General features: G+C 39.1%; 42 protein-coding genes (1 of these 42 running past the window's edge). 11 read left to right on the top strand and 31 right to left on the bottom strand.

Annotated features, from left to right (window positions below):
- A protein-coding gene (locus DO88_RS08590) for a CvfB family protein (protein ID WP_033039576.1) crosses the window boundary here: on the top strand, positions 1-725 show its 3' portion. 106 nt of this gene lie to the left of the window's left edge; only the last 725 of its 831 coding nucleotides appear in the window; its start codon lies off the left edge, out of view; the stop codon is at positions 723-725.
- Positions 726-832: 107 nt separating this feature from the next.
- Here the strand turns inward: DO88_RS08590 and DO88_RS08595 are convergent, their stop codons facing one another.
- The 10 genes from DO88_RS08595 to gyrA form a co-directional block, all read right to left on the bottom strand.
- Positions 833-1,207 carry a hypothetical protein gene (locus DO88_RS08595; RefSeq protein WP_008139224.1) on the bottom strand — a complete coding sequence of 125 codons (375 nt, stop codon included), beginning with the start codon at positions 1,205-1,207 and terminating at the stop codon, positions 833-835.
- 92 nt (positions 1,208-1,299) lie between these two features.
- Positions 1,300-2,004, bottom strand: a complete 705-nt coding sequence (gene pyrF / locus DO88_RS08600) for an orotidine-5'-phosphate decarboxylase (RefSeq protein ID WP_008139217.1) — start codon at positions 2,002-2,004, stop codon at positions 1,300-1,302.
- Positions 2,005-2,191: 187 nt separating this feature from the next.
- Complete coding sequence (gene lapB, locus DO88_RS08605; protein ID WP_007376595.1) at positions 2,192-3,328, bottom strand: lipopolysaccharide assembly protein LapB; 1,137 nt, start codon at positions 3,326-3,328, stop codon at positions 2,192-2,194.
- Positions 3,329-3,330: 2 nt separating this feature from the next.
- Positions 3,331-3,612 carry a lipopolysaccharide assembly protein LapA domain-containing protein gene (locus DO88_RS08610; protein WP_007376596.1) on the bottom strand — a complete coding sequence of 94 codons (282 nt, stop codon included), beginning with the start codon at positions 3,610-3,612 and terminating at the stop codon, positions 3,331-3,333.
- Between the two features lie 21 nt (positions 3,613-3,633).
- Positions 3,634-3,921, bottom strand: a complete 288-nt coding sequence (ihfB, locus tag DO88_RS08615; RefSeq protein WP_007376597.1) for an integration host factor subunit beta — start codon at positions 3,919-3,921, stop codon at positions 3,634-3,636.
- A gap of 66 nt (positions 3,922-3,987) precedes the next feature.
- Positions 3,988-5,655, bottom strand: coding sequence for a 30S ribosomal protein S1 (gene rpsA, locus DO88_RS08620; protein ID WP_002961176.1), 1,668 nt, complete (start codon positions 5,653-5,655; stop codon positions 3,988-3,990).
- 95 nt (positions 5,656-5,750) lie between these two features.
- Positions 5,751-6,461 (bottom strand): (d)CMP kinase, encoded by a 711-nt coding sequence (cmk, locus tag DO88_RS08625; protein ID WP_007376598.1) that lies wholly within the window; start codon positions 6,459-6,461, stop codon positions 5,751-5,753.
- A gap of 106 nt (positions 6,462-6,567) precedes the next feature.
- A complete protein-coding gene (aroA, locus tag DO88_RS08630; protein WP_007376599.1) occupies positions 6,568-7,845 on the bottom strand; it encodes a 3-phosphoshikimate 1-carboxyvinyltransferase in 1,278 nt (425 codons plus the stop codon).
- Positions 7,845-8,927, bottom strand: a complete 1,083-nt coding sequence (serC, locus tag DO88_RS08635) for a 3-phosphoserine/phosphohydroxythreonine transaminase (RefSeq protein ID WP_033016435.1) — start codon at positions 8,925-8,927, stop codon at positions 7,845-7,847. The genes aroA and serC overlap by 1 nt, the downstream gene beginning before the upstream one ends.
- A gap of 158 nt (positions 8,928-9,085) precedes the next feature.
- Positions 9,086-11,785 (bottom strand): DNA gyrase subunit A, encoded by a 2,700-nt coding sequence (gene gyrA, locus DO88_RS08640; RefSeq protein WP_007376601.1) that lies wholly within the window; start codon positions 11,783-11,785, stop codon positions 9,086-9,088.
- A 176-nt stretch (positions 11,786-11,961) separates the two neighbouring features.
- Between gyrA and ubiG the strand changes: the two genes are divergently transcribed.
- The 5 genes from ubiG (at position 11,962) to yfaE (ending at position 17,516) form a co-directional block, all read left to right on the top strand.
- Positions 11,962-12,672 carry a bifunctional 2-polyprenyl-6-hydroxyphenol methylase/3-demethylubiquinol 3-O-methyltransferase UbiG gene (gene ubiG / locus DO88_RS08645; protein ID WP_007376602.1) on the top strand — a complete coding sequence of 237 codons (711 nt, stop codon included), beginning with the start codon at positions 11,962-11,964 and terminating at the stop codon, positions 12,670-12,672.
- Positions 12,672-13,352: an HAD family hydrolase gene (locus DO88_RS08650; RefSeq protein WP_033031672.1), complete on the top strand. Its 681-nt coding sequence runs from the start codon at positions 12,672-12,674 to the stop codon at positions 13,350-13,352. Before ubiG ends, DO88_RS08650 begins: the two co-directional genes overlap by 1 nt.
- Positions 13,353-13,764: 412 nt before the next feature.
- The gene (nrdA, locus tag DO88_RS08655) at positions 13,765-16,047 is read left to right on the top strand and encodes a class 1a ribonucleoside-diphosphate reductase subunit alpha (protein WP_008139207.1); all 2,283 of its coding nucleotides are present in this window, start codon (positions 13,765-13,767) and stop codon (positions 16,045-16,047) included.
- Between the two features lie 66 nt (positions 16,048-16,113).
- Positions 16,114-17,244 carry a class Ia ribonucleoside-diphosphate reductase subunit beta gene (nrdB, locus tag DO88_RS08660; protein ID WP_007376605.1) on the top strand — a complete coding sequence of 377 codons (1,131 nt, stop codon included), beginning with the start codon at positions 16,114-16,116 and terminating at the stop codon, positions 17,242-17,244.
- A complete protein-coding gene (yfaE, locus tag DO88_RS18740) occupies positions 17,244-17,516 on the top strand; it encodes a class I ribonucleotide reductase maintenance protein YfaE (RefSeq protein WP_008139206.1) in 273 nt (90 codons plus the stop codon). Before nrdB ends, yfaE begins: the two co-directional genes overlap by 1 nt.
- 80 nt (positions 17,517-17,596) lie before the next feature.
- On the opposite strand, the gene aldA is transcribed toward yfaE, so the two are convergent.
- From aldA to DO88_RS08675, 3 genes are read right to left on the bottom strand one after another with little or no spacing between them, the layout of a single operon-like run.
- Positions 17,597-19,045, bottom strand: coding sequence for an aldehyde dehydrogenase (gene aldA, locus DO88_RS08665; protein ID WP_007376607.1), 1,449 nt, complete (start codon positions 19,043-19,045; stop codon positions 17,597-17,599).
- Positions 19,046-19,049: 4 nt separating this feature from the next.
- The gene (locus DO88_RS08670; RefSeq protein WP_033016439.1) at positions 19,050-19,814 is read right to left on the bottom strand and encodes a 2,5-didehydro-3-deoxy-L-galactonate 5-reductase; all 765 of its coding nucleotides are present in this window, start codon (positions 19,812-19,814) and stop codon (positions 19,050-19,052) included.
- Positions 19,815-19,845: 31 nt separating this feature from the next.
- Positions 19,846-20,868, bottom strand: a complete 1,023-nt coding sequence (locus DO88_RS08675) for a (R,R)-butanediol dehydrogenase (RefSeq protein WP_033039573.1) — start codon at positions 20,866-20,868, stop codon at positions 19,846-19,848.
- A 291-nt stretch (positions 20,869-21,159) separates the two neighbouring features.
- On the opposite strand from DO88_RS08675, the gene DO88_RS08680 reads away from it, so the two are divergent.
- The gene (locus DO88_RS08680) at positions 21,160-23,115 is read left to right on the top strand and encodes a CRTAC1 family protein (RefSeq protein WP_033039571.1); all 1,956 of its coding nucleotides are present in this window, start codon (positions 21,160-21,162) and stop codon (positions 23,113-23,115) included.
- 62 nt (positions 23,116-23,177) lie between these two features.
- On the opposite strand, the gene DO88_RS08685 is transcribed toward DO88_RS08680, so the two are convergent.
- Together DO88_RS08685 and DO88_RS08690 are read right to left on the bottom strand one after the other, a co-directional pair.
- Positions 23,178-24,620, bottom strand: a complete 1,443-nt coding sequence (locus DO88_RS08685; protein ID WP_033039569.1) for a sulfatase family protein — start codon at positions 24,618-24,620, stop codon at positions 23,178-23,180.
- 15 nt (positions 24,621-24,635) lie between these two features.
- Positions 24,636-26,048 carry a sulfatase-like hydrolase/transferase gene (locus tag DO88_RS08690; RefSeq protein WP_033039566.1) on the bottom strand — a complete coding sequence of 471 codons (1,413 nt, stop codon included), beginning with the start codon at positions 26,046-26,048 and terminating at the stop codon, positions 24,636-24,638.
- 252 nt (positions 26,049-26,300) lie between these two features.
- Between DO88_RS08690 and DO88_RS08695 the strand changes: the two genes are divergently transcribed.
- The gene (locus tag DO88_RS08695) at positions 26,301-27,761 is read left to right on the top strand and encodes a helix-turn-helix transcriptional regulator (RefSeq protein ID WP_033039565.1); all 1,461 of its coding nucleotides are present in this window, start codon (positions 26,301-26,303) and stop codon (positions 27,759-27,761) included.
- A gap of 2 nt (positions 27,762-27,763) precedes the next feature.
- Here DO88_RS08695 and DO88_RS08700 read toward each other — a convergent pair whose 3' ends face one another.
- The 16 genes from DO88_RS08700 to DO88_RS08775 form a co-directional block, all read right to left on the bottom strand.
- Positions 27,764-30,082, bottom strand: a complete 2,319-nt coding sequence (locus DO88_RS08700; protein ID WP_157600362.1) for a beta-galactosidase — start codon at positions 30,080-30,082, stop codon at positions 27,764-27,766.
- A 64-nt stretch (positions 30,083-30,146) separates the two neighbouring features.
- On the bottom strand, positions 30,147-31,703 hold the full coding sequence (locus DO88_RS08705) for a LamG-like jellyroll fold domain-containing protein (protein ID WP_033039561.1): 1,557 nt from the start codon (positions 31,701-31,703) through the stop codon (positions 30,147-30,149).
- Entirely contained in the window at positions 31,700-32,284 is a 585-nt protein-coding gene (locus DO88_RS08710; RefSeq protein ID WP_033039559.1) for an RNA polymerase sigma factor, read from the bottom strand. The genes DO88_RS08705 and DO88_RS08710 overlap by 4 nt, the downstream gene beginning before the upstream one ends.
- 9 nt (positions 32,285-32,293) lie before the next feature.
- The gene (locus DO88_RS18735; protein WP_084166026.1) at positions 32,294-33,442 is read right to left on the bottom strand and encodes a lactonase family protein; all 1,149 of its coding nucleotides are present in this window, start codon (positions 33,440-33,442) and stop codon (positions 32,294-32,296) included.
- Between the two features lie 14 nt (positions 33,443-33,456).
- Complete coding sequence (locus tag DO88_RS08720; protein WP_033039557.1) at positions 33,457-35,742, bottom strand: FAD-dependent oxidoreductase; 2,286 nt, start codon at positions 35,740-35,742, stop codon at positions 33,457-33,459.
- The gene (locus DO88_RS08725) at positions 35,735-36,949 is read right to left on the bottom strand and encodes a glycoside hydrolase family 117 protein (RefSeq protein ID WP_033039552.1); all 1,215 of its coding nucleotides are present in this window, start codon (positions 36,947-36,949) and stop codon (positions 35,735-35,737) included. The genes DO88_RS08720 and DO88_RS08725 overlap by 8 nt, the downstream gene beginning before the upstream one ends.
- Positions 36,939-38,624, bottom strand: a complete 1,686-nt coding sequence (locus DO88_RS08730; RefSeq protein WP_033039549.1) for a sodium:solute symporter family protein — start codon at positions 38,622-38,624, stop codon at positions 36,939-36,941. The genes DO88_RS08725 and DO88_RS08730 overlap by 11 nt, the downstream gene beginning before the upstream one ends.
- A 4-nt stretch (positions 38,625-38,628) precedes the next feature.
- A complete protein-coding gene (locus DO88_RS08735) occupies positions 38,629-39,903 on the bottom strand; it encodes a family 16 glycosylhydrolase (RefSeq protein ID WP_033039547.1) in 1,275 nt (424 codons plus the stop codon).
- Between the two features lie 148 nt (positions 39,904-40,051).
- Positions 40,052-43,525 carry a TonB-dependent receptor gene (locus tag DO88_RS08740; RefSeq protein WP_033039545.1) on the bottom strand — a complete coding sequence of 1,158 codons (3,474 nt, stop codon included), beginning with the start codon at positions 43,523-43,525 and terminating at the stop codon, positions 40,052-40,054.
- A gap of 212 nt (positions 43,526-43,737) precedes the next feature.
- Positions 43,738-46,077, bottom strand: a complete 2,340-nt coding sequence (locus DO88_RS08745; RefSeq protein ID WP_033039543.1) for an alkaline phosphatase D family protein — start codon at positions 46,075-46,077, stop codon at positions 43,738-43,740.
- A gap of 68 nt (positions 46,078-46,145) precedes the next feature.
- Positions 46,146-47,174: a UDP-glucose 4-epimerase GalE gene (galE, locus tag DO88_RS08750; RefSeq protein ID WP_033039542.1), complete on the bottom strand. Its 1,029-nt coding sequence runs from the start codon at positions 47,172-47,174 to the stop codon at positions 46,146-46,148.
- 10 nt (positions 47,175-47,184) lie between these two features.
- A complete protein-coding gene (gene galK / locus DO88_RS08755) occupies positions 47,185-48,339 on the bottom strand; it encodes a galactokinase (protein ID WP_033039540.1) in 1,155 nt (384 codons plus the stop codon).
- The gene (locus DO88_RS08760) at positions 48,336-49,391 is read right to left on the bottom strand and encodes a UDP-glucose--hexose-1-phosphate uridylyltransferase (protein ID WP_033039538.1); all 1,056 of its coding nucleotides are present in this window, start codon (positions 49,389-49,391) and stop codon (positions 48,336-48,338) included. Before DO88_RS08760 ends, galK begins: the two co-directional genes overlap by 4 nt.
- A 12-nt stretch (positions 49,392-49,403) precedes the next feature.
- Positions 49,404-50,486, bottom strand: coding sequence for a glycoside hydrolase family 117 protein (locus tag DO88_RS08765; RefSeq protein ID WP_033039537.1), 1,083 nt, complete (start codon positions 50,484-50,486; stop codon positions 49,404-49,406).
- A 9-nt stretch (positions 50,487-50,495) separates the two neighbouring features.
- Complete coding sequence (locus DO88_RS08770; RefSeq protein WP_033031699.1) at positions 50,496-51,434, bottom strand: sugar kinase; 939 nt, start codon at positions 51,432-51,434, stop codon at positions 50,496-50,498.
- Positions 51,431-53,026 (bottom strand): MFS transporter, encoded by a 1,596-nt coding sequence (locus tag DO88_RS08775; protein WP_033039534.1) that lies wholly within the window; start codon positions 53,024-53,026, stop codon positions 51,431-51,433. The genes DO88_RS08770 and DO88_RS08775 overlap by 4 nt, the downstream gene beginning before the upstream one ends.
- Positions 53,027-53,347: 321 nt before the next feature.
- On the opposite strand from DO88_RS08775, the gene DO88_RS08780 reads away from it, so the two are divergent.
- The 3 genes from DO88_RS08780 to DO88_RS0118325 all read left to right on the top strand — a co-directional run.
- On the top strand, positions 53,348-55,687 hold the full coding sequence (locus tag DO88_RS08780; protein ID WP_033039531.1) for a hypothetical protein: 2,340 nt from the start codon (positions 53,348-53,350) through the stop codon (positions 55,685-55,687).
- Positions 55,688-55,859: 172 nt separating this feature from the next.
- Positions 55,860-56,474, top strand: coding sequence for a GntR family transcriptional regulator (locus DO88_RS08785; RefSeq protein ID WP_033039529.1), 615 nt, complete (start codon positions 55,860-55,862; stop codon positions 56,472-56,474).
- A gap of 903 nt (positions 56,475-57,377) precedes the next feature.
- The coding region (locus DO88_RS0118325; RefSeq protein WP_033039527.1) for a multiheme c-type cytochrome at positions 57,378-57,671 on the top strand (294 nt) is incomplete at its 3' end.

Below are 57,671 nucleotides of genomic sequence, written 5' to 3'. Positions count from 1 at the left end.
AAATAAAACATGAGCTTGAAGCGGGCGATAGTATTAGTGTATTTATCTTTTTAGACAATGCTAATTTGGCCACAGCAACAATAAAGAAACCACATGCTCAAGTTGGCGAGTATGCCCTACTGCGCGTTAAAGAAATAAATAGTATTGGGGCGTTTTTAGATTGGGGGCTTGAGAAAGATGTGCTTGCACCTTTTAATGAACAAAAACCACGCATGCAAGAAGGCCATTCTTATTTAGTACGTCTGTACCTTGATAATGCAAGCCAGCGTATTTGTGCCTCAAACAACTTTAATCGTTTCCTGTCAAAAGATGAGCCGCAATATACTCACTTACAAGAAGTGGATTTAATTGTTGCTGGAAAAACAGATATTGGCTACAAAGTATTAATTGAAGAATCGCACTTCGGTGTTGTTTTTTACAATATGGTATTTAAAAGCTTATTTGTGGGTCAAAAGCTTAAAGGCTATATTCAAAAAGTACGTGTCGACGGAAAAATTGATGTTGTACTAGAAAAGCCAGGTATGGGAAAAGTAAGTGACCTTGGTGAAACTATTATGCAAAAACTTAAAAACGAAGGCGGTGTTATTCCACTTGGTGATAAGTCTGATCCTGAAGCAATAAAAAAGATGTTTTCTACCAGTAAGGCTAATTATAAAAAAGCAATTGGTGGCTTATTTAAACAAGAGTTAATAGATATTGAAGCAAAATCAATCCGTTTGAAGTAACAAAAATGCGTTTAGTATACTTACTAAACGCTTTAATTTTTTAGATTAGTTGATTTGAAAATAAGGTTTTTATCGTTTATTAAACCTAAAATATTAACGAAAGTGTATCAACCTAAAATATACTTATAAGGTAAAGTACATTGCGTATATTGCCTGGAATAATCAAGCGCATCTTCTTTAGTTTCTAGATTAAGTGGTGCTAAACGAAATACCTTTTTGTCACAGTCTTGTTTTCGCTCATCGTGATTATCAACACATTCACTTATACTAATATTATGGTTACTTAAGACGCCTTCATTTTTATAACATAAATGATAAGCGTAATCAGCCATCGTCTTTTTAAAATCATATACGTTAATAGGGTAGCTAGAAATAATATCTGTAACCTTTGTCACGCCATCATAAGCTTTACTTGAAAGAACATACTTGTTAACTAAAAAACCCGCAATAATAATGAAAAACAAACCAAAAAACGACTTCAAAATAGATCCCCTACTGAATTTTGATACTATTAATGTAGCATAATATACCAATTAAGTAAGGGCATAGCACTTAACAACTACTTTTTATTGAATTAAGCAATGGACTTGTTAATATCAGTTAATACTCTCAAAGGGTTTTCAGATTGCGTTATAGGCCGTCCAATCACTAAATAATCACTACCAGCATCAATGGCTTGCTTAGGTGTCATGATACGCTTTTGATCGCCTGCTGCACTCCCTTCTGGACGAATACCTGGAGTGATAAGTTTAAAGCTTTCCCCCAGCTCGGATTTAAGTACCTCAGCTTCTTGCGCTGAACATACAACACCGTCAAGTCCAGCCTCTTGAGCAAGTTTAGCTAAATAGATAACTTGCTCTTTCGCCGGCTTATCAATACCTAAACGCTCAAGCTCTTTTTCATCCATGCTTGTTAAAACAGTCACAGCAATTAGCAAAGGTGCTTTATCACCAAATTTTTCTAGGGCCATTTTAGCTTTATTCATCATTTCAAAGCCACCAGATGCATGTACATTAACCATCCATACTCCCATTTTTGCAGCTGCAGTCACAGCCTTTGCAACTGTATTAGGAATGTCATGAAACTTTAAGTCTAGGAAAACATCAAAGCCTAAATCAATTAGTTCTTTAACAAAAGTAGGACCAAAATAAGTAAACATCTCTTTGCCAACTTTAAGGCGACATGTCTCTGGTGAAAGTTGCTTAACAAAGTCTAGAGCTATTTGTTGATCGTCGTAATCTAATGCTATAAGAATTTTTTTTGAGTGTTCAAAAGACATAACTATCCTAATGTATGGCTATAAAGTAACTATAAATAGATCTAATGCGATATCTTCAGCAGGTGATTTTAAGTGTTGATAAATGAAATTTATATAGACTGTGTTTTACAAAAATTTCAACTAAGTAAACACTCAGTTTAATTTGCTAAAATGATCATCTTTAAATCCAGTATTATTAAAGGGGTTATTAAAATCCGTCTAATCCTCTACTTGGAACAATAGTTTCCCAATGTTTACAAGAAGGGCAATTCCAATAAATCGTGTAGCTAGTAAAGCCACAGTGCTGACATTGAAAGTCAGGTTTAGTCGCTATGTAAGAAGTAACCAATTTATCAATTTGATTCAGTACTTCTTTTGTGTTTTTGTTTTGATCACCCATCAATTGCAGTAAAAAACTAAAACCACGAATAGTAGGTTGACGTTTTAAACTATCAGTTAAAAAATCAAAAGCTTGTTTTGTATGCCCTTGTTCTAGCAAAGCTTGGCAGTGTTTTATTTTTATTAATACACCGCCCTTTTCTAACAAGTCACCTACTAGCTCATGAAATTGATGCGTTAAATTTAATTGTTTATAACTATGTGCGAGCTGATCAATAAATAGCGGAGCAAACAAAGTAAATTGAGTAACAAGTTCACGCCAGTAATAAATTGCTTTAACGTAGTCTTCTTTTATATAAGCCAATAAACCTAATTCGTACAGAGGACGCACTGCTTTATAATTTAAGCTAATTGCTTTTCTCATTAATTGTGGATTATCATCACTCAGAGCAGATTCGCAATAAAAATTAGCAATAGCTTTGAATTGCTGTTCTTTAGAAAATAACTCGCTATGGGCTTCAAACATATTAATACCTTTTTCCCATTCGCGAGTTTGCGAATACAAAGTTATAATAGGTTCGAGCGCTTCAACATGCCCTGCTTTAACTAGCCAGACTAAATGTTCTTCAGCACCATCAAGTAAACCAGCCATAATATAGTCTTCAGCAAGTTCTAAACGGCTTGTTGCAGCTTGTTGTTCATTTAAGCTTGGGTGTTTTAAAAGTAGTTCATGGATTTTTATTGCGCGGTCTAGTTCACCTCGACGGCGAAACATAGTGGCAAGTGTAGAATAGTGCTCGACTGAATCAGCCGAAACTTCAAGCAAGTTAATTAAATGCTCTAAGCCCTGGTCTTCTTCTCTATCGAGTAAAAACTTTAAGCCTTTACTGTATTCAGAGGTAATCTGACGATTAAGTAAGTGAGCTTGGTTTTTAGCACTGTTTTTCCCCATAATCCAACCGTAACCGGCTGCAACAGGGAGTAATAAAAACAAAAGCTCAATCATAATTAAATGTCTTTATTAGCAGCAAGCTTTTTTTTATCTTCTTCAGGTACTAATAACTTTTTCAACCGATAGTTTTGCCACTTCAATTGTGAAAATAATTTAAAGCTAATAAAAAAACCGATCAAAACACCCAGTAAAAAGCAAATACTTATTATTACAGCTAAAGGTAATGTATTACTGGCAATAATATAATTAATTTGTACTAATTGTGGATTTTGAGAACCCAATACAAATGCGCTAATTAGGCATAGCGCAACCAGAATAATTTTTAAGACCTTAAACAAGTAACTACTCCACTAAGTTAACTAGGCAATACTTTCATTCACGCGGTCGCGTAATTCTTTACCCGGTTTAAAATGAGGTACATGCTTTCCGTCAAGCTCAACTGTATCGCCAGTCTTAGGGTTACGACCTGTGCGAGGAGCACGGAAATGCAAAGAGAAACTACCAAAACCTCTGATCTCAATACGATCTGAAGTAGATAATGAGCCGGCCATTTGTTCAAGAATTTCTTTTACAGCATTCTCAACATCTTTCACTGGAACGTGTGCGTGTTGTTCCGCAAGTGTTTCTATCAATTCTGACTTAGTCATATCGTTTCCTTAAAAAGAAATATAGGAAGGGCAAAAAATGCCCTTCCAACTAAAACTAATTATATATTAGTCTTTTTGTGCATTTGCGAAAGCAGCTGCCATTGCGTTTTCAAACACTGGCTCTTCTTTCTTAAGCTTCTCTAGTACTTCTTTCTCTTCTGCTTCGAAAAGAGCTTTTACAGATAAGCTTAAAGTGCGGTTCTTACGATCAACACCAACGTATTTAACTTCAATTTCGTCGCCTACAGAAACAACAGTAGTTGCATCTTCAACGCGTTCTTGAGCGATATCAGCTACACGGATGTAACCTTCAACGCCTTCGATAAGTTCAACAGTTGCGCCTTTCGCATCAACTTCAGTCACTTTACCTTTAACAATAGCACCTTTTTTGTTTGCATCAAGGTAGTTATTGAATGGGTCAGCTTCGATTTGCTTAACACCTAGAGAGATACGTTCACGCTCTGGGTCAACTTGCAATACGATAGCAGTGATTTCGTCGCCTTTCTTGAATTCACGTACAGCTTCTTCGCCAGGTGTATTCCAAGAAATATCTGAAAGGTGTACAAGACCGTCAATACCACCGTCAAGACCGATAAAGATACCGAAGTCAGTGATTGATTTGATCTTACCAGTAACTTGATCGCCTTTGTTCTGTAGACGAGCAAATTCCTGCCAAGGATTAGCAATACATTGCTTAAGACCAAGAGAAATACGACGACGTTCTTCGTCAATTTCTAAAACCATAACTTCAACAGTGTCGCCAAGGCTTACAACTTTTGAAGGATGGATGTTCTTGTTAGTCCAATCCATTTCAGAAACGTGTACTAAACCTTCAACGCCTTCTTCGATTTCCACGAAACAGCCGTAATCTGTAAGGTTAGTAACACGACCAGAAAGTTTAGAACCTTCTGGGTAACGACCAGCGATAGCTGCCCATGGATCTTCACCAAGCTGTTTAAGGCCTAGAGATACACGAGTTTTATCTTTGTCGAATTTTAGAACTTTAACTGCGATTTCGTCGCCAACATTAACGATTTCTGAAGGGTGTTTAACACGCTTCCAAGCCATATCAGTAATGTGTAGTAGACCATCAACACCACCAAGGTCAACGAATGCACCGTAGTCAGTAAGGTTCTTAACGATACCTTTAACTTCTTGACCTTCAACAAGGTTAGCAAGAAGCTCTTCACGTTCTTGTGAGTTTTCAGATTCGATAACTGCACGACGTGAAACAACAACGTTGTTACGTTTTTGATCAAGCTTGATTACTTTAAATTCAAGCTCTTTGCCTTCAAGGTGAGTTGTGTCACGTACTGGACGAACATCAACAAGTGAACCAGGTAGGAAAGCACGGATTGAATCAACTTCAACTGTGAAACCGCCTTTAACTTTACCGTTGATAACACCGGTAACAGTTTCTTGCTCTTCACATGCTTTCTCAAGACGGATCCACGCTTCGTGACGCTTCGCTTTCTCACGAGAAAGGATAGTTTCACCGAAACCGTCTTCAATTGCATCTAGTGCAACATCTACTTCGTCGCCAACAGCAACTTCAAGTTCACCAGCAGCATTTTTGAACTGCTCTGCAGGGATAGCACTTTCTGATTTAAGACCAGCATCTACAAGTACAATGTTATTCTCGATAGAGATTACTGTACCTTTAACAATAGAGCCTTGCTCTGCTTCAAAACCCTTTAAGCTTTCTTCAAATAACTGCGCAAAATTTTCTGACATACGAATATACGTCTCATATATTAATACCAATAAGCAACCATGCTGCATGGGGTTGTTAAAATAGCACTGGCATCCTGCTGGTGCATAAAATGTGTTTAGCTTCGTTTAGGAAGCTTACCTTCAGATATCGCAACATCTAATAAAGTCATAACTTTATCAAACACTTGCTGAGCATTGAGTTCGCTAGTATCGAGTTCAATAGCATCGTCTGCCGGCACAAGCGGAGCAACGGCACGATTCATATCGCGCTCGTCACGAGCTTGAATGTCCTGTAATAGACCACTCAGTGTAACATCAAGGCCGCGCGTATTCAACTCAACAAAACGCCTACGAGCACGCTCTTCTGCACTTGCTGTTAAATAAATTTTTAACGGCGCATCTTGAAAAACCACAGTCCCCATATCGCGACCATCGGCAATTAAGCCACTTTCAGTACGAAACGCTCGCTGGCGACGTAATAATGCTTCACGAACGCGAGGTAATGCTGCAACCTTTGATGCCGCAGCGCCTACTTCTTCATTACGAATAGTAGTCGTTACATCTTCGCCTTCTAAAATAACTTTTCCTGCATTAGTTTGGCTATCTACCAAAAACTGCACATCTAAATTTGCAGCAAGAGGGACAAGCCCTTCTTCATTGTCTAATGCAATTTGGTGATGAAGTGCAGCTAAAGATAAAACGCGATAAATCGCACCGCTATCTAATACATCCCACCCTAACTTGTCGGCTAACAAGCGACAAACAGTTCCTTTACCTGAACCACTTGGGCCATCAACGGTGATCACGGGCATTAATAACGCCTGCATTTAAACCTCCTGCAATGCACACCTAAATAAACCGCCATATTATACGCCAGTTATAAAAATATATCTGCTATTAGTGTGTAACTTTTTATAATTAGTTATAAAAGCCCTATTCACTGACTGACGCTAAAACATTGAAAAATGTAGGAAATGTCTTATAAGTACACTTTGGATCATTAATCGTTATAGGTTTCCCGCCAACAGCAACCATGGCAAAGCACATGGCTATACGGTGATCGTCGTAGGTATCTATTGCTACATCATTGAAATGTTCAGGTGGTGTAATTTCTATAAAATCATGCCCTTCTACAACGTCTGCACCTACTTTTCTAAGCTCAGTTGCCATTGCATATAAACGGTCTGTTTCTTTTACTCGCCAGTTATAAATGTTACGAATGGCAGTTGGACCTTTAGCAAAAAGAGCAACTGTTGCGAGTGTCATAGCTGCATCAGGAATTGCATTAGCGTCAATATCTACGCCTTTTAATTCGCCTTTGCGAACAACTAAACGCTCATCATACCAATCGATTTTCGCGCCTACTTGCTCCATTACTTTGGCAAAGCCTATATCACCTTGAACCGATTTAGCACCTACACCTTTAATCTCAATTTCACCACCCGCTATCGCAGCTGCAGCAACAAAGTAAGAAGCAGAAGACGCATCCCCTTCAACCATAATTCGATCGAGTGATTGATACTGTTGACCACCTTTAACTTTAAAAGTTGCATAATTACTGTGTTCAACATTAACACCAAAACGTGCCATTACATCAAGCGTAATATCAATATATGGTTTAGAAACCAAGGTACCTTTAATGGTTATATTTGTATCACCACTAAACAAAGGTGCAGCCATTAGTAATGCAGTTAAAAATTGACTTGAAATACTACCGTCAATTTCAACTGAGCCGCCCTTAATTTGCCCACCCATAATCTTAAGTGGTGGATAGTCTTTATGTTTAGTATAAGTAACATCACCACCCAATGCTTGAAGAGCATCAACTAAATGCCCTATTGGACGCTCTTCCATGCGCGGCTCGCCTACTAACTCATATTCACCAGTAACAGCAGCAAGTACAGCCGTTAAAGGTCTGTAAGCAGTGCCGGCATTCCCTAAAAACAATGGCTCGCTAGGCGTTTTAAATACGCCACCAACGCCGTTTACTGTCGCGACTGTTCGCTCATCATTTAAAGTTACATGCACACCTAATAATTTTAAAGCACCTAACATATGGCGTATATCATCGCTATCAAGCAAATTTTCAACAACGGTAGTACCGCTTGCCAGTGCTGCTAAGAGCAAGATCCTATTCGATAAGCTCTTTGAGCCTGGTAGGGTTACCGTGCCATTTACTTTTGTAATTGGTTCTAAACGAAGCTGTTCCATTAACTGTGCTCCTTAGCAAAGGCAGCCATAAAGTCTACGAGGGCTTGAACACCTTCAAGTGGCATGGCGTTATAAATACTCGCACGCATACCGCCTACAATTCGGTGCCCTTCAAGTGCAAGTAAACCCGCATCATTGGATTGAGTTACAAACTGCTCATTTAAGCTTTCATCGTTTAGCCAAAAAGGAACATTCATACGTGAACGACAATGCTTAGCGACTATATTTGAGTAAAAGTCAGAATTATCAATAAAATTATACAGTAGCTCAGCTTTTGCAATATTTTGTGTTTCCATGGCTTTTACGCCGCCATTTCTCTCTAACCATTCGAAGACTTCAGCAGCTAAATACCATGCAAAAGTAGGTGGCGTGTTAAACATGCTACCCTGTTTTGCTTCAAGGGCGTAATCTAAAATACCAGGCTTTGCTAGCCCTTCACGCTCAAGTAGTGTTTTACGAACAATAACGATTGAAATACCCGATGGGCCGATATTTTTTTGCGCACCAGCGTAAATTAAATCAAATTTGTTCACGTCTATTTCGCGAGACAAAATAGTCGATGACATATCAGCAACAATCGGCGCAGTTGGGTGACTCGGTACATCAAAAATCTCGAGTCCATCTACCGTTTCGTTAGGGCAATAATGAATGTACGCCGCATCTTCTGGTAATTCCCAGTCAGCAACGTCTTTAATTGAAAATTCACCATCAGCATCATTACGTACATCCGTAAAAGACGTTTGAGTGAACTTATTCGCTTCATCTCTGGCGCTTTTCGACCATACGCCATTTTCGCAATAAAACGCTGTTTTGCCTTCTTGGTGCAAATTTAAAGGAACAGCACTAAATTGGCCACGACCTCCACCGTGCATAAACAACACTTCAAATTCATCACTGATATTCATTAAGCGGCGAAGACTCGCTTCACACTTTGCAGTTAATGCTAAAAACTCTTTGCTGCGATGGCTCATTTCCATTACAGAAACACCCAAGTCTTGCCAATCTAGAAACTCTTTTTGCGCTTTTTTCATAACCGCTTGCGGAAGCATAGCCGGTCCCGCACAAAAATTATATTTACTCATTACCTTTGCCTCATTCCAGTAATTTAACTACTAAGCATGAACGTATAATCCCCATCCACTCAACCTTACGATTTTAATGAATGAATATAATTTCACACTCTATTAATTTTTTTCAACAACATTAAAAAAAGCGGCCAAGGCCGCTTTTTCAATATCAATTATTCTGAAGGAGGATTATCATCCGCTACTTCATCAATAACCGTATCTACAGTTTCAACGTCTTCAATATCAATCAAGTCACTTTGAGTAACTTCAATCTCTTCTATACGTTGTAAACCAACTACTTGCTCTTCGTCAATAGTTCTGATCAAAATAACACCTTGAGTGTTACGTCCAACCGTAGAAACTTCATTAACACGAGTACGTACTAAGGTACCACGATTTGAAATAATCATTATTTCATCGTTGTCGTCAACTTGCACAGCGCCAACAACAGCACCGTTACGTTCACTCACCTTAATTGATACAACACCCTGTGTTGCACGACTCTTCGATGGGTAATCTTCAAGTTGCGTACGCTTACCGTAACCGTTTTCAGTTACCGTCAGAATAGCACCGTCAGTTTTTGGTACAATTAACGATACTACGCGTTGCTCATCTGGCATTTTAATACCACGAACACCTGTAGCAGTACGACCCATAGGGCGAACACCTTTGAAGCGAATCTCAGGGTTACCTTCTTCGTCTAATACTGGATTACCGTTTTCATCAACAACCGTTGTTTCTTCAGCTTCTTTAAAACGTACAACTTTACCTGCATCAGTGAACAACATAATTTCGTTGCTACCATCGGTAATATCAACCCCAATCAGGCTATCGCCTTCATTTAAGTTAACAGCAATAATACCGCTTGCACGTTGACGACTGTAAGCCGTTAATGGTGTTTTCTTAACTGTACCAAATGCTGTTGCCATAAAGATGTATTTATCTTCTGCGTACTCGCGTACTGGCAATATAGCGGTAATTCGTTCATCAGCTTCAAGTGGTAACAAGTTAACAATTGGCTTACCGCGCGCTGCACGACTTGCCAGTGGTAACTGATATACTTTAAGCCAATATAAACGCCCGGCCGTAGAGAAACATAAAATAGTATCGTGCGTATTTGCAACGAGTAGACGTTCAATGAAATCTTCATCTTTCATCTTCGTTGCTGATTTACCTTTACCACCACGGCGTTGTGCTTCGTAATCAGACAATGCCTGATATTTCACATAACCTTCGTGAGAAAGCGTTACTACAACGTCTTCTTCGGTAATTAAATCTTCTAAGCTAATATCGTGAGCCGCTGCATTAATTTCAGTACGACGTTCATCGCCGTATTGTGCTTTAATTTCAACTAACTCATCACGAATAACTTCCATTAAACGCTCTGGCGTTGCCAAAATATGTAAAAGCTCAGCAATTAAATCTAATAGTGTTTGATATTCACTCAGGATTTTTTCATGCTCAAGACCTGTTAGCTTGTGTAAGCGTAAATCTAGGATTGCTTGGGCTTGTTGCTCTGAAATAAAATACTGACCGTCGCGAATACCTAAATCAGCAGCGAGCCAATCTGGACGTGCAACATTATCTTCGCCTGCTTTTTCAAGCATTGATTTTACATTACCTAATTCCCACGAACGTGCCGTTAAAGCAACTTTAGCTTCAGCAGGTGTAGGGGATTTACGAATAAGTTCGATAATAGGGTCAATGTTTGCAAGCGCAATAGCTAAACCCTCTAGCATATGTGCACGATCGCGGGCTTTGCGTAAATCAAATACTGTACGACGAGTTACTACTTCACGACGGTGAATAATAAACTCTTCTAGCATTTCTTTTAAGTTGAAACACTTAGGCTGGTTGTTAATTAACGCAACCATATTCATACCAAACACAGTTTGTAACTGAGTCTGCGCATACAAGTTGTTTAAAATAACCTCGCCTACGTCACCACGTTTGATCTCAATAACGATACGCATACCGTCTTTGTCTGATTCATCACGTAGTGCACTAATACCTTCAATTTTTTTATCTTTAACAAGCTCAGCAATTTTTTCAATTAAGCGTGCTTTGTTAACTTGATAAGGAATTTCGTGAACGATAATTGTTTCACGGCCTGTTTTTTCATCCGTTTCAATCTCAGCACGTGCACGCATGTACACTTTACCACGGCCAGTTTGGTATGCTTGTTCAATACCTTTCTTACCGTTGATAATTGCAGCGGTTGGAAAATCTGGGCCCGGAATATAATCCATTAACTCAGTTATAGTTAATTCAGGATTGATTATAAGCGCTAAACAACCATTAATAACTTCTGTTAAGTTATGTGGTGGGATATTTGTAGCCATACCTACCGCAATACCTGATGATCCGTTAACTAATAAGTTAGGGACCTTTGTTGGTAAAACGTCAGGGATTTGTTCTGTGCCGTCGTAGTTAGGAACGAAATCAACCGTTTCTTTTTCAAGATCAGCTAATAGCTCATGCGACATTTTTGCCATACGTACTTCTGTATAACGCATTGCCGCAGCTGAATCGCCATCAACCGAACCGAAGTTACCTTGGCCATCTACAAGCATATAACGTAGTGAGAATGGCTGAGCCATACGAACTATCGTGTCATAAACTGCACTGTCGCCGTGTGGGTGGTATTTACCGATTACGTCACCGACCACACGGGCCGATTTTTTGTAAGGCTTGTTCCAGTCATTACTAAGCTCGTTCATTGCAAACAAAACGCGGCGATGAACAGGTTTTAAGCCGTCACGTACGTCTGGTAATGCACGTCCTACAATTACGCTCATCGCGTAATCTAAGTAGGAGTTTTTTAACTCGTCTTCAATATTGACTGGCAGAATTTCATTGGCGAGATCAGTCATTTGATATCACATTCCTTCAGTATCAGCTCTCAACGACCCGGTATTGGGTATTAAGAGTATTGTTATTATTTCTAACAGCCATGCTATCACAATTAATTTTAATTTACAGGCGCAAAACTTTGCGATTTATCAATTTAGCCCTATATAATGGCCTCAGATTGACGAGGAAGTATTTTATGACCGAACATCAAAATGTAGATCACGCAGAAATAGCAAAATTTGAAGCCATCGCCGAGCGTTGGTGGGACCTAGACGGAGAATTCAAACCTCTTCACGAAATTAACCCGTTACGTTTAGACTTTATAGCAAACAAAACGCAAGGCTTATTCGATAAAGAAACACTCGACGTTGGCTGTGGTGGCGGTATTTTAAGCCAAAGCATGGCGCGCATGGGCGCAAAAGTAACTGGCATCGACATGGGGCAAGAGCCTTTAACTGTTGCTAAGTTGCACAGTTTAGAAACTGGCGTAAATGTAGATTATATAAAAGTGCCTGCTGAAGAGTTTGCTTCACAAAATCCAGAGCGCTTTGATGTAATAACCTGTATGGAAATGCTTGAGCACGTTCCCGACCCGGCATCTATCATTCATGCCGTAGCCGCACTAGCCAAACCAGGCGCAGACGTATTTTTTTCAACCCTGAACAAAACACCTAAAGCATACTTATACGCTATTGTTGGTGCTGAAAAGCTTTTAAAAATGGTGCCTGAAGGTACACACGACCATAAAAAGTTTATAAAACCTGCACAGCTCATTGCATGGGCAGAGCAAGCGGGTTTAAAAGTTCGTGCAAGTACAGGCCTTTCTTATAACCCACTATCAAAGCAATATACGCTTAATAACGACGTTAGCGTAAATTACATACTTTATTTTGAGAAGTTAGCTTAATGGCTAACTCTCAAGCCCCCCATCCCCTTATTGAGTACGATGCATTTTTATTTGATTTAGACGGCACCCTACTCGACACTGCTGATGATTTAGGTGCCGCTTTAAACGCGGTGCTTATTAGCAATAAAATAGAGCCTGTTAGTAGTGATATATACCGTCCTGCGGCATCTAACGGCGCTGGCGCATTATTAGAGGCTGGTTTTAAAGCGTTATGGGACAAACAACCCCAAAGCGAGCTTATAAAGCAATTAGTTGACGAGTACGCTGCAAACATAGCAAATCACACACGCTGCTTCAGCGGAGTTGAATCGTTACTTATCGCCCTAGATCATAAAAAGATCAAATGGGGGATCATGACTAACAAACCAGGGTTTTTAACCGATCCTTTAGTTGCAGCTATTCCTGCTTTAAAAAATGCCAGTGTAGTAATAAGTGGTGACACTTTAGCAGAGGCTAAGCCATCACCTTTACCACTGCTACATTGTGCAAAGCTTATGCAAGTACAGCCAAAGCGTTGTTTATACATTGGTGATGCACAGCGTGACATACAAGCAGGCAAAGCAGCAGGTATGCATACCGCGACTGCACTTTGGGGTTACATTCCCAGTGAAGATGAGGCATTAAGCTGGAAAGCCAATTTAAACTGGCTAAGTCCAATTGATGGTTTTAACCATATATAGTGCTATGTTAATTAATAAACACTATATATTGTGATTGTGTTAGTTTTTAGGCAAAGCTTGCTGATAAAAAAAGCAGTCAAAATTTATTTTTAAAATGCGTAAATTTAGCAGATCATTAGTTGATTTTTGCATATTTCAACTTAAATGATTGTTCGAAGGTGAGTGTCTACTAACACAAATGCGTTATCCCAAAGTTATCCACAAACAGGGGCAATTATGTCCCTTGCAAAACAATGCAGACCACACTATCTTGTGATCTCTAAATTGAACAACACCAGATATTGTGGCCAAATGTTATTCAATTAAATTCACTAATTTGGTGAAACCTATAATAAATGAGCACTACACCTTGCTAATTTGAGGTGTAAACATTGGTCAAAATACATAATCCCCAAGGAATACAGGCAAAGCTATGAACCAACAGTTATCTGTAAGCAAACGTGACGGGCGTAAAGAGCCGCTTGATCTTGATAAGATCCATCGCGTTATTGAATGGGCCGCCGAAGGTTTAAATAACGTTTCGGTTTCGCAAGTTGAATTAAAATCACACATTCAATTTTACGATGGTATTCGTACCAAAGATATTCACGAAACCATTATTAAAGCAGCTGCAGATCAGATTTCAAAAGAATCGCCAGATTACCAGTATTTATCAGCGCGTTTAGCTGTATTCCACCTACGTAAAAAAGCCTATGGCCAATTTGAGCCACCACGTTTATTTGATCATGTAACTAAAATGGTTGAAGACAAACGCTATGATGCTCACTTATTAGTAGATTATACAGAGCAAGAGTTAGATGAGCTTGATGCGTACCTTGATCATTCTCGCGATCTTAACTTCAGCTATGCTGCTGTAAAACAGCTTGAAGGTAAGTACCTCGTTCAAAACCGTGTAACAGGTGAAATTTACGAAAGCGCACAGTTTTTATATATTTTAGTAGCGGCAAGTTTATTTGCTGACTACCCACGTGAAACGCGTACTAATTACATTAAACGTTTTTATGATGCGGTATCGTTATTTAAGATTTCATTGCCTACACCAATAATGGCTGGTGTTCGTACCCCTACTCGTCAATTTAGCTCATGTGTATTAATTGAATGTGGCGACAGCCTCGATTCAATCAATGCAACATCATCAGCTATTGTTAAGTACGTTTCACAACGTGCGGGTATTGGTATTAACGCAGGTCGAATTCGTGCGCTAGGTAGCCATATTCGTAATGGCGAAGCGTATCACACTGGTTGTATTCCTTTTTATAAGCACTTTCAAACAGCGGTTAAAAGTTGTTCGCAAGGTGGTGTACGTGGCGGCGCTGCAACATTGTTCTACCCGCTTTGGCACCTAGAAGTAGAAAACCTACTGGTACTTAAAAATAATCGTGGTGTAGAGGACAACCGTGTTCGTCACCTAGATTACGGCGTACAATTTAATAAATTAATGTATTCTCGTTTAATTAAAGACGATTACATTACGTTATTTAGCCCATCAGATGTGCCTGGCCTTTATGATGCATTTTTTGAAGACCAAGCAGAATTTGATGCGCTTTACGTCAAATACGAACAAGACGAGTCTATCCGTAAAAAGCGTATCAAAGCCATTGAGCTTTTCTCTATGTTTGCCCAAGAACGTGCAAGTACTGGTCGTATTTACTTACAAAATGTGGATCACTGTAATACACACAGCCCGTTCATTGCTAAAGTTGCGCCTATTCGCCAATCTAACTTATGTTTAGAAATTGCATTGCCAACTAAGCCACTTAATAACGTAAATGACGAAGAAGGCGAAATTGCCCTTTGTACACTTTCTGCGTTTAACTTAGGTGCAATAGAATCACTTGATGAGCTTGAAGAATTAGCTGAGCTTGCTGTACGTGCACTTGATAACTTACTTGATTTCCAAGACTACCCTGTACCGGCTGCTAAAAATGCAACTATGGGACGCCGTACGTTAGGAATAGGTGTAATTAACTACGCATACTACCTAGCTAAAAACGGTAAACGTTATTCAGATGGCAGCGCGAACGCCCTGACTCACAAAACATTTGAAGCGATTCAATACTACTTGATGAAAGCATCTAACGAGCTTGCTAAAGAGCGTGGTGCATGTCCTAAGTTTAACGAAACAACGTACTCTCAAGGCATTATGCCAACTGATACGTACAAACGTGATTTAGATAAGATTTGTGATGAACCACTTCATCTTGATTGGGATACATTACGTGCAAACATTAAAGAGCACGGCATGCGTAACTCAACATTAAGTGCGTTAATGCCATCAGAAACATCGTCGCAAATCTCTAACGCTACAAACGGTATTGAGCCTCCACGTGGTCATATTAGTGTTAAAGCAAGCAAAGATGGTATTTTAAAACAAGTAGTTCCTGAGTATGAACGCTTAAAAAATAACTATGAGTTATTATGGGATATCCCATCAAACGATGGTTACTTACAGCTTGTAGGCATAATGCAAAAATTTGTTGACCAAACAATCTCAGCAAACACAAATTATGATCCAAACAAGTTCGAAGGCGGTAAAGTACCTATGCAAGTCTTATTAAAAGACTTACTTAGTGCATACAAACTGGGCGTTAAAACGTTGTACTATCACAACACCCGTGATGGCGCATCAGATTCACAAGAAGACACTCCAGAAGTGGAAGATGATGATTGTGAAGGCGGCGCGTGTAAAATATAGTTACTAATTTTTATTTTAAGCGGGCATTTAGCCCGCTTTTTCTGATAGTTTTTTTGAGTGATAAACATGTCTTATACTACTTTTAGCCGAAACCATAATAACCAAATGCAAGAGCCAATGTTTTTTGGCCAAACAGTTAACGTATCTCGTTACGACCAACAAAAGTACCCTATCTTTGAAAAGCTAATCGAAAAACAATTGTCTTTCTTTTGGCGTCCTGAGGAAGTGGACGTAAGTAAAGACCGTTTAGACTTTCAGGCATTACCAGATCACGAAAAGCACATATTTTTAAGTAACTTAAAATACCAAACATTACTTGATAGTGTGCAAGGGCGTTCACCAAACGTAGCCCTACTGCCTATCGTATCGCTACCAGAACTTGAAACATGGATAGAAACATGGGCGTTTAGTGAAACAATTCACAGCCGCTCATACACACATATTATCCGTAACGTAACACAAGCACCTGAGCTTATTTTTGATGACATTGTTAGCAACGATAAAATTAGCGAACGTGCTGATGCGGTAACAAAATATTACGATGACCTAATTAACTCTGTATCACTTTACAATTTATACGGTGAAGGAAAACACGAAATTAACGGTAAAACCGTTATCGTGAATTTATTTGAGCTTAAAAAGAAACTTTACCTTGCAATGATGTCGGTAAATATTTTAGAGGCGATTCGTTTTTACGTAAGCTTTGCATGTTCGTTTGCGTTTGCTGAGCGTGAACTGATGGAAGGTAACGCTAAAATCATCAAGCTTATTGCGCGCGATGAAGCACTGCATCTTTCGGGTACTCAGCATATTTTAAATATTATGCAAGACGGTAAAGACGACCCAGAAATGGCGATTGTTGCCGCTCAGTGCCGAGACGAAGCAATTAAAATGTTTGTTGAAGCCGCAGAGCAAGAAAAAGAATGGGCAGAATACCTGTTTAAAGATGGCTCAATGATTGGTTTAAATAAACATATTTTATGTCAGTACGTTGAATACATCACCAACGCCCGTATGACTGCGATTGGCTTACCTGCACAGTTTGAAAACAACAGTAACCCTATTCCATGGATCAACTCATGGCTCGTGTCTGATAATGTACAAGTAGCACCACAAGAAGCAGAAATAAGCTCATACCTTGTTGGTCAAATAGACTCTCAAGTTGATGCATCAGAATTTGGTGATTTTGATTTATAATGAGTGACAAGTCTACTGCAAGCATAACGCTTGCAGAAAACAGCCAGTGTATAGAATTTAATACTGGCTGCCCTTCTCTTTTACACTGCTTAGAATCCATGAAAATAGACGTCGCATTCCAATGCCGTGAAGGCTACTGTGGAGCTTGCAGAGCTACTTTAGTGTCTGGCAGTGTTGAGTATAACGAAGAGCCACTTGCGTTTGTGCGAGAAGGCGAAATATTGTTGTGCTGCTGTAAACCCAATGGCGATATAAGTATTAATTTAAAGTAATCTGCTGACAAATAAAAAGCCAATAATGAAAACATTATTGGCTTTTTGCTTAAGCTGCATTACGGCTAAATTTTGGAATATTATTTTTCTTTCAAATAAACGGTTTTCTTCTCTAGATATTGCTCTAGACCAAATTTACCATCTTCGCCGCCAAAGCCGCTCTGTTTCCAGCCATTATGAAAACCTTGGTGCTGCTCACCCATACCACGGTTAATATAAACTTCACCCACTTCTAATTCGTTAATGGCTTTATTAATATCGAAAAAGTTTTGCGTAAATATATAAGCGCTTAAGCCATAAATACTGTCGTTACAGTATTCAATCGCTTGCTCCATATCTTTAACTTTAACAATAGGGAGTACTGGGCCAAAAGTTTCTTCGTGCACTGCAATGTTATCTTGCTTGACGTCTACAAGTAACGTGGGTTCGTACCAACAACCGCCTTCAAAACCCTCAACAGAAGCAACTTTACCACCAGTGGCGACAGAAGCGCCTTGTTGAATACTTTGTTGAACTATGTGATCAATGTTGTCTATTTCGCGTTGATTACACTTAGGACCCATTTGCGTATCTGGGTTCATAGGATCCCCAACACGAAGTGCTTTTACAGCTGGTATAAATTTAGCCATAAACGCATCGTACACAGACTCTTGAACATATAAACGCTCAACACAGGTGCATACTTGCCCGCAGTTAGCAAAACGACCCCAAAGCGCACCTTCAACAGCCTCATCAAGGTCGGCATCGGCCATAACAACCATTGGCGCTTTACCGCCAAGTTCAAGCATTACAGGCGTCATGTATTCTGCGCTAGTTTTGTAGATTTGCTTACCTGCAGCAGTAGAGCCTGTCATGGTGATCATTTTAGTAATTGGGCTTTCACACAATGCTTGGCCAACAACAGAACCTGATCCATTAATAACGTTTAGCACGCCAGCAGGAATACCCGCTTCATTTGCTAAACGACCTAGCTCGGTGGTTGCTAAAGGTGTTTCTTGAGTAGGTTTTAATACAATAGAGTTACCTGTGATCAACGCAGGTCCAATTTTACGACCAGCCAATGCCAGCGGAAAATTCCACGCAGTAATACCCACAACTACGCCTCGTGGCACTTTATGAATGTATATTTTTTCATCATCGTTATCTGAAGGTAAAATATCGCCTTCAATAGTAAGTGCATGGTCGCATGCATAGTCAATAAAAGTCGCTGTTACGTCAACTTCCATTTGTGCAACTGATAGTAATTTACCTTGCTCTGCAACAAGCATTGGCGCAAGAATATCTTTATTTTCACGAATTTTATTAGCAAACACACGCAATATATTTTGACGTGTGCGAGCTGTCAATTTAGCCCACTTTTTCTGTCCTACATTCGCTGATTCAAGTGCATACTGCGCATCTTCTATACAGCCTTTTGGTATTTCACCAATTTTTTTACCTGTAGATGGGCTTAATATTTCAATCGTGCCACTTGCTTTAGAAGCAACATATTCGCCATTTATAAAATTCACATTATTATGAAAGTTCATTGAACTATCTCCCCATCCATCCGCCATCAACCAATAAAATAGCGCCATTTACGTAACTAGCAGCCTCAGAAGCCAAGAACACAGCAGGCCCTTTAAAGTCTTCAGGATTTCCCCATCGACCTTGTGGAATACGCGCTAAGATGGCTGCATTACGCTCTTTGTCATTGCGTAATGCCTCAGTGTTATCGGTATCAATGTAACCTGGCGCAATGGCATTTACATTAATGCCTTTGCCAGCCCATTCATTAGAAAGCGCCATAACCAATTGCCCAATAGCACCTTTACTAGCTGCGTAACCTGGTACTGTAATACCACCTTGAAAAGTGAGCAAAGAAGCCGTGAAAATAACTTTACCCTCGCCATGCTCTATCATTTGTTTGCCTATTTCGCGGCTTAAAATAAATTGAGCATTTAAGTTAACTTCAATCACTTTATCCCATAAATCATCGCCATGCTCAGCCGCAGGAGCACGAAGGATTGTACCTGCATTATTGACTAAAATATCAATTTTTGGAAAATCACTTTTTACATCATTAATAAAAGAATAAAGCGCATCACGATCACCAAAATCACATTGGTAGGCTTTAAAATTTCGGCCAAGTGCTTTAACTTCTTTTTCTACTTCAGAGCCTTCAAGCTCTAAGCTTGCAGATACACCAATAATATCAGCGCCAGCCTGTGCTAAACCTAGAGCAATACCTTTACCAATACCGCGCTTACAACCTGTAACAAGGGCTACTTTGCCCTCTAAACTAAATTTTTCTAACATATTATTCATTTTCATACCTTTATAATTTTTATTATTGTGGGTTACATTCAACAAGCGCTTTCATGCCTTCTGGATTTCCATCCATACTCGCAAATGCACTACCAATATCAGTTAACGAACTAACCGAACTAATAAAAGGTTTAAGATCTATTTGGCCCGATGAAATTAATTCGATAGCCCAATCAAAGTCGGCCGCTTCGTATACACGTGCACCTAATAACTCCAACTCTTTCCAAAAAAATTGAAATAAATCGATTTCAGGTTTAACACTGTGAATAGCCACCATGACTATACGACCCCGGCGCCCTGCTATTTCAGTCATAGCCTCTATTGCGGGTTTTACGCCTGATACTTCAAATACAACATCAGCACCTTTTGTTTGCGTCCAGCTATCTACATAGGCAGCTAAATCTTCTTCAATGGGATTAACCGATTTAACACCTAGCTCATCGGCAAAAGCACGGCGGCTTTCGTTAGGCTCAGACACGAGTACTTCTGCGCCAACACTTTTAGCAACCGCAGCAACTAATTGCCCAATTGGCCCGCCACCAAGCACAACAACTTTCTCACCCGCTTGTAAGCGCGAGCGTCGTACATCATGGCACGCAACCGATAACGGCTCTATTAATGCGCCTTGTTTTAAATCAACGCCTGCTGGTAATTTATGCAAAGTACGCGCTTTAACTGTCCAGCTTGACTGAAAAGCACCTGGCGTATCTATTCCCATAAACTTTAAGTTTTGACAAATATGCGTATGCCCTGCATTACACGTAGGACAATCGCCACACCAATCTAGTGGACGTACTACCACGTTTTCGCCGACAGCAAAGCCTTCAACGCCTTCACCTATTTCTGCAACAACACCTGATATTTCATGGCCAATTGTTTGCGGAATAGACACTCGTTGATCCATCACACCATGGTATATGTGCATATCAGTACCACAAATCCCAACGTATCCAACACTCAATCTAATCTCACCCGCTTTAGGTTTAATAGATGTGCCTTCAACAATGTTAAATGACTTGTTACCTATATATTGTGCAGCTTGCATATTTTTATACCTTCAAGAATGTTTAATTAAATAGTGACCAAGTAATGCATCATTAAAACAATGCCGATACGAGGAATATCAAAGTGAACTATCATATCTTTGATATGGTTTATTGTTAACAATTTACACCTAGGTATGTAATTTGTAAAGCCACTCTTAATATTTAATATAACTTCAGAGCAGTAAAGCGAGTCAGTTAAAAACATTAAGGCTTGGGTAATAAAATTTACTTGTATGTTTTACTCTCAATCTATATTGTCAACAATTAACACAATGTAAGGAGGCACAATAGTGATTAAAAACAAAAAATCAATTTTTAGCTTAGTGATAATTAGCGCTATGAACTTAGCGGGATGCAGCCAAACCACACAAACGCCCAGTAGCCAAACAAGTAACAACGTTGTATTTTCTGATGTGTCTGAACAAGCTGGCTTAATAACACAAAAAAACTGGAAATATGGCGGCCCTACCATTGCCGATATAAACAGTGATGGTCATTATGACCTGCTGCTAACAAATCACGACACCACTCCTATTCGTTTATTTATGGCAAATGGAGATGGCACATACACACTACAAAACGATATTTTTCCACGAGCAGATCTACACGGTATGTCGGCCGGTGATTACGACAACGATGGTGATCTCGATGTACTTATTGCACTAGGTGGTGGAAATGGCACTACACCTCAACCCCAGCGACTACTTAAAAACAATAATGGTAAATTTGAAGATAAAACCGTCGAAGCTGGCTTATCTAAAATGGGGGCTCGCGGGCGTTCTGTGCGCTGGGTTGATATAGATAGCGATGGTGATCTTGATTTTATCCAAGTAAACGCCGAAAAATTAATTCACGAAAACTCCCCTCGTAATATCATTTTTGAAAATATCGGCAATGGAAAATTTACTTATCACCCATCAGCTACTTTTGAAAATATAAAAGCCGAGCGTGTATTATTAACCGATTACAATAACGATGACATACTCGATATTTTTGCTTTTGATGGATACAACAATTTAGCTATTTATCAAGGTAATAACGACTTTACCTTCGCCAATACGACTCAAGATCTATTAGGTGCAAATAGTGAAGCCTACAAAGGCACGCTCGCAGTTGCGCAAGCTGATATAGATAACGACGGCGATATGGACTACTACCTTGCTCGCGGAAAGCTAAGCTACACTATCGCTAATAACAGTCTATCGTTTAATAAAAGTAGCAAACGACTAGACCTGCGTGATGAAGGTAATAAAAGTCACGATGGCATAACACTCATTACCGACAACACAAACTCAGGAAGCCTTATACTAAGTGACTTTTATCACTTCCCGCGTGCCAAGCTATTAAGCCATATGGATGTATACATAGGCGAGAAAAAAGAATTAATAAATACACCCAATAAAAACACAACCATTAGCCAGAAAAGAGCGCGCGGGTTTCCAACTAAGCTTGATAAAACTGGCTGGTACATTGGGTATTTAGGGAATAATAGATGGCGAGTAGAATGGGTACTTACCGATAACCTTGCATGGGATGTACGCGCATCATTCAAAAATGTAAAAGGCTATCAAAGCGATTGGCAACCACAAAATCTCGCCCTTCCTGATGTATTACTACGTAACGATAATGGTAAGCTAGTTGATATTTCATCTAAATTACCAGCATTAACAAACAGTAATAACTGGGGAGTTGTACCTGGCGATTTTAATAACGACACAAAAATAGACTTTATGGTCTATCGCTTTGGTGAACTAAAAGAGCGAGTTGCCGATGTTTTACTCATTAACCAAGGTGATTACAACTTTAAAGCAACAATCACTCATAACGCCGATACCGAACGTGGCTTAGACTCACATGGCGATATGGGAGCCGCATTTGACTTCAACCTAGACGGAAAACTCGACCTACTAAGCGGAGATGAAGATAACGGCCAATGGCATTTATATAAAAATACCACAGAGTTAAGTCACGCACACTTCACCCTTATTCGAGTTGGGTACTCAAAAAGTGGGGTTGATCCATATGGTGCAAAAGTACAAATTAAAACAGCAACTGCGAGCCAATATCAAGTTATTGGTTCACAAAGTGCTACCCACTCGCAAAGCTTACTTAATATTGTACATTTTGGATTAGCACAGGCAGATTCAATCTCATCAGTTATTGTTACATGGCGAGATGGCAGCTCTGAGCATTTAAATAAACAACCTACAGATCAATTGATAAGTGTTGGTAACTTAAATAACTAATCCATAGCCGCAACTCTCATGCCCCCTTAATTAAGCGAATAACGACAGGGGGCTTATTATATTTACTTGATAATGTAATTTGGGGTTTGTTTTGCATGTTCAATATTCTGCTTATTTAACTGCTCAAAAAACTCATCTATTTGTGCTTTGTATTCCCATGATTGCTGCAATACATTATTTGTATTGTGCTTATTCCACTCATTCCACAGCTTGGCTAATTTCGCTTGTTCAGCGGGTAATGTATCAACCAAATTATGTTGCTCATACGGATCCGCTTTCATATCAAAAAAACTACGGCCTACATTCGGTAGTGGTTGGTTCATATATTTATAATCAGCGGTACGTACAGCATAAATATTCGGTGCCTCTTCTAAGCGCCAAAATAACGCCTGATGTGGGCTGCCTTGTTTAGTGCCTTGTAAAAATGGCAGTAAATTAACACCATCTAATTTCTTATTATCAGCACCCGCTAGTGCAACTGAAGTTGCAGCAATATCAAGTGATGATACTAAACCAGTAAACTCTTCGCCTTTAGGAATTACCCCTGGCCAATGAGCGATAAAAGGAACGTGGATCCCGCCTTCTAGTAAAGCCACTTTACCTCTTCTAAAAGGTGAATTATCAGCCCAATCGCTAGTCGGTTGCCAGCTTTCAGGAAATACCCCGCCATTATCCGATAAAAAGATAATAAGTGTATTATCTAACTGATTTATGTCTTTAAGTGCATCGACTACCATACCTATACCTTCATCCATAACATCAATCATGGCTGCATAAACACGTCGGTCTTCATCTTCAATATGCTTATATTTTTCAATATATTCAGAGGGTACTTGTAGTGGCGTGTGAGGTGCGTTGTAAGATAAATACATAAAAAATGGCGATTCTTGCTGTCGGTGAATATACTTCACGGCATCACGACTAAGCGCTGTCGTTAAATATTCATCAAATTCGGTCACTTGAGTGTTACGCATCAGCGGCAGTGAATAACCATCTCCGCCAACCGTCACTTGATCAGGCATATAATTATGCCCGCCATCTAAAAAACCATAGAAATAGTCAAAGCCACGCTTATTAGGCTGAAAATGCGGTGCGCCACCCAAGTGCCACTTACCAAATACCGATGTATGATAGCCAACGTCTTGTAAACGATTAGCAAAGGTATTTTCAGATAGTGGTAGTCCCATATATTTATCTTGTGGCATATAACTTACATTGTTTTCCATACCTAAACGCGCTTGATAACGCCCAGTCAGTAAGCCTACACGTGAAGGACCACAGTAAGGGTGTGTCACATACGCATTTTTAAAGCGGGTGCCATTACTCGCTAATGCATCAATATTAGGTGTTTTAATCTCTTTTGAACCAGTAAACCCTAAGTCACCATACCCTAAATCATCGGCGAGGATCACCACTATATTTGGTTTTTGCTCGCTGGCATTGACATTAAAACTGTTTATACTCATAAACATAGTTATCAGTATCAATAACACGTGTCGTCTCATTATTTAATCCTCTTTTTAATTATTTTTTTGATGTATGCGATAGCTATCCATACGTGTCATTGCATGACCTTCGTATTCACGCTTTAATTGCCATAAAGGTCTTTCTAGTGTTAGTTCCCACTGGAATAGTTTTTTCATCAAGTTCGCTACTTGGTTTGGCTGCGACGATGCCAAATTATGGTTCTCTGATACATCGACAGAAAGATCGTACAATTCAGCGGGCCGGTCAGGAAAACGCAGTAGCTTTAAGTCTTTGTCTCGAATAGCGGCTCGAGATTCCTTTTTCCAGTACAAGGTTTGATGAGGTCGTTGTGTGCTCTTTGATAATAAAAATGGCATCAAATCAACGCCATCGAGCTGCATCTGCTCAGTCACTTTGCCATTAGCAGCATGAATAAAAGTCGGTAATAAATCGAGTGAACTCACCGGATACGTATAGCGCGTATTATTATTTGAAAGCCTTTTTGGCCACTTTAATAACATAGGTACTCGGATCCCGCCTTCAAGATGATTGGCTTTAGTACCACTTAATGGATAATTATTGGCATAATTTTGATCAGTCGGTCCGCCATTATCATTAATAAACACCACTAGAGTGTTATCACTAATTTTAAGTGCGTTAAGCTTATCTAATACGACAGCAATAGCGCGATCCATAGCAAAATTCATCGCAGCTAATATTTTTCTCTTACCTGTTAAATGTGGAAATTGAGCTAAATCAGCATTCGTTGCTTGCATCGGCGCATGCACCGCTGAAAACGATAGTACTGCAAAGAAAGGTTGTTTATTGACGACGGATTGACCAATAAAATGACTGGTTTGAGTCGCCAGTGCATTTGTTAAGTACCCTTCGTGTTCAATATAGTGTTTAAAGTCTCGCTCCATCTTTTGGGAAGGGTAAGCTTGTTGTTCCTCATTACTGTATGCAAAATAACCACGCGCACCTTCACGAAAGCCATAAAAGTTATCAAAGCCACGCTTAGTTGGATGATAATCATCGTGATTACCTTGATGCCATTTACCAAATAATCCCGTGTGGTAACCCAGTTCTTTGAGGTGATCGGCCATAGTAACTTGAGTAAAAGGTAAGCCCATTTTGTCGCCAGTGAAGCCTGATTTACTCATATAACCTGGCACATTATTTTCTTCAAAACCGAATCTTTGCTGATATTTCCCCGTATACAAACCCGCGCGTGAAGGCCCACACACAGCCGCTGTAACATAGGCTTGCTCAAATACAACACTCTGACTTGCCAACTTATCGATTGTTGGCGTTTGCATTACTTCACTGCCCTGAAAACCGAAGTCGTGATAACCCGCATCATCGGCTATAATCAACAGTATATTCGGTTGCTCTTCCCCGTAACATAGATTACTGAATACACTAAGCAGCAATAACGAATAGACAGATTTTAAATTAATACGCATATATTCCCTTTATAACAAACATCTAAATTGATATTTAAATAATGCGTTACTTTAAATTAAGTGTTGGTTGTGCTGCATTCAATATCCTCCATAACGAGTTATAAAATAATCTTTTCATTATTAATCAACAGACTAAAAGAGGGGTAATTTAAATTTACCATACTAAAAAAGTAAATTGTTAACAAAGCTTGACTTGTAACCCCCATCACCACTATTGTTTTGGTTCTTGCCTTATAAAAATAAAAAATAGCTATGTATTACACCGAATTAAACTGGGATATATTTTTACGTACGGTGATCCCATTTGCGGCTGCCAACATTTTCATTATGGTACTCATTTATTTTACGCTTGTGCGCGAACGCATTGGTGATGCCTACCCTTTTTATTGCGCTTTTATAATCTGTTTTATTCTTTTTTTATGCGGCCCAATTATTAATGTAATGCCACTTAATGAAGGGAAAAGATGGTATGATTTTTTTAGAAACATTTTGCTTTTTAGTATTGGCATCCCCTGCTTACTTTATGCACTATTAACACAAGCTAAGTTGCAATTACCAAAACCCTTATTAATAGCACCCGTTATACTAGGGATTGCATGGTCGTGCTTTTTCCTTTGTGCAGCCCCCTTATATTTTTACAGTCCCAATGAGCTACCTTGGTTAGTTAAGTTAGAAAACATAAACGCACAGCATATTTACTCATCCCAATTGCTTTTAATCAGCGTGCAATTATTACTCCCTTGTATTTTACTATTACAAACAAATCTCAAAGCGTATGTTGCAACCCATGTTTATGGCGCGCTTACACTGAGTGTTTTTATGTGCATTGGTAACGCATTTGAGCTGTGGGTGATTTACTATGTTGGTGCAAGCTTAAGTGCACTAATTTGGAGCTGGGCGGTTTATAACGATATTCAATTTACTAATGATAAAATTAAACAACACACAGAACACCAAAATGCACTCGCCATAGCGCAATTTACAGCAGCTAATAATCGCGACTTTAGCCAATATTACCTAGACAAATTGAATAAAGCATATCCACTGAAAGAGCGTGCTGATCTACTTGAGATTATCTGCACTGCTAATCCACATTTAACAGCGACCAAGTTAGACGAACTATTAGTTAAGCTAAAAATTTACTGTGACAATTCGTTAAGCTGTTATCAGATCAGGGCAAAAGAAATCGCATTTATGATATTTGATAAGGTCATTTTTCATTGCGGAAATAGTAAAGCATTACTTGGTGAACTGGAGAATATCGGTAATCACCTTGATGATGCTAACACTATCATCAATATTGATAGTGCCCTGCATCAAGTGATCACAGTATTACACCACGCAATTAATCAGTTAAATAGTAACACCCCTGACATGCAGCTGGTTGATAAAGTAAAAGCGTATATTATTGAGCAATACCACCATGATATATCCATTGCAGATATTGTCAGTGCTGTGGGTGCGAGCCGTTCTCACACAATGAAAATTTTTAAACAATTAACGGCAACAACGATTAATCAATGTCTAGCTGATGTGAGGATAAACCAAGCTAAATTACTCTTGTTAACTAAAACAGTCACCGAAACAGCCTATGCGGTAGGATTTAATAACTCAGCGTACTTTTCAACGGTATTTAAAAAACACACCGAGTTATCACCAAAAGAATACCAACAACAATGCCAATTAAAATCATCAATGAGGGCTGCTAAATGAGTTTATTTAATTTCCACATCACCATAACGCTGCTGATACAACGATTTATGAACTTGTTTAGCCGCTTCAACTAACTCTGGGTAGGGAATGTCTGTTGTTGTTACAAATCCAACATTATAATTTTCGCCATCATACGCCCGACCGGTAATTGGCGAATCGATATATTGGAACCAGTGAGCACCAATTAAATACGGATTATCAATAACCGTTTTCATATAGGTTTTGTACATATCAGCACGATCGCGTTGATTAGCAGCATGGATAATGCCTGGATTCGGTTGACCAGTATCACCTGAACCAATGTGAAATTCCCCAATAATCGTAGGCATATCTAGTTCTTTCAACATATCCCATGTCATCGGGTCTAGTCCTTCACGATAATAATTATAACTGATCACATCGGCATACTTCTTAGCAGACCAGCGAGCTTCTGGCGATGTCCCCCAAGAAGTAAACCTCGCGCCCATATATAAATGGTCAGGCAATACTGATTTTAAAGAATGATTTACAACCTTAAAATATTCATCGGAGAAACGAGTTAACAACCACGACAAATCGGCAATCATAGCGTTATTAAAATTACTGTCTTTTTTATAGTTAACGCCAGTATTATTAAATACTTCCCATGACTTAATATTTCTATTCCATGCCTTATTTAGCTGGCTAATGGTCTTATACTTTTGTTTTAACATATCACCGAACACTGATTTGGTCGGGCTATTCCCAGTCGTTTTAGATAGTGCATCAAGTACAATGCCATAACGTAAGGTTGTTGAGCCCTCTCCTCCCCAGCTCATTTCGTTATCAATAAACACCCCAATACACCAAGGGTTATTTTGTACTTCTTGGGCAATAACTTGAGTGGTTATGTTAGCTCTTTTAACAAATTCAGGATCGAAAGGGTCAGGCATGGCTCCCCAATAATCAAAACCAGAACTCAACCTTTTAAAGTCGCCGATGATCCACCCATTTGCAAAATAGGGAACTTGTTGATTATTATAAAAACTAGCATCGGTCCAATTCCCAAATGAAGTAAAGCCCCAATCTTGCATTCTTTTTAAGGTTACTTCGCGCCATTTATCAATATAAGAATCTGGGTATTGCTGAGCATAACGACGTTCTAAATTTGCTTGGTAAAAGCTAAAAACTTCCCCATGTTGGATAGGTCCAAGATGAGATGAGCGCTTGTAACTATAGTGATTTGCCAACTTATCATTATACTGTGGTAGCCAATTAAACATGGCTCTTCGGTCTGGATAAGCGATGTAGGCTGATTTTTGATATTTAGCTAAATTACTATTTAAGCCCTTTGAATCTTCTGGCGTTACATCATCAGGGTCACGCGCTCTGACCGCATCATCGCGATAATCTACACCTGTAAATGTTGTTGTGTTAGCCATTCGCGCGTTGGCAATACCTGAGGAAAAAAACAAATAACCTTCGGGGTCAACTAACGCCCATTTGCCATTTACTTTTTCCGTACGAAAAAAACCTGTTGCCTTTAACTTAGGCCCTTGCTTCCAACCGCCAAACTTACTTCTATCCGCCCGCGGGGTTACTTTCGACAAATCATTTAACTCTTTATTTGCGATTGCTCTTAATTGTTGTTCAGAGCTGACCTTTAACGGGTAGTTGACCTGTGTAGATTGACCAAATTTATCGACGATGTTTGTTAAAAAATCTGGTTTTGCATCGGGTATCGTTTCGAATCGTAAATTATCGACGGTTACAGCCGTTGGATTTATTTGAGTTTCTGTATAGATAGCGATACTTTCAACTTGGCTAAAATCTACATTGAGTTTAGCGCCTCTCAAGATCATTTTTCGTGCGGCTGTTTTAAAGCTACCAGGAGTGTCTCTGAGTCCTGTATCAACATTTAAAGTCTGGGAGTTGAGCTCAAAATATAATGTAGCGTGCTCGTTAGTTGTTAGCCCAATTGTGCGTCTTTGGACTTGTTTATCTTTACCTGTAATATTCACACTGAGCATCACTGGAAAGTCGCTTACGTTTGAAACATCGAAAAATAAAGCGCTATTGCCCAAAACACTCAGATCCCATAACTTATTTGGTTTGAGTGTGATCCCAGAGAATTTATGCTTAGTGGAAAACGAAAGCTCTAATGCTTTATTTTTATTTTTAATTACTTGTGTCGTTTTTATATTTTTATTTGTTAGTTTATAACTGTTACTAGCGTGCTCAAAATCGTCAATTAAAATAGTCTTGTTATCGTGTTGCAAGTCAAATTCCCTTGCAACACCTTCACCGCTTAAAACTAACGTTGAGTATACAAAGATAGATAAGCATCTAATTATTTTATTCATTTTATTACCTTATACTTTAACGAGTAATAGGTAATGTTATGAAAACGCACTCTGACACATATTTTTATTCATTTAACTGGTTATGAGTCATTAGTTGAATTATTTGCTGTTGATTCAACGCCGCTTCTACTACATAAAGCTCATCGAGTCCGCCTTTAAAGAACATTTGCTTCTCATGTGTTGCGCCTTCTATGTAACCAATATTTTTGCCTATCGTCAGTGGCCGAGAGGCTGGGTGCTGTAAATTTGTTGCGACTTTAGCGATTGACTTTTTCTGCGTTTTTTCAAGCTTACCATCAACATATAGCAAAACATGTGTCGCTAAGTTACTCTTTAGTCCACCGTATAAAACCACTGCAATATGGTGCCACTCATCATCTCGCAAGTCGGTATTACCCACAATTTGAGCATTGTAGGTCCCTATTCTGATCCTACCTAAAGGCCCGTCAATTAACTCTGGATTAGGGGAAATTTGCCACGCTGAATAATCTTGCTGTAATCCCCAGCTCACAATGCCGTATGCATTTTCAGGTAAAAAATCACTAGGTACTTTGAGCCAAAAGGCGACCGTTCTGGGGTTATCACTGCCAACACCAGGGTACTGTGTTTCTAACCAATTATTTTCACCATTAAAGCTAATTGCCTTATCATATACACCCGCTACCTCTGTTAACGGTTCATCAATAGGTGATTTATCTTTGGCTACATACTGCTGCCCATCAATACCACGGCCGATGGAGAGATAATTATGTTGCTGCTTATCATCAAATGACCAATGTAATAAGTGAGGCTCCTCTATTGAGTCTCCAGGTAATACACGCATAAAATCAGAAGGTACGCTAACAAAGCTGGTAATTTGATGATTTAAATCAAACGCTAATGCCTGATCTTTTTTCACATGTTGATAAGACTGCGTTTTATTGCCACGCGCTTTTATTTCACCATCGAGCACATGTACTTGAGATTCACCGCTATTAGACACTTCGACGCCAAATTCTGTGCCTAAATCTATTATCTCTGAACTTGGGGTATCAACTCTAAAGCCAATTGCATTTTGTGGTACTCGGGCCACTAACTTACCATGATAAAGCGTTACTTTATCTCTGGATTGCAAATTCACTTTAACCGGCGCTTCTAAAACGAGTACCACGCCATTTTCGAGTGAAATTTCACTGTAACCATGCTCAAGAATAATATCTCCTTGACCTAATTGACTGCCAACAGAAAAATTAGCGTTATGCGAAGCAGTCATTTTTGTGACTTCAGCAAACTTATTTGTGTAGTCCAAGTGCTCTGCCAAAAATATAACGCTGACAAAAAGCATAATACTTGCAGCAAGCGAATACGGGCTTGAAAACCAGCTCATTGTACTTTTCGGCCAAATCGTTTTTTGTTGCTCGCTTAGTTTTGCCATTACACTGCGGGTAAAATTGTCTGGTCGCGTATCCGATTGATGATGTGCTTTTAATAAACGTTCACTCGTCACATATTTACTCACTTGTGCAAGTAAATTAACATCATGCTGACAGGCTTCAAGCAATTCGTCGGCAACATCTTCGCCAGCCAAATACGCGGCTAATAGCTGTTGTTGGTGCTTCGTCATTTGTTCAGTCATGCTCATCGTTGCTGCTGCTGTATTCTTTTATCAATACATGTTTTCAATGATTGACGAATTCTAAATAAGCGCATAGTCATAGTAGAATGTTTATCTTCATATTTTCGACATAGCTCAGCCAATGAAACACCTAATGTGTAATGTTCAGTTAATAAATTGCGCATTTTCTCGGTTAATTTTTCAAGGCAAATAGTTAAATTATCAAACATATCAAGCTCGGCCCCTTCATGGATATTTTCATCAATGTGTTGATTTATTAAGTGCTCTAACTCATCAGCGCTGCCTAATGCCACGGCTCGGTGTTTACGTTGATGGTTTTTTAATAAATAAGCAGCAATCCCTCTCAACCAAGCTAAAAAGGAACTTTCACTGTTAAACTCAGCGATTTTTTTAAAAGCAATAATAAAGGTCTCTTGTGCTAAATCTTCTGCTTCGTGAGGGGTATTTAGTCGAATAACTAAAAAGGCCCTCACAGCAGACTGATAACGCTCAACTAACAGAGAATATGCAGCAACATTGCCTTGTAATATATCGTCAATTATAGAACCATCACTTTTACCATCTAACGATATTATATTTTCTTTCAAATCAGAGTCCTAATTGAAATAACTGACGTAAGATGGTGCGTCAATTTGCAATTGACTTTGAGTCGTAAATAACTTCCCAGATGCTAAATCACGCTTAATAATCACAACATTATTACTATATTGATTAGCCACTAATAGCTGCTTTTGTGATTTTGAAAAATTAAAATCACGAGGATGTAAACCGCCACTTGAGACTTTATTAATTAATTGTAGTCGGGTTTCTGCCATTAATTGATAACCATAAATTGCATTCTCACCGCGCACAGCAACATAAACATGACGACCATCCTCAGAAATACGAATTGCCGATGCAAGGTTTTGTTGCTCGCCAACTTTTGCGGGCATTATATTTGTTTTTGAAACGTGTAATAACGCACCATTTTGTAATATTTTGAAGATACTAATACTGTTACTCAATTCATTTAAGCTAAACACTAATTTTTTAGCCGGATGAAAAGCAAGATGGCGAGGCCCATCCCCCGGCGTTAATTCAATGCGGTGTACTGGCGTAAAATCACTTTTTAAGCTATCAAAAACAATAATCTCGTCTGTACCTAAATCCGTCAAATACAGATAGCGACTTTGCTTATCCCACCCCGAAAAATGTAAATGAGCACTTCGTTGTCTGGGCGTAATACTACTTCCTGTATTAGTAAATTGACCCCGTGATACTAATAATCCTGCCTTATTAATATTAAACAGTTCACTATTACCTGTCGTGTAATTTACAACAGCTAACTGCTGGCGATCATCCGAAATATTAATATGACATAGCCCTTTTCCTTCAATCGGGTACGTTTTAAGCTTTGTAAACGCGTTACTTTTCCAGTCATACACGTTAATAACAGATTTTTTATCAAGCCCTCTGCCAATGCTATACAATTTATTTATTGTCGGTTGCCAATTTAGATAGCTTGGATCGATTGCCGATACAACGACGCGTTCGTTAATTAATAGATCATCACTTTCATTATAAGAAACTAAATAAACGCCCTGATCAGGCTCATTTGTGTAGCTGCCGACTAAAAAATAATTAAGTCGAGATTGTTCATCACTGATACTTTGACAACCACCAAGGCAAAAAATAAAGGATATAAAAACAAACAGCTGAGCGCACTTTTCAAGTCGTATATGTAATCCTGTTAGCCATAAACTCATTTATTCAATTCCCTTTACTTAATTTGAATTTCAAACAGTGCTGCAGGCACATTTTTAGATGGATGAGCGAATTCTAGAATCAAGTGTTGCGTTGTTATAGGCTCTACTAAATCGATTTTATTAATACTTTGATAATTACCCGTAACGTGTGCAATTACCTCACCAGAATCTGTTTTAATTGTATAGGTTTGCACACAATAAGGTACCTGGTCTTCGTTATGCTCCATTAATACGGTTTCTAACGCATGGTCAAAGTCACTATCAAAATAAAGAACTATTTGCCTCATCGTTACTTTTTCTGGCCATACTAACTTTAGGGTTGGCGATGGTTCTGCTAAGTCAGCAACCCATGCATTCGTTTGTAGCCAAGGCCTCACAAAGCCGTTAATTATCTGCGTCGCTTGGTGATTATGAATGGCGGGAGATATACCGATTGCCAAATTTTGACCGTTTGGCCGCCGCGCTGGTGTCCAAAATTCAAACTCTTCAAGACCACTATTTTCAGGTACTGTTTGTTTGCCTTTATTTGATACCGCTTTGTGAACTTTATTGAACACAACCATAGTGCCCGTAATAAGCTGCTCTGTGGTAGCAAGCTCTATATCACTGTTTTGTAAAAAACAAATGAACCCGTACTGCATCTCTAAGCTGCAATCGCTAAAATCAAACTCGAGCGTACTTTCGCCCGCCGTGACAAACAAACTGATAGTTTTATTTATAACATCTGGCGTATAGTTTTCATGCTTGATACTAGTGCGTAATTGGCACGTTAACTCTGTCTCTTTATGAGCAAAAACCGTTATGCTAATTGTTGGTCCTTGGCCTTTTGCAAAAGCAACCAACTGTGCACACGATGAATCTAATTGCATTCTACGGCCGCTAGGTTGAAAACCATTGAAGACTAATTCACTCGATGCAGTAATAGAGGCTTGGGCTGCTAAATTATTGTGCTTATCTAAACGGATCCCAGGGATACTTTGGCCATTTAGATTCAGGTTTTGCTGTAACTGTGCTATGTGTTCTGGCTGTAATAGCTCTTTGGGTGTGATATTGAGTTTATTACACATAGCAGCAGCTGCCCCCACCGCTTGTCCGCCGTGTGCGCAGGTAATCATAACTCGTGTTGAACCAAACGCCATATGTGTTGCGCTGATTATTCGTCCTGCATAATATAAATTTTCTATATCACGGCTAACAAAGCAGCGGTACGGTATTTGGTAAACCCCTTTTGAATGATATTGAGAGCAAGGAGGTCGTTCGCTGTATATGCCTTCAGCGGGGTGAATATCAATCGCCCATCCACCAAAAGATACAGCATCATTGAACTGGGTTTGCTCAATAATATCTTGCTGTTTTATCATATATTCCCCTTCAAAGCGCCTGCTTTCGCGTTTGCCAGGAATTGTGCCTACCCATTCTAAAGTTAGATTTTCGACATCATCAAACCTGCCGCTATTTTTTATGTAGTCCCAAATTCCGTAAACGAGTTTCCAAAGCTCCCATTTAATATCCTCCGTTTCATAAATAGTATCGCGTATTCCGCCAAATTCTATCCACCAAAACTTACAGCCAGAGTCACTTCCGGCAATATCTTTACAGCGAGGTATCGCCTCTATTTGTTCATACGAGTAAGCAAAATCAGGGGCTTTGTAACTAATAGGCTGATCCATTTTTTTACTGTAGAAAAATAATGTATGACCAAGTAACTCCATGTTCTCTTCATCAGATGCTAACAGCTCACCAAACTCTGCTTTTGATTCAGCACCAATTCTGAACCCCGCTCCAGCATTAAACGCAACAAGGCCATCACCGGTCGCATCACAAAATAACGGCGCACTAATAATGTAATGAGTAGAATTTTGACTGCAAAATGCCTCTACACTGGCAATCTTAGTGCTGTGTTGTTTATTTACATCAACCACAGAGGTATTTAACAACAAGGTAATATTTTTTTCGGCAATTACTTTGTCGAGCAAAATGGTATCAAAAATTAATGGGTTACCGTGTCTGTTTAACTTAAGATTGTCCAGCATGATTTCATCAATAACCCCACCCTCGCGTGACCAGCGATTATTGTTGCCCATATGCGATGTTGCCCCCAACGCCCATAATCTTACTTCGCTTGACGCATTACCACCGAGTACGGGACGATCTTGAATTAACACAACCTTACTACCCGCTCGCGCCGCACTGATTGCTGCACATGTACCTGCTAAGCCACCACCGGCAACCACAAACTGAGTATTTAATTGTTGTTTCTTATTTTCGCGTGCAGCTTCATTAAAGTTTTGCTTAATCATAACTCTTGATCTCTTTTTCTTGTTTTTGATATGAGCGTTTATTTTTTAATTCTGGGCTTAATGACTGCGCAAAATAAACACTAGGCTGGTGAGGTACATCCGTGACTTTTAATTCTTTTTCAAGCTCATTTACCATTAAACTACAATCAAATCTGGCTAAAAAACTGTGTTTATTGCGCGCTTGTTTGTCAGAAAAGTGGCACAAGCCCCACTCAATCCCGTTTGCTTTGCTTGCACAGTCAAATGCATTGGCAACATAAGGACCTGCTGCAATTGGCATGAGGGAGGTCACTGCGGCAATCGAAAAGTTCACCCCATCAGGTGAATATTGAATGGTGTTACTTTCATTGCCATTTCTGATAGTAAAAGCAGCTATTCCTGATTTAAACGGAAAATAAGTAGTTTCGTGGCCTGAGTTTAAAATAGGGTTCAGAGGGTGTTTTTCAAAAGGCCCAAAAGGATTATTCGCGGTTGCCAAGCCATTACCCACTAAGTAATCAGGTCTATCTCCGTAGGCGGCTTTATAGTATAAATGTATTTTTCCTTTATAAATTAATAAATAAGGGTCATGAATCGAGAATTGATCCCAACTTCCCGGCTCACCATTTTCAATAATAACCTCACCATGTGGCAACCACGGTCCATCTGGCGTATCGGCAACTGATAGTGTTACCGGACAATGATCACCTTTCTTACCGCTAGCTTCATTAAAGGCTTGATAATAAAGATAATATTTATTTTCATAAATCAAGATATCTGGTGTACTAACCGAGCGCCAACCTAACTGCGGGTGCTTGGGCCTGGTGACGGCGATACCTTGTTCAACCCAGTCAAATCCATTAATACTAATGGCATAGCCAATTTCGGATAAATCCCAATCAGTGGAGGGAGTCAACTCGTTACAGTGCTGCGCCCCTTTTGGTGGGAATTGAGTGCACCGTTTTGTGTACCAAACATAATAAAGACCATCAACTTTTATAATTTTAGATGGGTCGCGTCTTGAAATAGTCCCATCATTATTATGATAGCTAAACCCAGTGAGCTCAGTGTACTTAAAACTAGTAAATAAAGGATTGTCTTCCGGACGAGGGGTTAAATAGTTGTCATACAACCTCGACATTGCAGCACTCAATTCTCGTGCTGGTTTTTTAGCTGGAATATCCCATGGGTAACTTTGCTGCTTTAATTTGTTATTGCTATTGCTCATTGATAAGTCCCTTTACTGCCTTACTTCTAAACTTAAAAACTAAAACACCCCCTAATATAAAAATGCCACCGCTTATTACTGTTATTTCGATTTTTCCGGTGGTTGCAATTGCGGCCAACGAAAGCATAATCGCGCCAGTAGAGAGAATACCAAACCCTAAAACTCGAATACCATGATTGTTATCCGCACTTTTTTCTGGAGTTATTAATTCGGCCGTCGGTTTAATTTGGCTTAATTCGACTAAGTAGTTTTCATAACACGCAGGTGTTTTTCTTTGTGCTCTTAAGTACAACTCAAATACAGTTAGCATCAATACAGGAAATAACACCCCCATCATCATCTCCTGCGCTCTATCTAAGCTAAAATCAAATAACCAAGGACTAACAAACTTAAAAAAAGCATTCACCAGTAAACTAAAAATAGTGGTTATTAAAATCGTTTTCCCAGTTTGATAACGAGAAAAAAGCAACCAAATGGGTGGTAAAAACAACGGTCCACCAGTGAGCGCAGCCATGGTCATTACCACTTCAACTACACCACCAAGTAAGGGAATTAGTAACGCAACAATAATCGTAATTAGACCGAGTACGCCAGTTGCAATTCGACCGACCTTAACTAGCGTAGCTTGGGAAGCATCTGGTTTTATATTTTTATATATGTCATTACTGATAACACCTGCGGCGATGTTTAAAGACGTGTTAATTGAGCTTGATGTCGCAAATACCATTCCTGCTAGCATTAATCCAAGCATCCCTACTGGCAAAACTTCTTTGCACATTTGCAAATAAGCCCCTTCACTTTCAAACCCAACTAGATTGGGGTTCATCGTTCGGTAAATCATCGGGGCTAACATCCAAACTACTGGGCAAATAAGATAAAGAATCGCAAATAGTCCCCCAACCTTTTTTGCATCCTTTGGTGTTTTCACACTAGTGAAGCGTTGAATATAAGACCAGTTACCAGCAATAAAAAATAAGTTATAGAGCCCAAAGGCAAAGATAAACTCCCATGAATACTCATCATTTACTAAGTTAAAAAAATCATCAGGTGCTTTGTCGATAAAGTTCTCAATGCCGCCAATCGCCTCAAATGATAGCGGTACCACAATTAATACCGCTGCAGTGAGCACCACAAATTGCAAAATGTCGGTAATTATCACCGCCCATAAACCGCCAACAGCGGTATAGGCTAAGATCAATAGTCCTAAAATGATGACGGTATATTCAAGAGATAAACCCGTAGCGACTTCAACTATTTTTGCCACTGGATATAAAAAAGCACCAGTCGAAAAGCTCGCAATTAAGAGAAAAATATAGGTATAAGTTCTTTGTACATTTAAGCCAAGGCGCTGCTTAATAAATTCGGCTGCGGTTAATACACCGGTTTTCTGCCATTTAGGCGCAATAAATAAAGCAATCAACACCCCTGCTAAACACATAGTCCATTGAATAGTAATCGCCACCCAGCCATGCTTATATGCAATAGCTCCCCATACAACAAACGTACCTGCCGAGAAGAAACTCATAAACAGTGACAACCCGCTCATCCACCAAGGTAGCGCACCTCCCGCAGAGAAAAAGCTTTTCATATTCTTTCCAGCAGCAGAAAAACTTAAGCCACACCCAATGATCAATAAAGAAAATATAACGACTACACTTATATCAATAATATGCATAGCCTTAGTCCTCGCTATTTTCTTTTCGGGTGTAGTACCTAACCCAATCTATCGCCATGCTGGTACCATCAATATCATCACTTACAGGACCTGCAATCGCCGCTTTTAAAATAGCTAAACTAAATAACATCGTTGTTTCACTAAAGCAGACATCATTTCTCATGGTGTAATAGAGTTCACCGTCAAAATAAAAATTAAAGTAATCTTTATCCCATTCAAGCCCATAGGTATGAAACTCTTTTGAAAAATCAGCAACGTTAGCGGCATTATATGAAGTGATTTTTTGCCAATTTTCTCCATCGTGATACTCGATGTTGTAATCGGAAATTAAATTGCGATAAGCACCTTTATCAACACCATGCTCTTGCAACCAACCATTTATAAATTGAATAGCGCCAATTTCATGCGACTTATCCCAACTGAGTTCTAAAAACTTTTCACCATGCTTTTCTGACACCCAACGTGTTTGCGGATTACCATCAATAGCAAAAGACTCTTCTGATATTAACTTATTAAATAACCCATTCGTTTTTATAGAAACATCGTCAGCTTGCGCTAAATTGCTTATATTCTTTATTTTTTCTTCGTCAAATGCATCAGGGTATTGAGCGCTAGGCGCAAAGACTCTAAATTCAGAAATATGAAGAGACGTAGGATTAGTCGATGTTAATCGTATTTTTTTAGTTTTAACTGGCTTGTTAAACTCAACAGTGTGATCAGGCTTGCCGATTAAAGTGTGGTGTAACTGGTTATCACTGTGAGTAACACGGCCATTTGGTAGTGTATAAGTATCGGTCCAGTTATGTACGTTGGTATTAATTATATTAGGGAAATGCCCTTCATTAATATCAATCTCGCATGCCTTTAAGCCATCTTTAACCCCTTGTTTTGGCCAAAACCAAAATGAGTTATTCGTGCCATAGGCACCGGCATATTTAAAGCGAGCTTCAAAATAGCCATAATGAAATGAGCGTTTTGACCAAATATTACCTGTCGTCCAGTCTTGGCCACCTCGAGGTTCTTTCTTTGCTAATAAGTGCAGTATTCCGTCTTTAACTTGTGCATTATCGCGCCAGCGACTACTTAATACCCATGGGTTTTCTGTCGGCCCATTTTGAGAAACCCAGTTTTTATCTAATTCAGCATTTGCATAATTAAACTCATCATTCCACTGTAATTGCCATGTTGAGGAATCAAGTTCGCGTGGTTGATCAGCACCAGCAAAAAACGATGTGACAACTATTGTTGCCAGCGTACATTTAGAAAATACTTTAAACATGTTTTACCCTTTCTTGTTGTTTTATCTAACGAGTTATAAGTTTTATTTCATGCTAGGTATTGTCTTGAGAAATCAAAATGACACTATTTTTATTAAAAAATAAAAAAGCCCGCAGTAATACTGCGGGCTTTTTCATTATCTTATCGTTTTAGAAATTAATACGGGCATTAAGTCTAAGTGTTCGGCCAGTATGGTATTGATAAACCGTACGCGACTTGGTTGCTTCGCCTTCAAGTGGACTCCCTTCAGAGAAAGTCTGACCACCAGCGGATAAGAAGCGACTAGTAAAGTACTGGCGTACGCCCTCATCCGTTAAGTTTGCTACTTGCAGTGAAACCGTCATTTTATCATTTACTTTATAGCTTGCTGAAAAATCAAGCGTCTGGCGTCCCTCTTCCCACAAAGAACCATTTTCCCAAGAGCGTTGTACTAACTGATCAGTTGTACCTTGGTATGATAGACGAAGTTGATGACCGTCCTTTTCCCAAAAACCTGTCAGGTTGTAGCTATGCTCTGGTGTATAAGCAACAGCAAGCGATGGTAGCTTAACATTGCTATCAATTGATGATACTTCTTGGTCATACTCACTATCTTGATATGTGTAGTTAGCTTGTAGTCCCAAACCAGACCAAATACCTGGCAAATTGTCGTAAGTTTGCATGTATTGTAGCTCTAGACCTTTGATCGACGCGCCTTTACCGTTTTTAATACGCGTAGTATTGAACTTGGCACACAACTGTTCTAAATCATCAGAATATAGCCATTCTTCTTGGTAGTCTGTACTGCCTTGAAAACGTCTAGGCATACATCCTTCAAGGCTGTCTTGTCCTGAAATAAGTACAAGATCATTCGGGTCGTAAGTTTCACCTTCAGTTAAACCTATACCACGTAAATCATCCATATAAGTCACAATAGTTTCTGACTCTTCAAAGTTAGTCATATCTTTGTAAAACAAAGTTGCAGCTAACAGACCAGACTCATTAAAGTACCACTCATAAGAAATATCTAAATTAATTGATTCTAATGGATCAAGTTTAGGGTTAGTGAGCGTGATAGTATTATTACGATTTTCACCACCCCACTGTGTTTCTCTTACCTTGAAGCCTGGGCGCAACGAGTCTATTTGAGGGCGAGCCATTGTTTTTGAGGCCGCAAAACGGATTATGGTATCTTCATCATACAAATAATTAATATTTAAACTTGGCAAGAATAAATCATAGTCATGCTCATCTGTCACACTGAATGAACGAAGGCTTCGATCCTCAGTTGGTAATAAGTTGCCATTATCATCAAACTTGCGTTCGCCATAAACATAATTTTTTTCTGTTGATACATCAGAATGGCGCCATAACCACCACTCAGATTCATTTGGATTCCCACGTACAGCATTAGGATCGTGACATGCACCTTGGTCAGCTAACGCAGTATCATCTCTTAAGTCTTTTGTAGCATTTGTGTCGTAGCCCAAACCGTCTACACGAGACCAACGTGTTTCTGCATTATAATCAGTACCATAGAATAAAATTGGCGCACATTCAGGTAAACTTGTATCGCGTAGTTCAGCCAGTTTAAATGGGTCCATTAAACGAGCTGCGTTAGATGGGTCAAATGCAAACTGTACTCCTGATGCACCTTGAACCTCTACTGTGGTTTTAACATAACGAACGCCAAAATCACCTGAAATCTTACCATCCATCAATTCAAAGTTTAACTTAGTGTAAAATGCTAAGTTGTCTAGTTCAGTATTGCGTGTATTCGAATCATCCGTATTAAAAGCAACTTCGGTACTACCTTGGGCAACTTCAAATGCTTTAAATGCTGAAAAACGATTCCAACCATCTGTAATGCTATCACGAGCATAACCAAGACCAGCCATAAAGTCATCAACTGGAAACTCTTCGCCATCGGTTATCAAATCGCCAGAAATATCGCGCAATCCACTGCCCAATACAGCCGGGTTACCAGTGTAAGGGTTTGTTACCACAACGCCCTCACCCACTGAGCTGAATGTACCAATTTGCGCATCAACGTATTTTGTACGGTTTGACCATTTAGCACCAAACTCAATCGATCTGAAATTATCGAAATTAAGAGCGTAATCAAAATCTACAAATAATGATTTTTGGGTATCTTCAACTTCATTTAATGAACGGCTCATATATGAAAGATGTTGAGCCCTTAGTTCATCAGGATTAAAACCTGTTGTACTATAGTTATCCCACACATTCAGCGGATCACCAAAATTGTCATTAGGGCCATAATCAATTAAACCCTGACCCGCAACTAGCGTACACACGGAGCTGCTAGTACAATCATAACCAACAGGCTCTATATCTTCTGGCGGTACATTATTGATTATCCACGCATTAATATTTCCAAAGTTTTGTAATGCAACGTAAACTGAGTTATTAGGTATTTGCTGTGTTTTTGAATAGCCAACACCTGCTTTCATCGCAAATGAATCGGTAAAACTATGATTCATATCTAATGACAGGATCTGATTTTTATTTTCAAAATCGCCTTCAGATTGCACAAGTCCACCATTACTAAAACGGTTTACAAATTTTGTAAACGTATTCGTTTCAAGATCAATAGTTCGCCAACTTGCTTCGGGATCTGTAAATAATGCAGGGCCTGTACCGCCCAAGCCAGGGTCAACACCTTCAATTAAATTTCCATATTGAGACGAGCGCGTGTTAATACCATGCATTGAGTTATTTATATCTTGCTTACCCAAAATAGCATTAAAATTAAATTCAGTATTCTCTGATGCTATCCATTGCAAACCAATATTAAAATTAGTTCTATCATTTTCACTTTCATGATATTGATACTGAACATTACGAGGGGCTATACCGACAACGTTTTCAACAATATTACCGTTTGTATCTGTAGCTAGAGGCGACTCTAATGCATACCACTCCGTTGCTGAAAATTGGTCTTTACGATAAGTATTTGTTTCTTTAACTGCGGTAACCACCACACCAAACGTATCATCAAAAAACTTTCTTGAAAAAGTACCTGATACTTTGTAGTTATCTTCTTCAGACAGATCGTTATAACGGCCTTCAAGTGTTACCGTATTTATTTCATAATTTAAATCAAGTGGCTTGGTTGTACTAAGGTTAATATTTGCGCCCAACGCACCTTCTTCATGATCTGCACTTGGGGTTTTTACAACCTCTATCTTAGATAAGATATCTGAAGAATACTGTGATAAATCGACACCTTGGCTATAGCCAGTTGAGCCCAATTGCACCCCATTCATACTAATATTGTTTTGTTGTGAATTAGCGCCACGAACAGTTACCCGTGCGCCTTCACCATCAACAGTTTGTACAGATACCCCTGTTACGCGTGAAAGCGCATCAGCGATGTTTTGATCAGTGGACTTACCAATGTCTTCAGCGTTTATGGAGTCAACAACGTTTTCAGCAAAACGCTTATCATTAATGGATTTTTTAAGACTCGCCGCTAAACCGCTTACTTCAATTATTTCAATATCGGCTTCTACTTTCGTTTTTTCTTGTGTGCTTTCGTCTTGCTTGGCATACACCAATTGTGTTGCAAGTACTGCGGCCGTAATCGCGCTCAATTTGAACGCTTTGTTGATGATTGTCATGTGTGTGTTCCCTTTCTAAGGTTTTATTATGTTGGCAGGTTAATCTTTTGTAAACAATAATATAAAAACCAAACTATTGTCAACTGTATTTTGTTAACAATATTTATTTGATTATAAAAAAGCAACTTAATGCGTAAGCATTAAATTGCTCTTAAGTAACTGTGTTAAAGTAAATATTTACACAGAGTTTATCGTCAATAGTTCTAGCCTAATCAAAATTCTTTTATATACGGCCAACCAGTAAACTGCTTTTCTGTTGATGGATCTGTATTCCACTCCCAGCACTCTAATTGATAATATTTTTTTGCATGGTTTATTTTAATAATCCCATAACCTTCACTTTTTAAGTTTCTGTCAGCTAAAAACTTACCCCACGTTGTATTTTGTTTAGCAAAAACTTTATGCGTAACTTTTGGGTTAGCTGCCGCTAGAACTCGCATTTTATTGCCAAACGTGTCTGTAAAATCACCGGTGTTTTTGTCGTTGTTTCGCTGATTTGGTAAAGGTGCGTGGGGTTCAAACCATCGCTGCCAAAATGCTGCGCTAGCTGGGCCTGCAAAAAACAAGCTACCATCATCAAAAGTATTGATTCCTTGATAGGCAAGCAATCCGAGGTGTTGATCTCCCGCAATTACTAATGCATTAGCATCACTTACTAATTTTACTGCGCGTGTACGCCCATCCGCTGGATAGCCATTAGAATCGTAATCAATGAGTCCTTTACCATTTTCATCGGTTTGAGGCGACCCCCACATTGAGGCTGTAATACATATTTTTGGTTTTCCTGGATGCATGCTTTGCCAATTTTTTAGAAAGGCTTCTTGGCGTTTGCCTAATAACTCCCCCGTTGTGGCAAGTTTATTTGCTTTGTAATCAGGTGGCGTTTTAAATTTACGATCCTCAACCATCGCAAAACTAATACCGCCATATTCAAATGCAGCATAACTAACCGGAATATCATATTTTATCGGTGTGGGATCGTAAGGGTCCGGATTATGCCCATTTTGCATACGGTAGATCATTCTAACAAGGTCTTTGTCCCACTTATAACCGCCATCTTCTTCTTTTAGCATATCGGAGTGATCGCCACCATCGCCCCACAAGTTACCTTGCAGCACATCATGGTCATCAACTAAAACAAGTGTAGGCTTATCTTTCATACTATCGGCAAACGCCCAGTACCATAAGTACCATTTATATAAGGTATCTAGTTTGGCATCTTTGGTGTGGCGACCATAGCGAGTCGGGTATGTTTCGTAGTACTGATCGCCACAAAAGACATACATATCAGGGTTATGGTAATTAGCATTTTCTACAAGTTCAGTGTGAGGAAATAAAATATTGTCTTTGGTGTAACGTCCTAAATCGCGCTCGCTACTAATAAGGCGTGTGTAATGTGTGTTGTCTAAGCTTTTAGAAGTAGGAATAATACAAGAGTACAATGCAATCGTAAATTCTTTACTACTTTGTGGGTCCTTAGCAATAGTTCCAGAATATAAAGTGTCATCAGGCTTTTGTGGGTTAACAATTCTGTATTGAGCTTGTTTTAAATAATCCCAATTACTTAATCTAAACCTTGCTACAAAACCATCTTCAATTTTTGCTGTGCCTGCATGCTGCCAATCGGATTGGTTTTCAAACTTATATTGCAGCTCTACGCGTGAAAATTCTTTAATATTAATAGGCATTAACTGACAAGATAACTTGAGTACCTGCTGATTAACGCTATACATACACCCCATAACGGGGCCTAAGGTATTGGCATTATTTAGAGTTATTTTACCTCCACCGGTTTCAATATCACTAAACCCCCAACGAGCACCTGCTACAAAAGGCTCTGAGGAGCTTAATAACGAAATACCTCCTTGCAGTTGATCTGCGGGGACTTTGTGAAGTACTGCAAATCCTAACTCCTGGGCAGTATTTGTGTTACTTGCCACAAGACGAATATCAAAATGGTTTGCATCTATTGGGTCTAAATGGCAATCGAGTGTTATTTTATCGCCGCTTTTATATTGTTGTATATTAAATGGAGTACGATTAATAATAGTAAAATCAAGGGCTTTGCTTTCATCATCAAACTGTCTAAATGATAATTTACCTAAACTGTCAAAGGCCGCAATTATTCCGCCATTTTCGCCACCAGCTCGCTGCGCTAAAGCAGCACCTTTAGCTGTTAGCTCACCTTTACCAATCCCTAATAAAAATCCACAAAAGCCTTTTTCGTTCGGCGTTAAATTGCGTACGGTGGCTTTTATACGCCCACTTTGTAAAGAGCTATCAAGCTGCCTGGTGAGTAACGATACGGTACGCGCTTCAAAATCTTTTTCTTCTCGAGTACATAAAAGCTCATTACCTATGCGTTGCCAGTCTTGGAGTCTGTTCCCCCAAAAATGCTTACCGAGCCACACTTGCTTGCTTAAATTCGTATTATCTAATGGTGCAGTTGAGGTTAAGTCACCTCGGTATGATGCAAATAAACCGCTGCAACCACCGAGCATACTTGAACTTAGTAGGCCGGCGCTGAGCTTTAAAAAACTTCTGCGTTTCATTTTAATCACCTTTATTATTGTGTGTGAATTAGGACGCCTTGTGTAGACAGTGTTTTTACATAAGGAGGTTATACATTTGGGTAGCCATTAGGGTTATTGCTTTGCCAGCGCCACGTGTCTTTCATCATGTCTGCAAGGGTGTATTTACATTGCCAGCCTAAAATAGCCTTGGCTTTAGATGAATCGGCCCAAAAAGCAGCTAAGTCGCCATCGCGGCGCTTTACAATGTCAAAGTTAATATCAACTCCGGTATACTCAATAAATGCTTTTACGATACCAAGCACAGAATAAGGAGTGCCAGTGCCTAAGTTAAATGCTTCATATAAGCTATGGTGTTGCTCGCCAAGCCATTTAAGCGCTTTAATATGACCCTTGGCTAAATCACTAACGTGTATATAGTCCCGCTCACATGTACCGTCTTCAGTAGGGTAATCGCCTCCAAAAATAGCTAATTTGTCACGTTTACCTACCGCTACCTGAGCTATAAAGGGCATTAAATTGTTAGGAATACCTAATGGATCTTCCCCAATTTGACCACTAATATCTGCACCAATTGGGTTAAAGTAGCGTAAGCTTGCAACTTGTAGTCCCGTCTTAGAAGCCACTATTTCTTGTAGTATTTGCTCAATCATTACTTTTGTTTGCCCATAAGGGCTTGCTGCACGCCCTAGAGGTAAGTTTTCGGTATAAGGCACTGATGCCCCTTGCCCATAAACTGTAGCTGATGAGCTAAACACGAGTTTATTAACATTATATTTAAGCATGCATTGGCATAAATTTAAGGTAGACACCAAGTTGGTATAATAATACTCAAGTGGTTTTTCTATTGACTCCCCCACCGCCTTTAAACCTGCAAAATGAATGACCGAATCAAACTGATGCGTTGTAAATGCGGCGCATAACTTATCGTAATCAAGTAAACTGGCATGAATAAATTCAACTTTACGTTGCGCTAAAGCTTCAACACGAGTTAACGATTCACGACTCGAGTTACTTAAATCGTCAATCACAACAACGTTATAGCCATCTTTTAATAAGCTTAAAACAGTGTGGCTACCTATATAGCCTGCGCCTCCCGTAACCAGTACTTTTTTCATTGAATTTTCCTCACGTTCTTATGAGTGATACACCAGCAGACGGTAAGCTGGTATAAATAGACTCTTTCAAGCCTGTTAAACGCTCGTATTGCGACTCAACAGCAGCAATAACATCTTTTACCAGTATATTGGGTACAAATGCGACGACACACCCGCCAAAGCCTCCACCAGTCATTCTTACACCGCCATTGTTTTGTATTACTTGGCTAATAATATCCACCAATGTGTCTATTTGCGGTGTAGTTATTTCAAATAAATCACGCATAGAGCCATGGCTTTGAGCCATTAATGTACTAAGTTTCGTTATGTCGTTATGAGTAAAAGCCTGCATAGCTTCAAGGGTGCGGAGATTTTCATAAACAATGTGCTCTACACGTTTAGCAACGTCTTTATTTAGCATATGTTTTTGCGATTCATACTCCTCAATACTCACCTCACGTAAACTTGACTTTGAAAAAGCTTTAGCGCCGCTATAGCATTGCTCGCGTCGAAGGTTATACTCGCTATCGAGTAAGCCGCGTTTAACGTTGGAATTAATCATTAAAATGGTCATAGCAGGGTCAATGCTCACTTCCACTAAATCAAGTGAGCGGCAATCTATCCCTAGTGCTTTACCTTGTGTACCACACGCCGATATAAGCTGATCCATAATTCCACAGTTGCAGCCCACAAAGTTGTTCTCTGCTGCTTGTGCTATTTTTGCAATCTCTTTACGTTCAATAAACAATTCACATAAATGATTAAACGCATAAGCAATACCTACCTCAAGTGCAGCCGATGAGCTAAGACCAGCTCCTTGCGGGACATTACCTGTGATGCATATGTCGCAGCCACTGAGTTGATGATTTCGTTTTTGCAGTTCATCAACTACGCCGCGAACATAATTACTCCACGTTTGCGTACTGTGGCTATTAAGCGGTTTATTTACTAAAAAGTTGTCGGTTTGGTTATCGCAATCAAGTGCAAGTACATTTACTACATCGTCAGTTCGAGGTGACACTGCAATGTAAGTAGCGTATTCAATGGCACAAGGCAGTACAAAACCGTCATTGTAATCGGTGTGCTCACCAATTAAATTAACACGCCCAGGGGCTTTGACAACAAAGTCGGCATCGCATCCAAAGTGGTTTAAAAAAGCTAACCGTGCGCTTTGTTCAACATTCATTTAGTGTTCTCTTTATAATGCGTTAGTGATTGTTTCTTCAAAATAGTGGCAGCTTGCTCGGGTGTTATATCACGCTGTGCTTCGGCCATCATTTCGTAACCAACCATAAATTTTTTCACACTGGCTGATCGTAGTAATGGCGGTAAAAACTGCGCATGTAATTGCCAAAATAAGTGGCTTTGACCATCATAAGGCGCGCCATGCCAGCCCATAGAGTAAGGGAACGAGCACTGAAATAAGTTATCGTAACGAGTCGTTATATTTTTAATAATTTCAGCTAGAGTACTTTGTTGAGCGTCTGTCAACTCTATCATTTGAGTAACCGCAAACCGAGGTAATAGCAGTGTTTCAAATGGCCATGCAGCCCAATAAGGAACAACCACAAGCCAATCATCGTTTACACATACTACGCGTTCATTTAATTCCATCTCACGTTTTGCGTAATCGAGCAATAAACTACTGCCATACTGTTTATAATAGTTACTAAGGTTTGTATGTTTACGTGCAACCAAACTCGGTAATTTATTTTGTGCCCAAATTTGACCATGTGGATGCGGGTTAGAGCATCCCATTACAGCGCCTTTATTTTCAAATACCTGAACCCAGTTGTAAGTTTTTGATAACTCTTGGCATTGCTCTTGCCATGTGCTTACTACATTTGTAATTTGCGAAACACTGAGCTCTGGTAGTGTTTTTGCATGATTAGGCGAAAAACAAATAACACGCGCAGTGCCACGCTCTGTATGCATGCTAAATAGGGGATCGGTTTGCTCCACATCAGGCACACCTTCACGCAAGGCGGCAAAGTCATTAGTAAACACAAAGGTGTTTTTGTAATCTGGATTTACTTCGCCGTTAATACGCGTATTGCCTTTACATAAAAAACAGCTTTCGTCGTATTCTGGTTTAACCTCAATATCTACACTTTCTTCTTGACCTTGCCATGGGCGTTTAGCCCTGTGTGGCGACACCAACACATATTCATTTAATAATGGGTTTAAACGCCGATGTGGATGCTCTGTCGGGTCAAATTGATTTTGTTGCTCACTCATTGTTTACTTTCCCTAGTTACTGTTTTGAAAGGTACCGGCGTCGAGCACTTGCTTACGAGGAGTAAAACGACAAATATAGTTCCAGTTCCAACTGGCATCGTATTTATGGCACAAGCCCCAACTAATGCCTGGCGCTGGGTTTTGATCAAACCCTTGTGCAGGTCTATATAAGCCAATTGCTTCTGGACCGCCTTTTATATGCGCCATAATTTCAAAATTAATACCGTCCTGAGCAAATTGAATAGTATTTTTTTCAGGGCCATCGGTTGTTAGCAAACTAGCAATACCACCTTTGTAATTCCAAACAACGACCTCATGACCACTATTAGAAATAGGGTTGTAAGGCGATTTAACATAAGGCCCTAATACATCATCAGCAATAGCAACACCGTGTTTGATTTCACGACCACCAAAGTTCATTCCCTCACCTTGGGTCTCACCTTTGTAATACAAGTAAAATTTGCTATTAAAAAATACTAAACATGGATCGTGTACTTTATGGCTATCAAAACTACCTTTAGCTGTTACTGCAAAGCGATTGTCTTCATCACCGTGCCATTGACCATCTTTACTTGGGCTAACAATAGGTTCAGGTGATTTAATCCAAGGACCAAAAGGGGTATCGCAATGCGCTATGGCAATATGCTCATATTGGCGATTGGTGTACGGTGTTTGTACCGTTTGATACACCAAGTAATACTTACCTTGATGCGCGAATACTTCAGGGGTAAAAATAGCGCGATCGTCATAGTTACCAGCGTCGCCTCGACTCACAGCGACCCCTTGCTCTTGCCACGTTATGCTATCTTTTGACGTTGCATGCCAAACTTGCGTTAAATCCCAAGGAAACACTTTTGCACTTGAGTCTTGTGCATTAAAACCAACTGTTTCTCCCTCACCTTTGGTGTACCAACAATGATAAACACCATCAATGTATAAAACAGATGAAGGATCGCGACGTATAACCCCTTCTTCATAGGCAAAATCACCCAGCAAAGGTTCTACATCAAATTCTGTCAGCCACTGCGGGCCATATTTATCGTAGCCACGCTCTATTGCACGCTTACTTGCTAAACTTAATTTTTTATCAGACATGTTAATTCCTTACTTACCTAGGCTTATATTTAGCGACTGGTATACGTCAAGAGGTAAAATCGCGCCTTGATGCTGCACAACTTGTGAGGCAACATTGTCAGCCATTTCTAATGCATTTTGAGGGTTTTGGGCGCACATTCTGGCGGCTAAGTAGGTTCCCGCAAATGAGTCACCTGCCGCTGTACTATCAACTTGCTTTGCAGCGGGTGTAAACGGACATGACGCTTTAAGATCATCTTTGCAATAAACTTGCATCCCGGCACTACCAGCTTTAATAACAATTTCGTCGATATCAAATTGTGTACAGTACTTAACAATCTCTGCACTGCTTGAATGACCGAATAACACACGGTGATCATCAAGACCTGGTAAAACTACATTACTAAGCGCATAAGCACGCTCTAGCCATTCAATAGCGTGGCTTTTTGATTGCCACATACGCGCGCGATAATTAGGGTCGAACGCAATTGTGCAGCCTTGTTTTTTAAAATCAGCTAATAATGTGAGTAAACCTTGTTTAGATTCATCATCTAAAATACCTAAACTAATGCCACTGAAAAACACCCAGTCTGATTCTTTCAAACCTAAATTAAATGGCTTTTGAGTATATAAACTCATCATATGCTTCGCTGCTGATTGATTACGCCAATAATCAAAGCTTCGCTCACCATCAGCATCCGTTGAAATAGCGTAAATACCCACGTTATAGTCTGCTGTTGTAATCACGTTTTGCGTGCTAATACCTTCTTGTTGCCAACATTTGAGCATATTGGCACTCAGTACGTCGCTACCTACAGCTGTAAATAGCGCGCAATTTAGTGTGTTTGCAAAACGCTTTGCATACACAAGAGCATTGTAAGTATCGCCCGCAAAAGACTGCTTACATTCGCTAATACCTGTTGGTACTAGCTCGACCATACATTCGCCAATAGCGAGTAAAGTACTCACACACCCTCCTGTACTTTTTTAGTGTGTAGGCCTTCTAGGTAGACTTCAATTTCTTCTATCGATTTATTTTTAGTCTCTGGCATAAACTTAAATAGCAATGCAAAGCCGGCAACACCCGATACGGTATAAAGTAAAAAGATGTTTGCAGCGCCTAAATTACTTAGCTGCCATGGGAAAAACTGCTGAACAAAATAGCTAATTACACTGGCAATAAATGCGAAGGTAGGAATGGCCACACCTCGAATACGAGTCGGGAATATTTCAGAAAATATCACCCACATAATTGGCCCAATCGAAAAGTGAAAGGCTGCAATAAAGCCCGCTATACCAAATGATATAAGTGGCGCGTTTATAGTTGCTGCGCGTGAAATTAAATCGCTTTCAAATAATTGCTGTTGCGAAGCAGTAAGTACGCTCGCTAGTGCTTGCTTAAATTCAATATCGCTGTGATACACAGTACCAATTATGTGCTCCAGTCCTGTAATAGAATTTAACGCTGAAAACGAGGCTATATCCTCAGCCGACAAACTATATTCTGCCTGGCTAAAGCCTAAATAACACATAAACAAACTAATTGTTGCAGCTGCTAATCCCCAAATAACAAGGGGTCTGCGGCCTAACTTATCTATCAAAGCAATAGCTACCACAGTAAATACAATACTGACTAAACCAATTAAAACAGCGTTAAAAAAAGCCGCATCAGTGCCGACTCCCAGTTGTTCAAATACCGTTGGAGCATAAAACATTATGGCGTTAATCCCCGTCACTTGCTGCACAATAGCAATAGTAAAAGCAATAATGACAGCGGCGCGAACACGACTTTCGAGTAGTTGTTTAAATGAAGAAAAATACCCACCTGTTTCGCTGTAATCAACCAAGCTCTCTTTAATACTCTTAAGTTGCTCTTGGGCCAATTCAGTATTTTTATTTAAACGATGCAAGATAGTTATAGCGCGTGTTTCGTTGCCTTTCATAACTAACCAACGCGGGCTTTGAGGAATAGTAAATAATAATAAAAACCATAAAATAGCAGGAACAATCTCAACGCCTAGCATCCAGCGCCATAAATTATCTTGCACATTCCACTGTGTTACCCACTCAAAATTACTGTGAGCTAAATCAACAAGTAAGTAGTTAGCAAAATACGCTGCGGATAATCCAACAACAATATTTATTTGAATCATAGACACTAATTTACCACGGTACCTAGACGGTGCAACTTCACCTATATACATAGCAGCGACCGATAAAGACGTGAATGCTAATCCACCTATAAAACGAGCAGCAACTAATAGCTCGTAGCTTGGCGCGAAAACCGATGCAATTGCCGACAGTATGTATATAAACGCAATGCCTATTAAAGTATTTTTTCGGCCAAACATATTGCATATGTAACCGGTAATGACTAAAGCAAATAGCACACCAAAACCAGGTGCACTCACGACTGTGCCAATTTGAATGTCTGATAAATTGAATTCTGCCGATACAAAACGAACCGTACCTGAAATAAGAGCAGCGTCTAATCCAAATATAAAGCCACCAAAGGCGACAATAAATGCAAAGAAAAACACATTACGTTTACTACCATTCATACTTCAATCCAACTTTGTTGTTATTGTGTGTTACTTTATGTAGAGAATAAAGTAAGGGGTTGTGCTAAATTATATATTGTTAACAATTAACCATGGGTGTGATTTCGAGAGTATTTTAAAATTAATATACTTGCAACCTATATTTTAAAGAACGTTACTTTATGTTCATTTGTTTTGTAATAAATATAAAAAAATAATTAAATAAAATCATTACCTTACTGGTGTACATTCTAAAAAGTTAAAATTGCACATTGTTAACAATTTTCAAATTTGTTTTTTTAATGTATGGTATGTTAAATTGTAATTAAAGGTTAAACAGCAATGACATATAAAAAGAACATACTCCTCACATCGCTCTTGCTTGCGTTAAGTGCCTGTAATCAAGAAGACGTTAAAGTTGATCGCCCCACAACAGATGCCGTACAGATTAAATCTACTAATACATTAATGTATTTATTTGCAGATGACACTCACCATACAGCGACGTCTGTTGATTACCAAAGTAATTCCGCTATAGTAAAAAATGAAAACTCGGTTTTAAATGTACAGTTTCAATCTAAGAAAAACTCGTACGCTAGTATTGTTTTTTCACCGGAAAAACCTTGGGATTGGAGTGAATTTAATGATTTCAATCTTGCCTTTGAATTGGCAAACCCGGGAACACACTCTGTACAAATTTATTTAGATATCTCCGATATTGACGGTGCTAACTATACGCGTAGCGTTAATGTGCCGGTAGGTGGATACAACACGTATTACGCAAAACTTGACGGCCACGACCTTGCAACGCCCGATGGCAAAGAAAATGTAGAACTTAACTTTACTTCTGGTCTTCGCTCTAACCCAGATACGTGGGAGTCTGATGAGGTACAGTTTATTTCTATGTGGGGTAAAAAAAATCTCAACTTAAAAGGCATCGCTAAAATAGCAATTAGCGTGCAAAGTACATTACATGACAAAGAGCTGGCAATAAAATCTATTTCACTTCGTAAAAACCCTCAATTTAATACCGCTTTTTTAACCAAAATTGTTGATGAATTTGGCCAAAATGCAAAACAAGAATTTGCAGGGAAAGTACATTCAGAAGCCGAGCTATTGAGCGACAAAAAACAAGAAGCAACACAGTTACTTTCTAAACGCCCTACTAATCGCTCACGCTTTGGTGGCTGGGCAAAAGGTCCAAAATTAGAAGCGACTGGTTATTTTAGAACGGCTAAATACAACGATAAATGGTCATTAGTCGACCCTGATGGCTATTTATATCTTGCAACTGGCATTGATATTATTCGTCTTGCAAACTCAACAACACTGACGGGTTACGATTTTGATCAAGCGTTGTTAGCTAAACCAGCTGATGCCGGTGTAACACCTGAGGATTCAAAAGGTTTAAACCAAGTAAATAAAGAAGCGCTTAAAAGCCGCTTTGTAGCGTCACAAGTGCGTAAAAATTTATTTGAATGGCTACCTGATTATAGCGATCCACTCGGTAAACATTTTGGCTATCGTAAAAGTGCGCATTCGGGTCCGTTAGAACACGGTGAAACATATAGCTTCTACGCTGCTAATTTAGAACGCAAATATGGTCAAAATAATGCAGATTACATGCAAAAATGGCGAGAAGTTACCCTCGATAGAATGATTACATGGGGCTTTAGTTCATTAGGCAACTGGACAGATCCGAGCTACTACGATAATCAAAAAGTGCCCTATTTTGCCAATGGTTGGATTATAGGTGATTTTAAAACCGTATCAAGCGGCAACGATTTTTGGGGAGCCATGCCGGATGTATTCGACCCTGAATTTACAGTGCGTGCTAACGAAACCGTTAGTGTTGTTGCAAAAGAAGTTAAAAATTCGCCTTGGGCAGTAGGTGTATTCATTGATAACGAAAAAAGCTTTGGCCGCCCTGATTCTGTTAAAAGCCATTATGGTATTGTAATAAACACATTAGGCCGTGATGCTAAAACAGTGCCTACTAAAGCTGAATTTTCTCGCTTAATGAAAGAAAAATATACTGATGTCGCTAAACTTAATAAGGTATGGCACTTAAACTTAGCCTCATGGGTTGAGTTTGACAAAGGTGTAACGGTTGATATAAAAAATGAAGAGCAGCTTGTCGATTTTTCTATATTACTCACCGCCTATGCTGATAAGTACTTTAGTGTGGTAAATGCCGCTATGGATAAATACCTACCAAATCATATGTATTTAGGTGCGCGTTTTCCTGATTGGGGCATGCCTATAGAAGTTGTTAAAGCCTCGGCTAAATATGTTGATGTAATAAGTTTTAACGCATACAAAGAAGGTCTAAGGGATGACAAGTGGGCGTTTTTATCACAATTTGACAAACCCGCTATAATTGGTGAGTTTCATGTTGGTTCATCTGATTCAGGATTATTTCATCCTGGGTTAATACATGCTGCTAATCAACAAGACAGAGCAAATATGTATACCGATTATATGAACTCAGTGATCGACAACCCCTACTTTATAGGTGCTCATTGGTTTCAGTATATAGATTCTCCGATTACAGGCAGAGCTTACGATGGCGAAAATTATAACGTAGGCTTTATAGGTGTCACTGATAGACCCTACATTGAAATGATTGAAGCCGCTAAAGCGATGAATGAGTCTATGTATGAGCGACGATTTAAAAAATAATTGCACATTCATCATTTAATTGTACATTTATTGGTCTGTTGTAATGTGTTAACAATAGACCATTCCTTTTTTTTTATATACACTGAGATAAGTACATGATCTTAACTCGAATAACGACTATTTTTTAACCGTAGCTAAGGTCACATAAAGTAAATTAAATCTAGGAATAAATATGGCTGGTAACAGAGCAACAAAAATTTTGTCTGTAAAAGATCAAATCGCTGAACAATTACGTTCAGATATAATCTCTGGTGAAATGCCACCACAAACTAAGTTAAATGAAAAAGAGCTGGCTGAGCGCTTTGGTCTCTCCAGAGGTCCAATTCGAGATGTGATTTTGCAGTTAACAAAAGAAGGTCTGTTGATTTCGCGAAATAATTGCGGCGCATCAGTCAACAGCGTACTAGAGCCTAAGCTACAACGTTTAATGATTAAACTTCGTCGCAGCATTGAAGAGTACGCAATCACAGAGTTAAACGGTAATTTAACTGAGCAAAACATTGCTGAACTTGAAGGTATCTTAGCATCTCTAGAAGACGCACTCGATCGCGAAGATTATACCGAAGTAACTAAAATCGATATTTCGTTTCATCAGTATTTAATATACCAAGCTGGGGGCGAAGAGCTGGTAAATATTTGGTATCCGTATGTCATGCGTATGCGTTTAAATTATAAACGCATCACCTCAAGCTCTGAATGTGTAAACGAGCATCGCGCTATTTTAGAAGCACTAAAAGCACAAGATAGCGCCGCAGCAATTAAAGCTGTAAAACATAATATTAAGTGATGAAATAAACTTTATGCTTAATCAACGCCACTGCAAATCGAATTTAAAGTCAGTAGTAATAAATTAACTAAGCTGAATCTTGTTTAAGAAATTGAACTAAGTGCCTGTCCCGAGTTCCGAACTTTCGCTCAAGAACGATTGGATAAACAAGGAACAGGCATGATTAAAACTGTTGAATTAGTTTTCGATGTCGATGTCGATGTCGATGTCGATGTCGACGATTTTTGCAAAATACTCCCCTCAATGAAACAAACAATTACTCGACGATGACACTCAAAAATGTCAACGACCAGTGAAGTTATGACCTTAGTTATGTCTCACTTATATACAAAAATGAATTTTACAATTTAGTCAGCTATACCCGACTATTAGCGTTTATGCCTAAGGTCATTATATCGATGTAACTTAATAACTTATAAAGCTGCATCGATGTGTTATCTAACATCTAATTACTCTTAAATATTAATGCTAATGAAGTTTAATATTTGATGTCTTTTTGTTATTGTTGATGGTTGATGGTTGATGGTTGACGGTTGACGGTTGACGGTTGACGGTTGACGGTTGACAATCATACTTTTATTAATGGTCAATATAAATCTCCAATTCGAATTAATTAAGATTAAGGGTCGTACTATTTCAAATCACGAGGAATAGAGTATTTGATAACGGTTGCAAGTGTGATCAGGATTTAAAGCACCAATAAATATGCAAATAAAACCACTAATATTATAAAGTTTCACTTAAAAATAACTATTTTAGTTATACAGGGCTTGATAACGGCGAGTCTCACTTTTCAACTATTACCAAGACAAGCTCTGTTGATTGCAATGAAATACATAAATAAATCTCAAGCGAGAATTTAATACTTGCTAATATAAATAAAGACTATGGATCGAGTACAAAATGATAAATATAATAAAGAGCCTCTTTGCTATTCTTTTCTTATGCAGCTGTTTTTCAGCTAGTGCAAACGATGAATGCCAATCTTGTCATCAAAAACAAACCAGCGATTGGAAACAATCAGACCATGCCAGCTCAATGGCTTTAGCCAATAAAGATACCGTGCTTGGTGATTTTAATAATGTAACGGCGACCCACTTTTCCCAAAAAGCCGTGTTTTATAAAGAAAAAGATGCCTTTTTAGTTGATTTAACCGAGCAAGGCACTAAAAAAACGTACACCGTAAGTTATGTATTT

The organism is Pseudoalteromonas sp. S3431 (genome assembly GCF_000690035.1).
GTDB lineage: Bacteria > Pseudomonadota > Gammaproteobacteria > Enterobacterales > Alteromonadaceae > Pseudoalteromonas > Pseudoalteromonas fuliginea.
This window is presented reverse-complemented; position numbering and strand designations above follow the sequence as displayed.

Bases quoted from the DNA above. Each gene is read 5' to 3' on its own strand.
- DO88_RS08780 (WP_033039531.1), top strand. From the start codon at position 53,348: ATGACATATAAAAAGAACATACTCCTCACATCGCTCTTGCTTGCGTTA.
- ihfB (WP_007376597.1), bottom strand. From the start codon at position 3,921: ATGACTAAGTCAGAATTGATAGAAACACTTGCGGAACAACACGCACAC.
- aldA (WP_007376607.1), bottom strand. From the start codon at position 19,045: ATGAACTTTCATAATAATGTGAATTTTATAAATGGCGAATATGTTGCT.
- lapB (WP_007376595.1), bottom strand. From the start codon at position 3,328: ATGATTGAGCTTTTGTTTTTATTACTCCCTGTTGCAGCCGGTTACGGT.
- DO88_RS08720 (WP_033039557.1), bottom strand. From the start codon at position 35,742: ATGATTAAGCAAAACTTTAATGAAGCTGCACGCGAAAATAAGAAACAA.
- DO88_RS08730 (WP_033039549.1), bottom strand. From the start codon at position 38,624: ATGCATATTATTGATATAAGTGTAGTCGTTATATTTTCTTTATTGATC.
- DO88_RS08745 (WP_033039543.1), bottom strand. From the start codon at position 46,077: ATGAAACGCAGAAGTTTTTTAAAGCTCAGCGCCGGCCTACTAAGTTCA.
- DO88_RS08650 (WP_033031672.1), top strand. From the start codon at position 12,672: ATGGCTAACTCTCAAGCCCCCCATCCCCTTATTGAGTACGATGCATTT.
- DO88_RS08700 (WP_157600362.1), bottom strand. From the start codon at position 30,082: ATGAATAAAATAATTAGATGCTTATCTATCTTTGTATACTCAACGTTA.
- galK (WP_033039540.1), bottom strand. From the start codon at position 48,339: ATGAATGTTGAACAAAGCGCACGGTTAGCTTTTTTAAACCACTTTGGA.
- DO88_RS08690 (WP_033039566.1), bottom strand. From the start codon at position 26,048: ATGCGTATTAATTTAAAATCTGTCTATTCGTTATTGCTGCTTAGTGTA.
- cmk (WP_007376598.1), bottom strand. From the start codon at position 6,461: ATGCAGGCGTTATTAATGCCCGTGATCACCGTTGATGGCCCAAGTGGT.
- DO88_RS08765 (WP_033039537.1), bottom strand. From the start codon at position 50,486: ATGTCTGATAAAAAATTAAGTTTAGCAAGTAAGCGTGCAATAGAGCGT.
- DO88_RS08760 (WP_033039538.1), bottom strand. From the start codon at position 49,391: ATGAGTGAGCAACAAAATCAATTTGACCCGACAGAGCATCCACATCGG.
- galE (WP_033039542.1), bottom strand. From the start codon at position 47,174: ATGAAAAAAGTACTGGTTACGGGAGGCGCAGGCTATATAGGTAGCCAC.
- DO88_RS08785 (WP_033039529.1), top strand. From the start codon at position 55,860: ATGGCTGGTAACAGAGCAACAAAAATTTTGTCTGTAAAAGATCAAATC.
- DO88_RS08675 (WP_033039573.1), bottom strand. From the start codon at position 20,868: ATGCAAGCTGCACAATATATAGGTAACAAGTCATTTAACATTGTTGAA.
- DO88_RS08695 (WP_033039565.1), top strand. From the start codon at position 26,301: ATGTATTACACCGAATTAAACTGGGATATATTTTTACGTACGGTGATC.
- DO88_RS08740 (WP_033039545.1), bottom strand. From the start codon at position 43,525: ATGACAATCATCAACAAAGCGTTCAAATTGAGCGCGATTACGGCCGCA.
- gyrA (WP_007376601.1), bottom strand. From the start codon at position 11,785: ATGACTGATCTCGCCAATGAAATTCTGCCAGTCAATATTGAAGACGAG.
- aroA (WP_007376599.1), bottom strand. From the start codon at position 7,845: ATGGAACAGCTTCGTTTAGAACCAATTACAAAAGTAAATGGCACGGTA.
- nrdB (WP_007376605.1), top strand. From the start codon at position 16,114: ATGTCTTATACTACTTTTAGCCGAAACCATAATAACCAAATGCAAGAG.
- DO88_RS08775 (WP_033039534.1), bottom strand. From the start codon at position 53,026: ATGAATGGTAGTAAACGTAATGTGTTTTTCTTTGCATTTATTGTCGCC.
- rpsA (WP_002961176.1), bottom strand. From the start codon at position 5,655: ATGTCAGAAAATTTTGCGCAGTTATTTGAAGAAAGCTTAAAGGGTTTT.
- yfaE (WP_008139206.1), top strand. From the start codon at position 17,244: ATGAGTGACAAGTCTACTGCAAGCATAACGCTTGCAGAAAACAGCCAG.
- nrdA (WP_008139207.1), top strand. From the start codon at position 13,765: ATGAACCAACAGTTATCTGTAAGCAAACGTGACGGGCGTAAAGAGCCG.
- DO88_RS08670 (WP_033016439.1), bottom strand. From the start codon at position 19,814: ATGTTAGAAAAATTTAGTTTAGAGGGCAAAGTAGCCCTTGTTACAGGT.
- DO88_RS08725 (WP_033039552.1), bottom strand. From the start codon at position 36,949: ATGAGCAATAGCAATAACAAATTAAAGCAGCAAAGTTACCCATGGGAT.
- DO88_RS08705 (WP_033039561.1), bottom strand. From the start codon at position 31,703: ATGAGCATGACTGAACAAATGACGAAGCACCAACAACAGCTATTAGCC.
- DO88_RS08735 (WP_033039547.1), bottom strand. From the start codon at position 39,903: ATGTTTAAAGTATTTTCTAAATGTACGCTGGCAACAATAGTTGTCACA.
- ubiG (WP_007376602.1), top strand. From the start codon at position 11,962: ATGACCGAACATCAAAATGTAGATCACGCAGAAATAGCAAAATTTGAA.
- DO88_RS08685 (WP_033039569.1), bottom strand. From the start codon at position 24,620: ATGAGACGACACGTGTTATTGATACTGATAACTATGTTTATGAGTATA.
- serC (WP_033016435.1), bottom strand. From the start codon at position 8,927: ATGAGTAAATATAATTTTTGTGCGGGACCGGCTATGCTTCCGCAAGCG.
- pyrF (WP_008139217.1), bottom strand. From the start codon at position 2,004: ATGTCTTTTGAACACTCAAAAAAAATTCTTATAGCATTAGATTACGAC.
- DO88_RS18735 (WP_084166026.1), bottom strand. From the start codon at position 33,442: ATGAGTTTATGGCTAACAGGATTACATATACGACTTGAAAAGTGCGCT.